The following is a 56,708-nucleotide window of genomic DNA, read 5'->3' on the forward strand; positions in this document are numbered from 1 at the left end:
CGTACGGGACGCCGTTCAGGAGGTGATGGAGCGTCGTGCGGAATTGCCCCCTGACCGTAGCGTAACCCCGGCAACCTGCTCACTCCGGGAGAACCTCGTCAAGGCGATCGAGATACGCCTCCCTGGGGAGCTGATACGCGGATCGGTAGTCGATCTCGCCGTCGGCGAACCGGGCCGCGAGGTCGTTCGCGCCCGCGACGGCGGTCGCGCGGCTCTCGTATGATTCGACGACGACTTCCACATCGGGTTCGAGCGTGAGCGCGACGTGCCAGGTATCGGTCGGAATCTGAGACGCGCCGGGCCGGTTCGCCCGCGAGCGGTTCGAGACGAGGATCGTCGGAATGCACGCCGCGGGGAGGTCGTTACTCTCGTTGAACACGTCGGGGCGGAACACGAGAATTCGCCTTCCGCGCGGCTCGTCGTTCCAGAGCGACCAGCCACCGGGAGGTTCGGACTCGGTCATCGTCGGCTCGCTGGCGCTGGGAGCGCCGGGAGGTCGGCTGTTGAGGGGTCAGCTGTCGAGGGGTCGGCTGTCGGGGACTCCGCTGCCGGTCGCCACCCGTTCGACCGCGACCACGAGGCCACTTCCATAGCGCGCCTTCGGTCGTCCAGCTACAAATAGTCGGGATATCCGGTCCGATCGCCGCATTAGCACCCGTACATACCCACTACGTGTCTCGACAAATCCGAAGGAAGGCTTATGTGTGTTGATCACTCACACACTTTCAGTCTCGGTCAACCAGATCGAGCGACCGCCCGCACACGTATCGCCAGCCGAATCCCGACGTTCTGTCGTTCTGTCGCCGCCCTGTCGCTGTCGCCCCCGCGATGTCCCGTTGCGCGTGTGTTGAATGGTATGTGTAGTCATACCACTGATGCGGGTGGACGAGCATCCACCACGGCTCGCGCCAGACGCGCGACGGCCGTATCGCTCCCCGAGACGGACAAACAATGAACGGTGACAGAAAAACCCTCGAAACCCTGAGTCGAGCCTACAAGGACTCGGTGCCCGAAGACCTCCGCGAAGCCAAGCGGTTCAGTTGGTACCTCGACGCGGTGTACGACGACCCGCGGATCGCCCGGAACGCCCACCAGCGCGTGGCCGATATGTTCGATCACTACGGCACCGCCTACGACGAGCAGGCGGGCGTCGTCGAGTATCGGATGGCCTCGGAAGATCCGCTTCACGACGGCGAAAACACGTTTTACGGCCGAGAGGTCCACGAATCCATCCACGAGTTCGTGAACAAGGTGAAGTCGGGCGCGCGCGGGCTCGGCCCCCAGAAGCGAATCAAACTCCTCCTCGGTCCGGTCGGATCGGGGAAGTCGCACTTCGACTGGATGGTCAGACGCTACTTCGAGGACTACACGGCGACGGACGCCGGGAGGATGTACACGTTCCGCTGGACGAACCTCTCTGACGTCATCCGCGATCAGGACCCCGAGGACGACGTCGTGGTCTCGCCGATGAACCAGGACCCGCTCGTTCTGCTCCCGCAAGCGCAGCGCGACGAGGTGATCGAGCGACTGAACGGGGCGCTCGATGCGCCCTACACCATCCGGAACGACCAGACGCTCGATCCGGCCTCGGAGTTCTACCTCGACGCGCTGTTGGCCCACTACGACGACGACCTCCAGCGGGTCGTGGAGAACCACGTCGAGATCGTCCGCCTCGTCGCCAGCGAGAACAAGCGGCAGTGCGTCGAGACGTTCGAGCCGAAGGACAAGAAGAACCAGGACGAGACCGAACTCACCGGCGACGTCAACTACTCGAAGCTGGCGATCTACGGCGAGTCCGACCCGCGCGCGTTCGACTACTCAGGCGCGTTCTGCAACGCGAATCGCGGGCTCTTCTCCGGAGAGGAGCTGCTGAAGCTCCAGCGGGAGTTCCTCTACGACTTCCTGCACGCGTCCCAAGAGCAGACGATCAAGCCGAAGAACAACCCCAGAATCGACATCGACCAGGTGATCGTCGGGCGGACGAACATGCCCGAATATCGAGAAAAGAAGGGCGATGAGAAGATGGAGGCGTTCAACGATCGGACCAAGCGGATCGACTTCCCGTACGTCTTAGAGTACGACGAGGAGGCCGAAATCTACCGGAAGATGCTCCGAAACGCCGACGTGCCGGATATGCACATCGAGCCGCACACGCTGGAGATGGCGGGGCTGTTCGGCGTCCTCACCCGGATCACCGAACCCGACGAGTCCGTCTCCCTCGTCCAGAAGGCCAAGGCGTATAACGGGGAAATCGACGACGGCGACGACATCGACGTCCGAAAGCTCCGCGAGAACGGCGAGGCAAGCGCCGACATCGGCGAAGGGATGGACGGCGTCTCCGCGCGGTTCATCGGCGACGAGATCGCCGAGGCGATTATGGACTCGACACACCGCGGTCGCTCCTACCTCTCGTCGCTGTCGGTGTTCTCCCACTTCGAGGCCAACCTGGAGAACCACGGCTCGATCCCGGAGGACAACCTCGACCGCTATCACCGCTACCTCGAACTCGTCCGCGAGGAGTACAGGGCGCGGGCCATCGAGGACGTTCGCCACGCGCTCGCCTACGACGTCGACGAGATCCGGCGGCAGGGCGAGAAGTACATGGACCACGTGATGGCGTACATCGACGACGCCACGGTGGAGGACGAACTCACCGGCCGCGAGCAGGAGCCCGACGAGACGTTCCTCAGGTCGGTCGAGGAGAAACTCGAAATCCCCGAAGACCGCAAGGACGACTTCCGGCAGGAGGTGTCGAACTGGGTGTCGCGACGCGCCCGCGACGGCACCTCCTTCAACCCACAGGACAACGACCGCCTCCGCCGCGCCTTAGAGCGGAAGCTCTGGGAGGACAAGAAGCACAACATCAACTTCTCGGCGCTGGTGAGCGCGAACGAGCTCGACGACGACGAGCGAAGCGCGTGGATCGATGCGCTCATCGACCGGGGCTACTCCCAGTCGGGCGCCCGCGAGGTGCTCGAATTCGCGGGCGCGGAGGTCGCAAAGAGCGAACTCGAGGAGTGAGTATGACCGCCGCACACACACCCGGAAACGGCGCCGGTCCGACGCGGAATTACGTCGAGGTCGCCGACGACCACCTCCGCGGCACCTACGAGGAGCCGATGAGTCTCAGCGCCTACGTCGACGCCGCGTTCGAGCGGCCGTCGATCGCCGCGCACGCCTCGAAGTACCTGCTCGACGCGATCGAGTCGATGGGGACGCGAGCGGTGTTAGAAGAGGGCGAGACGCGCGAGCGCTACCGCTTCTTCGACGACCCGGCGAACCACGGTGAGCACGCCGTGCTGGGGAACACGGCGGTCCTGAACCGGTTCGTCGACGACCTCCGGACGATCGCGGCCGAGCGCGGCAAGTCCGAGAAGATCCTCTGGTTCGACGGGCCCACCGCGACCGGGAAATCGGAGCTGAAACGGTGTCTCATCAACGGCCTGCGCGCGTACTCGAAGACGGACGACGGGCGGCGCTACACGGTGGAGTGGAACGTCGCCGCCACGAGCGACACCCGCGGACTCTCCTACGGCGGCGAGACGACGGGGACGGAACGGGCGGCCGACTGGTACGAGAGCCCGGTGCAGGCGCATCCGCTTTCGGTCTTCCCCCCGGACGTCAGGGCGGAGCTGTTGGCCGCGCTGAACGACGCGTCGGACGGACACGTTCCCATCGCCGTCGATCAGGAACTGGATCCGTTCTCCCGGGAGGCCTACGAGCACCTCGAAGAGCGGTATCGGCGAGACGGCACCGGCGAGTTGTTCTCGGCGGTGACCGACCCTGCGCACCTCCGCGTGAAGAACTACGTCGTCGACGTCGGACGCGGGATCGGCGTGCTCCACTCGGAGGACGACGGAACGCCCAAAGAGCGCCTCGTGGGGTCGTGGATGCCGGGAATGCTCCGCGAACTCGACTCGCGCGGCCGGAAGAACCCGCAGGCGTTCAGCTACGACGGCGTGCTCTCGCAGGGCAACGGCCTCCTGACCATCGTCGAGGACGCCTCCCAGCACGCCGATCTGCTCCAGAAGCTCCTGAACGTCCCAGACGAGGGGCGCGTGAAGCTGGATAAGGGAATCGGAATGGACGTCGACACCCAGTTGCTCATCATCTCGAACCCCGACCTCGACGCCGAACTCGACAAGTTCGCCGAGCGCGAGGGGCGCGATCCGCTGAAGGCGCTCAAGCGCCGCCTCGACAAACACGAGTTCCGGTATCTCACCACCGTCTCGCTCGAGGCGGAGCTGATCCGCCGCGAACTCACCGACGAAACGCGCGTCTGGGACGTCGAAGACGAGGAGGCGCTGCGCGAGCGGGTCCGCGCCCCGCTCGCCATCGACGTACGCAACGGCCCCGGCGCGATCCAGCGTCGGGAACTCGCACCGCACGCCATCGCGGCCGCAGCGATGTACAGCGTGCTCACCCGGCTGGACGGCGAGGACGTCCCCGCCGGGTACGACCTGCTCGATAAGGCGCGGCTCTTCGACGTGGGCTATCTCGACGAGGAGGGCGATCGTACGGAGATCGACGCCTTCGGCTTCGACAGGGAGAAGGAGGGCGTCCACGGGATTCCGGTGACGTTCACCCGCGACGTCATCGCAGAGCTGCTGCACGAGGAGGCGGATCGGCGGCACCCCGAGTTGCCCGTCGAGTTGGTGGTGCTCCCCGAGGACATCCTCGATGCGATGGTCGAGGGGCTGCACGACGCGCCCGTGTTCTCCCGCGCCGAACGCGCCGAGTACGAAGGGCGGGCGGAACTGGCCAGGGAGTACGTCCGCGACAGACGTGAGGCCGACGTGCTGGCGGCGTTGCTCGCGGGTCACTCCGTCGAGCGCGAGACCGTCGCCGAGTACGTCGAACACGTCTACGCGTGGGACGGCGACGAACAGGTCGAGACCGAACGCGGCCCGGTCGATCCCGACCCGCTGCGGATGAAACTCTTCGAAACCGAACAGCTCGGCCGGTTCGACGAGGACGACTACCTCGGGAGCGCGCCCACCGAGACGGTGAAGCGCTTCCGTCGCGAGAAGATCATCACCTCGTTGAATCGCTACGCGTGGCAGAACCGCGACGAGGGGTTCGCCGTCGACGACGTCGACCTCTCGAAAATACCGGTCATCCAGTCGGTGCTGGACGCCCACGGATGGGCCGACGTCCGACGCCGCTACGAGGACTTCGACCCCGCCCAGTGGAACGATCCCCCGGCGAACACCGAGACGAGTCGGTTGAAGGCGGAAACGATCGACGAGCTCGTCGCCCGCGGCTACACGGAGGCGTCGGCGGAGCTGACGAGCCGCGCCGTGATGCGGGAGGTGCGAGAGCGATGGGACTGAGAGAGGACCTCGAACGGTTCAGGGAAGTCGGCGAGGAGCGCCGCGAGGACCTGCAATCGTTCATCAGCTACGGCGACCTCAGCGGCTCCGAATCGGACACGATTAAGATCCCGATCAAGGTCATCGACCTCCCCGAGTTCCGATACGACCGGCTCGACCGCGGCGGCGTCGGGCAGGGACGGGGCGGCACGCCGGACGTCGGCCAGCCGGTGGGACAACCGCAGCCACAGCCCGGCGACGGCGATGGCGACGAAGACGGCGAGGACGGCGAACCCGGGGAGGACGGCGGCGAGCACGAGTACTACGAGATGGATCCCGAGGAGTTCGCCGAGGAGCTCGACGAGGAGCTCGGCCTCGACCTCGAACCGAAGGGGAAGAAGGTGATCGAGGAGGTCGAAGGCGACTTCACCGACGTCACCCGAACGGGACCGAACAGCACGCTCGACTTCGAGCGACTGTTCAAACAGGGCCTCAAGCGGAAGCTCGCAACCGACTTCGACGAGGACTTCGTTCGCGAGGCGATGAAAGTCGCCGGAGCGACCCCCCAATCGGTCTACCGCTGGTGCCGAGAAGCGCACATCCTCGTCTCACTGGCGTGGATCGAGTCCGAGTGGGACGCGATTCCGGAGCGCGAGCGCGGGAAGTGGCACTCCTTCGAGGAGATGGCGACGGAGGTCGATCGGACGACCACCATCCAGCGCATCCGCCGCGACGGGTTGCGCGAGGTCCCGTTCCGCCGCGATGACGAGCGCTACCGACACCCCGAGATCGAGGAGAAGAAACAGAAGAACGTCGTTGTCGTCAACATCCGCGACGTCTCGGGCTCGATGCGCGAGACGAAGCGCGAGCTCGTCGAGCGGACGTTCACGCCGCTGGATTGGTACCTGCAGGGCAAGTACGACAACGCCGAGTTCGTCTACATCGCCCACGACGCCGACGCGTGGGAGGTCGAGCGCGAGGAGTTCTTTGGGATCCGCTCGGGCGGTGGAACGCGCATCTCCAGCGCCTACGAGCTCGCGCGCGAGGTGCTGAACGAACAGTACCCGTTCGACGAGTGGAACCGCTACGTGTTCGCCGCCGGAGATTCCGAGAACTCCTCGAACGACACCACAGAGCGAGTGATCCCACTGATGCGAGAGATCCCCGCCAACCGCCACGCCTACGTCGAGACGCAGCCCGGCGGAACCGCGATAAACGCGACGCACGCCGAGGAGGTCGCCCGCGCCTTTTCGGACGACGACGACGTCGTCGTCGCGTCGGTCAAGGCGCGGGAGGACGTCACCGGCGCGATCTACGAGATCCTGCAACCGGCGTCGTCGAAGGGCGCGGCGGCGCCGAAGAGCACCGCGAGACCGGCATCGGAGACATAACCGAATGACCACCAGATTACGACGCTTCAACGACACCGCGCGCGCCGCGGCCGATCGACTCGAGGAACCGGTTCGAGAGGCTCGCGCGCTCGCCCTGAAACTCGGACTCGATCCCTACCCGGTGAACTATTGGATCGTCGACCACGACGAGATGAATCAGCTCATCGCCTACGGCGGCTTCCAGCGACGCTACCCCCACTGGCGCTGGGGGATGACGTACGACCGCCAGCGCAAGCAGGACCAGTTCGGGATGGGCAAGGCCTTCGAGATCGTCAACAACGACGATCCGAGCCACGCGTTCCTCCAGGAATCGAACTCGCTGGCCGACCAGAAGGCCGTCATCACGCACGTCGAGGCCCACGCGGACTTCTTCCGCAACAACGAGTGGTTCGGTCGGTTCGCGGGCGACGACGACCTCGACGCCGCCGCGATGCTCGAACGACACGGCGAGACGATCCAGCGCTACGTCGCCGATCCCGAGATCGACCAGGACGCGGTCGAACGCTTCGTCGACGCCGTCGCGTGCCTCGAAGACACGATCGACCAACACCGGCCGCTCGCGGCCGACCGCGACGCCGAGCGGAGACCACCCGAAGACCTGCGTGACAAACTCGACGAACTCAGGCTCTCCGAATCGGTTCGCGAGGCGGTGTTCGACGACGAGTGGCTCGATGCCCTCGCCGACGCTGAAGCGAGCGCTGCGGCGCTCGATCACCCACGCGCCGATATCCTCGGATTCCTCCGCGAGCACGGGATGGTCTACGACGATGAGTCGGGCGAGGCTGTCGATATGGAGCCGTGGCAGAAGGACGTCCTCGACCTGCTCCGCCGGGAGGCGTACTACTTCGCTCCGCAGAAGATGACGAAGGTGATGAACGAGGGTTGGGCCGCCTACTGGGAGTCGCTGATGATGGGCGAGGAGCGCTTCGCCGACGTTGAGGAGTTCGTCACCTACGCCGATCACCAGTCCCGCGTGCTGGGTTCGCCCGGGCTCAATCCCTACAAACTCGGAAAGGAGCTGTGGGAGTACGTCGAGAACACGACCAACCGGCGAGAGGTAGTCGAGAGACTCCTGCGCGTCGAGGGGATAACGTGGCGGAACTTCCACGACGCCGTCGACTTCGCGGCGGTCCAGCGACTTCTCGAACCGGCGGAGCCGATCGAGAGCGTCGGCAGCGACACCCTCGAAGCGCTCGCGGCGCTCCCCGAGGACGACCCGCGCGTCGACTGGGAAACGCTGGACCGCGCGCTGACAGATCCCGACGCGGTCGACGTCGAGCGGTACCCGTGGAAGGTGCTCACCTACGAGGGCCTCGCCGAGCGGCACTTCTCGCTCGTGAAGCCGCAAAATCGAGGGTTCCTCGGACGCGTCCGACGCGCGGAACTCGAAGAGCTCTCCAGATACATCTTCGACGAGACGGCGTACGGGAGCGTCGAGACGGCGATCGCCGACGTCGAAAAGACCGCGGGCTGGGATCGAATGCGGTCGATCCGGGAGAGCCACAACGACGTGACGTTCGTCGACGCGTTCCTCTCGCCGGAATTCGTCGAGTCGAACAACTACTTCACCTACGAGTACACCCGCTCGACGGGTGATTTCCGCGTCGCGTCGACCGATCCCGCGGACGTCAAGAAGAAGTTGCTCCTGCGGTTCACGAACTTCGGCAAGCCGACGGTCGCCGTCTTCGACGACAACTTCGAGAACCGCGGCGAGTTGCTGTTGGGACACCGATACAACGGGATCATCCTCGACATCCAGCAGGCGCGCGACGTCCTCGAACGCGTCCACGCGCTGTGGGGGCGGCCGGTGAACCTGATGACGATTCGAAAGGAGTACGACGACCACGACATCGAAGTGGCCAGGCGTCGCAACCGCGAACCGGAACCGACCGAGGTCGGCGTTCGGATCCGCTACGACGGCGACGCCTTCGAGGAGTTCGGGCTGGACGCCGAGTTGGAAACGCGGATCCAGGCGTCCGACATCGACTACGACACGAAGCCTGAGGAGTGGCTGTCGTAGCCGAAAAGTGGGTATCGCCTCCGACGAGTGACTGTCGTATTCGGGAGGTGGCTCCCCGCAGCCCACACTACCCGCTGATCGTCGCTGAAACAACTACTCGCCGATCGTCGCTGAAACAACTACCCGCCGGTGACCGGCGGGAACATCGCGAGTTCGTCACCGTCTTCGAGCTTCGAATCGGGCGAGGCGGGCGTCCCGTTCTGCATCAGATTGACGTCGTCGGCGAGCGCGCCGTCGTCCAGAATGCGGTCGTCGAGTCCGTCACACGCCGCGACCAACGCGTCGAGCGCGTCGCCGACCGTCCCGTCGGGGTCGACGTCGACGCTGTGTTCTCGTCCGCCCGCGATCTCTGCGAGGTCGGCAAAGAGCCGCCAAGTGACCGTGTGCATACCTCCTCTCGCGCCCGCGGCGAGTTGAGCGTTACGCCGCGAGTCCGATAGTGACCGGTGTCAGTCGTCAGTCAGTGTCGCCTTCCCCGCGTATCGTCAATCGGCGTTGCGTTCTCCGTCGGCCATCGGTTCTGTGCCGCCCGTCGGGTCCGCGTCGCCCGCCGGGTCTGCGCCACCATCTGCTGTCGCGGCCGCGCTCGCGAGTCCGGCGATCTCGCGGAGCCGTTCGGGCCGAGCGACGACGTAGAGCGTGTCCCCGACCGCCAGTTCTCGGCCCCGTGCGGGGATCGGCTCGGTGACGCCGCTGGCGTCGTGGACGGCGACGACGGTCGCGTCGACGGAGCCGAGCGTGGCCCCGTCGAGAGCGCTGTCCGACGCGACGGTGACGACATCCATCGTCTCGTCGGCCGCGCGCAGGAGGGCGGTGAACTCCCGCTCCGCACCGGGGTCAGTCGGGAGTGTGATGAGCCGATAGGTGTCGTCGGGGTCGAGCGCCGCGGCGTCGGCCTCGTCGAGGATCACCGTCGCGACGTCCTCCGTCGACGCGCGGAGCTCGCCGCTCGCGATTCGAGTCGCCGTCCCGGTGCCGTCCGCGCCATCCGATCTCCGCCAGAGCTGTATCGCGTCGCCAGCCGACGCGCCCGCGCCGGGATCCGCGCGGACGGCGACGGCGGCGAATCCAGGCGCGAGCGTCGTTCCAAGCCCGGCCGCGCGCCGCCCGAGTCCGAGCCGCGTCACGGTCCCGTCGTCGTCGAGTTCGAGATCGACGTAGCCGACGCCGTAGTCTTCCTTGATACGCGTGATGATCCGGGCTCTGAGGGCGTCGCCGCGGAGGTTTCGGGGCACCAGCAACGTCTTGCCCGCCAACTCCGCTTTCGTCGCGGTCGGGACCGGTTCGTAGCCCTCGATGTCGTCGACGTCGTCGGCTTCCTCGGGGAGTTTGACGGCGCGAACCCGACCGACGTTGCTGACCAGTCGGCTAACCTCCGTGTCGAGTTCGCGCGCGCCGATGACGGCGAACGCGCTCGTGGCGATTCGGTCGCCGACGGCGCGCCCGGCCGGGGAGACCGCGATCGCCGCACCCAGTGTCGCCCCGTTGATGAGCACGGTCATCGGATCGAAGATATCCGCAGGGTTCGAGCCGACGGCCTGTTGGAACAGCCCGACGGCGTTGAGGTACAACGCGACACCGGACGCGCCGACGAGCGTCGCGAGCCACGCCGGAATCTCCTCGCGGGTGTACCACCGATAAACGATCGCCGCGAGCGCCGCGACGAGCGCGGCCGTCAGGCCGAGTCCGACTACCTGCGTCACCGCGCCGACGAACGTCGGATCGCCCGCGAGTCCGGTCTCGACCTGGATGGGCGAGATGGACGACATCGCGGGTGCGACCTCGATCACGCGACCACCCCCCCAAACGCGTCGAGATCCGGCTTGCCGCCCACGACGAGGAGGTCGTCGCCAGCGGTGACCTGTTGTGTCCCCCGCGGCACGATCGACCACGAACCGTCGCTCCTGATCGCGAGGACCACCACCCCGTAGGCGTCGCGAACCGCGAGGTCACCGAGCGTCGTTCCCGCGAGTTCGCTCCCGGAGCCGACGGTGAACCGTCGAAACCGCTTTCCGGTCCGGCGTAGCAGCCCCACCAGTTCGAACTCCCGTCGGCTGCCGCGGGACTTGACGATCAGCCGGACGTCGTCGGCACCGACGAGCGTCTGGGCCGACTGGCGATTCAAGGCGATCGTGACGCGTGCGCGTCCACCGGCCGCGCTCTGTGCAGTCGCGTCGATCCCCGGCGAGTCGTCCGCGGCGGCGTCCTCACCGCCGTCGCTTTCGGCCACCGGCTGCTCGTCCGCGACCGTCTGCGCGTCGTCCGATTCGGTGTCGACGACGCCGAGCAGCCGCGCGTCGAACCGCCGCCCGTCGGCGATGACGGTCACGTCGTCCCCCCGTGCTGCACCGGTCGGGACCAGCGCCTCGACGGAGACGGCCCGTTCGCCGGGGCGGAGGTGTTTCGAGAGTCCGCTGGTCGGCGGAGCCGCGGCGATCGTCGCGCGGGCCCGTTCGTCGATACTCGCGGACACCTCGAGGAGGTCGTACTCGGTCCGGAGTGCGGCCTCGATCCGCGACTCCAGTTCGACGAGCGGGAGATCCGCGGGAAACGTCCACGTCTCAGTATGGATTGACTCGCGGAGGGCGGACGGGAGCGGCGGATACCCTTCGATGTCGCCGACGTCGCCGACGACGCTGATCTCTACCTGCCCGCGGCCGCCGACGAGTTCCACAACGTCGGCCGAGAGCGTCCGCTTCGTGAGTTCGCGGAGGCTGATGCGCTTCGGGAGCGCCGCGCCCATCTTATCGCCCTGGCCGTGTGCGTAGAGCGTCCCCATCAGCACGACGAGGAGGGCGATCGTGAGCCGTAACTGATTCGCGGAACCAGTGAGCGAGGGGTCAGCGAGGGCGAGGAGTCCGCCGTTCAGCCCGGCGATCGTGACGCCGAGCGCGACGACACCGAGTCCGGGAATGGTGATTCCGGTGAAGTACTTGAATCCGAACCCGAGCAGCCACGCGATGAGCGCCGGAACGAGCCCTGTCAGCACACCGAGATAGAGACCGTAGAGGATTTCAACGGGGAGCGTTGCCATCGACGGCTACTCTCACGCGGAGGCTAAACACCTGTCGCTGTCAGCGCGCTGGTAGTGCGTATCGGAACTGTTCAGCGGTCTCGCCGCAGTATCCGGTGAGAGATTTACCAAGACGCAGGGGGTCAAAGGTTGACAGTCGTGAGGTATTCGGCCTGCAACCGACGGTGGTTTGGGTAGGAGTTGTCGGATTCACGCCCGCGGTAAACGGTGGGATTCTCGCCTTGAAAAAGGATGTGGCAGTCTGCACATATGTAAGCGGCGGGGTTCCCGAGATGCGCCGTCAGGACTCGCGCCACTTGTGGCCGCACTCGACGCAGGTGAACAGCCGAACCTCGTAGGAGCCGCCCGGCTTCGGCATCATCTCGTAGTAGGCTCGGTCGCTGTCGCAGTCATCCGCCGGACAGGGCTCCTGCATCGTCTCGGTGGTGCCCTGGGTCGCGTCGGCCACGGCGGGTGCTCCGTCGTCCCGCTGTACATCCCGGGTCGCCATCGCCGTTTCTGCTTGCGAGTCCCGCGGCTCTTCGTTCGCACAGGAGCGACACACCCACGTGTCACCCGCTGTGTGCATCATCGAACCACACTCAACACAGAATTGCATATAACGGAGGAATACATCGTTGTCGGATATATGTGTTAACTTCCGACCCATCGTGGAGTTCACGCAACTGCTCATACTGACTGACTTGAGTGATCTACTAATCTTGATTCCACGTCTATTTCGTCGAATCAACCGAGAGAAGGAACTTGCTTATTGAACACCTGATTCACTATTTTCAACGCGAAGCAAACGAAGTCGGTATGCTGAACTCACGCTCTGTATTCAGCACGGCTCCTAAAACACATCACCGCATAAGGTTTCAACAAGGCCGAATACTTCTATGAGAAATTCTGGTTTAGACAGTTCTGCAATGATCTTATAAGAAAGAGCAGGAGAGATGTAATTGTATGGTCGTTGATCTCATTAGGGTTTTCTCAGGAACCCGCTCAGAGACGGTTTTCTTACCACCTGCCTTACTCGGATATATCTCTTATTTAAAACAGGATTGGCAGATGTTTCTTGTCACAGCAACAGTGGTCGTTGCCGCTGCTGTGATACACGATATAGCAGAAGAAATCGAAAATACCGATGGCGATGACGAGACAGTCAAATTCGAGATAAGCTCGCATTGGGTGCCTCAAACAGCTATCCGAGTCTCTCTAGTAATATACGGAATCTCAAGTATCGCTCTTGTCCCTGTTCTAGTCGTGTATGAGTTTTATCAAACATATAATCTCTATCTCGGTATTGGAATTTTCTTGTATCTCATTTTGGGAGTAAAGCTCCTGAGGCCTGTTAAGCGGTATCGTGTGTTAGAGTGACTGAACTGACCGATCTGCACTACTTTTTCCGACTAAAATTCACAGAATCAGGCGTAGAATTGGTATTGCATATTCCTCGTAGAGGCACTGTCAACTGTTGGAACACTAACAACCCGCGTAGCTATCGGCGCGAGAATCAAAAAATTCGTCTGTGAGTTTACGCAGACGGTTGTTGAGCTGGCTTCTGATCGACTAACTCAACCTCGGTCAAATCGGGACGGTTCTTTAAACCAGCCTCCGTCATTATCTCACGCATTTCCTCGGATTCGAAGAAAGCACGAGGGTCTTTGTTCTCGTCCCATTCGAAGAGGACGACCACATCGTTTGGGTTATCCACTGACTGGAAGACCTGATAGCCACGTTCTCCATGTTCAGTGCGGTATGGCTCATTATCGTGGAACGCCGATTTCCACTTCTCGAAGTCCTCTACAGGAGATTTACCGATCAGGTACGTCATTTTCTACACCAACAATAATGTAGGATTTGAGCGTGTATAAAGATAGCGTGACCGACAATAGCGAAGGCATCTCTCGGAGGATGTAGCTTCTGGTCTGACCGGTAGATGATCTCCTGTATTGACCGATTCAATAATCTTGATTCCACTCCCCTTTGGTAAATCATCTGATAGAACTGACCTGCGTACTGATAGTCGATAATTGCTCAAACGTTTACTTGAGCTTCGAGAACCCCTTTCCGTGACCGTAATGACGGTACTGTATGCAAGACTTTCTGCTGTCTCGTCGACACCTACTCGCAAGCGGACTGGCTGTCGGGATCACTGCCTCCGCAGGGTGCCTCGAGTTCGGCAACAACACTCCGAGAGGGGATACCGGGATGGAGCTTACGCTTTCGCTCACCCGAGTCGACGAACCACTCCGTAACAGGTATGTCCACGGACGCGGGGACCCCGACGACCGCTGGGACGAGCAGGCGCTGGAGGCCGCCCTGAACGACGAGCAGTACACGACCCAACTTCGGAGACCGTTTTTCGCACGTCCCGAGGATCCTGCCTATGCCGTCCACGAGGGGATCTACTATCAGCTGAACTCGGTCATCGTCGACGAAATCACCGAGACCTATCCCGTGCTCCGACTGTTTGAATCCGAGGGTTCGACAGCTACACCCGTCGACGGGGGCGAAAACGGAGATCTCCCAGAATCCGATCACCGTGCTGTGCATATCGCACATATGGCCGCGCGAGCCCGGGGGAACGAGGGCGGCTACCCGTCGGGGCTGGTCCAGCGTGGTGGGTACGTGTATCGAAGCGAGGCGGCCCGCGATGAGAGCGATCTCCTCGCCGAGGGTGATCCCGACCACGTCACCTACCGGGAGACCACCTACGAGGTTGAGATTACCCACGAACAGTTCTACGAGGCAGTCTACCGACCGACAGCCGAACCGGTTACCGAAGATCCCGACCGAATGGAGACGATTCTTAGGGCCACGCTCGTCGGCGCGCGAACCTCGCAGGATGACCTCTCGTCGGAGGTTCAGCGAATAATCACCGAAGCGGAGACCGACGGTTACAGTGAGACTCACCCGTTCTCGGAGGCCTACGAGGAACTTCTGCGCGCGATGGACAAACGCCCCTACATCGACGGGAACATCCGGAAAGACGCTGGTGTCCGTACAAACGAAAAAGAAATGATCCAGTACGGAGACACGTATTACGAGTATTATCTCCGGCTCAATGGTGGCTCAGACGGGTGATTCGGAATCGGGGATTCGCGCCCGCGAATCAACCCGAATCTGAAACAGCGTTCCTGACAGGTACTGGAAATAGCGCTTTCCAGTGTGTGATGTCACTTCTCTGTCTTGAACGAGTCCTCTGTAGGTGTGGGAAGTCTTCTATGGTACCTCAATACGGTCTACCAAGACGGCGAGACACACGAGGAACCCTCACCGCTCGCGGTCGATGCCGACAACGCCTCCGGGCGATAGGTCTCGCGGCCCCGCGTGTCCCGCTGGCGCTCGGAGGTCGTCCCTGCGAACCGCGCACTGGAGCGCCAACTCGGCGACGTTGCCCCCGCACTCGGCAGTCCGCCGGATTCTGGTGAGGCTGCGCACGAGCGCGACGTCGGGGTCGGCGCTCGTCAACAGTTTCCGGTCACTCGTTTCGAGCGACTCGCGGAGCCGGTCGCGGTCGATCAGCACGCGCCGGGCGGTCTCGGCTGCGAGGTCGCCGACGATGATGCCGACCGCGTCCGAGACGATCCCCCTGGATATCGACGCGAGCGTCTCGATACGCGTTCGGTCCCGCGTCGGGGAGGTGCGCTCGGACGATGACGGAGGCGATTCCGAGACCGAGGGCGCACGCTCCGTGGTCGAGCGCCTGCTATCGGACGCCGCGGCGATCGCCGCAATGGCCTCGGCGTGATCGGCGACGCGTTCGAGCTCGCGAGCTGTCAACCACAGTTCGTACAGCTCCGATCGCGTGACGCCGAGCGCGTCCGTCTCGTCGAGACGGGCCAGTCCGCGGACGAACGACCGCTCGATCAACGCGTACAGTCGGTCAGCCTGCTCGTCGCGTCCGGTCAACCGCTCCGGCGACGCATCGCCAAGCAGAGCGTCGGTCGCGTCCCGGTGCATCGACAGCGCGACGTAGTTGAGTTGCCGGAGCGATTGGCGAACCGAGACCTCCCGCGGGTCGAGCGAGGTCCGCACGACGATCGACGCGTCGGACTCCTCGACGATCGAAACGCCCGTGAGGTTTCGAGCAGTCCGTTCGGCCGCCCGTCGCTGCTCGCTCGCGAAGGTCGTCTCCGAATCGAGCGCCACTTCGGTCGCGCCCGCCGCATAGGCCGCACGCAGTGCCTGCTCGATCCAGGCCGGGTTCTCCTCGGAGACGGGAATCGTGACCTGTCCAAGAGAGCCGTCGTCGACCTGCCGAGTCTGCACCATCAGCACGCCGTCGATGCGGGTGTGGAGGTTGACGACGTCGCCCGCTTCGACGCCCTCCGAATCCGCCCACGCCCGCGGCAGCGACACGGTGTAGGTACCTCCACCGACGGACTGGATCTTACGCGTCTCCATCGGTCATCCAAACTTCCCGGTGATGTAGTCTTCGACCCGGTCGCTCTCGGGGTTCTCGAAGATCTGATCTGTGTCGCCGTACTCAACCAGTTCCCCGCCGGTGAGAAAGACCGCCGTGCGGTCGGAGATTCGCGCGGCCTGCTGCATATTGTGCGTCACGATGACGACGGTGTAGTCCTCGGCGAGTTCCTCGATGAGGTCCTCGATCTTCGAGGTCGCGATCGGGTCCAGCGCCGAGGCGGGTTCGTCCATCAGGATGATGTCGGGATCGACCGCGATCGCGCGGGCGGTGCAGAGGCGCTGCTGTTGCCCGCCGGAGAGATCCAGCGCGCTCTTGTCGAGATCCCCCTCGACTTCGTCCCAGAGCGCGGCTCGTTTGAGCGCGCGCTCGACCCGCTCGTCCAGGTTCTCGGTGTCGTCCTGGGTTCGAAGCCCGTAGGCGACGTTGTCGAAGATGCTCTTCGGGAACGGGTTGGGCTGTTGGAACACCATCCCGATACGGCGTCGCAGGGCGACCGGATCGACGTCGTCGTCGTAGATGTTCGTCCCCTCGAACTCGACGCGTCCGTCGACGCGGGCGGACTGGATGAGGTCGTTCATCCGGTTGAAACACCGGAGGAACGTCGACTTCCCGCAGCCGGACGGACCGATGATCGCGGTGACCCGTTCGGAGCGGATTTCGATAGAGACGTCCCTGAGTGCGCGCTCGTCGCCGTAGTACACGTCGAGGTCGCGAGCGCTGATGATTCCGTTCGTCGACTCCGCCGCGGTCGATCCGCCCGCCGACTGTCGCTCCGAGGAAGGGTGGGACGCCGACGAGTCGCCCGCGTTTGATTCCGTCGTTGGCGTCTCGGCCACGGACGACTCAACCGCGGCTGCTGTCGGCTGTTCGGCGGCGGTTTCGGCATCCAGCCCTCTAGCTGTCGAGTGAGCCGTGCTGGCGTTTTCGGGCGATGCACCGGGTCGATCGAAGTCGTTTTCTACCATTTGTCAATCACTTCGCTGATATCTGTTCCGAATGAGGATCGCCGTCCCGTTCATCAGCAGGAGAACGAGAAGCAGCGTGACGACGCCTGCAGCGAGCACGCCGAAGCGGAAGTCCGGGTCGAACTCCGAGGACCACGCGAAGATCTGACGCGGCATCGCGCTGAACTTGTCGAAGAAGCCGTTCGGTGCGAGGCGAACGGAGGCCGCAGCGCCGATCATTAAGAGCGGCGCGGTCTCGCCGATCGCGCGCCCGAGGGCGAGAATCGTCCCGGTGAGGATGCCCGGAAGCGCGCGCGGCAGAACGACGTTCCGAGTCGTTTGCCACTTCGTCGCGCCCATCCCGTAGGACGCACGACGGAGCGAGTCCGGGACCGCGCGGACCGCCTCCTGTGCGGAGATGATGACGATCGGCAGGATCAACAGCCCCACCGTCAGCCCGCCCACGATGACGATTCCGGAATCGAGACCGATGCCTTTGACGAACAGACCAAGCCCGAGCAGCCCGTACACGACCGACGGCACACCGGCGAGATTGCCGATGTTGATCTCGATGAGTTCGACGAGTCGGCCGCGGGCACCCGTTTTCGGCGCGTACTCCTCGAGGTAGATCGCAGCACCGACGCCGATCGGAAACACGAGCGTGATGATGACGACGAGCATCAGTACCGACCCAACGAGCGGTGGATAGATGCCCGCGTCCTCGGGCGTGATCGACGTCGGACTGGTCAGGAAGTCCCAGCCGATCCACGAGGACGGCCCCGCGAGACCGAAGGCGTTCGTGAGTGCCGTTCCGAGGACGAGACCCGCTCCGAGGACGATCGGAAACGCGACGCCCAAGACGCCGGTGCGGCGGCGAACCACGCCTTCCAGATAGACACCGGTCGGTAGGACAGCGGTCGTCGCCAACAGCACCCAGTGTTGGGGGGCCAACCCGAACAGCGGTGCCACAAGCGAACCGACTGCAACGAGTCCGACGGATCCGACGACCACCTCTCGAACCCCGCGGCCGTCTCCGCGGCGCGCTGCGACCTGTCGGCCGAAGAGGGTCGCCACCGGAAGCGTCACCGCAGCGACGAGCAGAACCCACCCCGGAACCGCGGTGAGCAGCGGGCGGAGGACGTCCCCGACGCTCGGGAGCAGCGAGGGGGTGGCCGCGTCGATCGTCACAATCTCGGTGGTCGTCAGCGGCGAGGAGAACGTACGTTGGATGTTCATCGCCGGAATCCCCGTGATTGCGAGCAGTGGGGCCAGGACGATCACGAACAGCCGCTCGACCGCGGCGTTCGGGCGCGTCAGTTGGTGCAGTCTGACGACGGCGGCCGCACAGACGAGGCCGACGACGAGCCCGAACCAGTCCGCCGGGGTGAGAAGTTCGATGAACAGGACGACCAACCCGGAACCAGCGACGAGTCCGACGATCGGAATCCCCGTGCTCGCGATCGCGACCTCGCCCGCGGGTTCGTCCGAGGTATAGTACGTGGCCAACAGGACCAGTGCCGGAAGGACGACCGTGGTCGCGTACACTAGGTGCCACAGGGGATCCGCGCTGAACGGTCGGATCGCGTCGTTGAACACGTACGCGAGGAGCGCCGTCACCATCACGAGGCCGAACACCGTCGCCCCGAGGGTGAGCCACTCGAAGACGCGACCGCGAATCCGACTCACGCCCGAGTCACCGGCGAATCCCTGTCCGGATCCCGCTGACTGCTCCTGCGCCATCAGTTGTACTCCTCCCGATACCGCTCGGCGATCCAGTTGCTGAGGTAGTTCATCGCGAAGGTGATCGCAAACAGCGTCAGTCCGAGCGCGAACATACTCTTGTACGTCGGCGAGGCGGCCCCGACGTCGCTCGTCACGGCCTGGACCATCGCCGAAGTCATCGTCTGTCCGGACTCCTGTAAGCTCGATAACGGCGCGCTCAGGTCGAACATCCGCGGCCGGAGGCCCATCGCCATCACCACGACCATCGTCTCGCCGATGGCCCGCGAGAGCGCGAGGATGAACGACGCGAATATCCCGGAGATGGCGGCGGGGACGACGATTCCGGTCGAGACCTGAAACTTCGTCGCTCCCAGAGTGAAGCCACCCTCGCGCAACGACGCCGGGACGGCGCTCATCGCGTCCTCGCTGAGACTCGACACCATCGGGATGATCATCACGCCGACCATAACCGACGCGCTCAGGACGTTGAACGTCCCGAGATCGATGCCGAGCGTGCGCAGAAACGGCGTCAGGTAGATCAGCGCCAAGTAGCCGTACACGACCGTCGGAATGCCCGCGAGGATCTCCAATGCCGGTTTCAGGACTGACCGCGCGCGAGCGCTCGCGTACTCGCTCAGATAGATCGCCGCGAGCACGCCGACGGGGATCGCGACCAGTCCGGCGACGACCGTGACGAGAAGCGTCCCGGTCACGAGCGGCAGGACGCCGAACTGGCCTCTGTCGGTAATCCACGTCGTCCCGGTGAAGAAGTCGACGGGATCGACCATCTCGAAGAACTGTACGGCGTCGAACGCGAGCGCGAAGATGATGCTCCCGGTGACGACGACCGTCACGGACGCACAGAGCAGTAACAGGTGCCGGTACAGTCGCTCTCGGACGACTCTGCGTTGCTCACCACCGGTGAGCTGTAACTTCGCTGGTTCGTTACTCATTGGAGAGAATTTCGATCCGCGAATACACTCGATTTAGCCGTTGTAGACGTCGTTCAGTGCATTCAGATTCTCATCGCGCATCTCGACACTCGACGGAACGTATCCGATCTCCTGGACCATATCCGTCTCGGCGTTCTCGAGGTAGAAGTTGAGGAACTCGTACACTTCCTCGCGCTGAATCGCGGCCTCGGACCCGTAGATGAACAGCGGGCGGGCCATCGGGTAGGTACCGTCCTTGGCGGCCGAGAGGCTGGGTGCACCCGGTTCGTCGCCCTCCTCTGCCGCCACGCTGATCGCCTTGACGGCGTCGGAGTTCTCGTTGTAGTAGGCGTAACCGAAGTACCCCATCGCGTACTCGGAGTCCTGAATCCCCTGAACGATGAGGTTGTCCTCCTCCGTGGGTTCGTGCTGTGCGGTGTGGTTGTAGTCCTCGCCGATCACGTTCGCGTTGAACCAGTCGTACGTCCCCGAGGTCGACGCGGGACCGAACAGCTCGAACTCCTCGTCGGGCCACTCGTCGCGGACGTCGGACCACATCTCCGCGCCGTCTTCGCGCCAGATCTGGGACATCTCATCGAACGTCATACTGTCGACCCAGTCAGCGTCGTTGTTGACCGCCATCGTGAGCGCGTCACTGGCGATGTGGAACTCGATCGGTTCGACGTCGTTGCCCGTACAGTGCTCGACCTCTTCGTCCTTGATCGCTCGGGAGGCACCGTTGATGTCGGCGTTTCCGGGACAGAAGTGGTTCTCGAAGCCGCCGCCGCTCCCGGTCGAGTCGACGGTGACGTTGACCTCCGGGTACTGCTCCATAAACCGCTCGGCCATCGCGTTGGTGACCGGGTAGACGGTACTGCTCCCGGAGTTGACGACCTCTCCCGAGAGGCCCCCGCTGCTGTCTCCGGAGCTGTCTCCGGAGCTGTCTCCGGAGCTGCTCCCGCCAGAGCTTCCGCCGCTGCCTCCGCCGCTTCCGTCCCCGCTTCCGTCTCCGCTGCTCCCGCCGGTGCTCGAACTACACCCGGCGAGTGCGGCCGCTCCCGCCACGCCCGAGGACAGGAGGAATTTGCGCCGTGATACGATGGACCGACTGTCTGCGTCTTGCGCCATCACCTGTATCGGGGCGAGAAGATACTAAAGCGGTTTATAATAGGAGTATAGGACCGCTCGTGGCGGTATTGAGTGACTGGTGGTGTTCTGACCGCTACGCAGTCCACCGGACCACTATATAGTGCACCCACCCGCTCCCACGTTTATTCGCACCCGACAGCCTCGATCCGAGCGACGGTAGCTACATCTCGGTCCACGAACGGCGGTAGCTACGCCTCGATCCACGAACGGCGATGACACCGTCCCGCTTTCCGGTCGGTGGTGGCAACGGCTTCCGAGGGACGGAGTCGGATCTTCCGAGGGCGACAACCAAGTGCGAGATAATTAAGTTGGTGACGCGGAAGGGTGAGGTATGGGGATTTCGCGGGATTGGGTCGGGGCACGCGCATCGGTCGTGCTGACGCTGCTCGTCGGCGTGCTGTCGGTCGTGACCGGCATCGCGAACATCGGCGTCGGCGGCGCGGCCGATTTCCACCTGGTCGGCGTCCTCGTCCCGGGCGTGGTCCGACAAATCACCGCGTTCACCGGGACGTTGACCGGGTTCGTGCTCCTCATCTGCGCGTTCGGCCTTCAGCGTCGCCTCCGTGCAGCCTGGTATGCGGCGGTCGTGCTGTTCCCGGTGACGGCCGCACAGGGCGTGCTGCAGACCTCTCAGCTGTCGATCCCGTTGATCGCGCTCTCGGCGCTCGCGCTGTTGATCGTCGGGATGAACGTCCGGGCGTTCGACCGCGATATCTCGCTCACGACGACGCAGATCGCGTCGTTGTCGGCGCTCGCGGGCGCACAGGCGTACGGCACGGTCGGGGCGTTCGCCCTCCGAGAGGAGTTCGGCAACGACGTCAACACGCTGCTGGATGCGTTTTACTTCTCGCTGGTCACCGGAAGCACCGTCGGATACGGCGACATCACCCCGGAATCGGCGGTTGGGAAACTGTTCGCGCTGTCGGTGCTTCTCGTTACGGTCTCGTCGTTCGCGGTCGTCCTCGGGGTCGTGTTTACGCCGCTCATCGAAGCGCGGTTTTCAAAGGCACTCGGACGTATGACAGAAGAACAACTCGACGTACTGGATAACCACGTCCTCGTACTCGGATTCGGGGACCTGACGGAACCGATTCTCGAAGAACTCGCGCCGAAAGCGAACGTACTCGTCGTCGTCGACGATGAGGAGCGCGCCAGACGCCTCACGGAGCGCGGATACACGGTCCTCACCGACGATCCGAGCGACGAGGAGGCGCAGCGCCGCGGCAAGGTCGACGTCGCGAAAGCCGTCATCGCGGCGACCAACAACGACGCGGAGGACGCGCTCACGATCCTCACGGCCAGACAGCTGAATCCCGAGGTGACGATCGTCGCCGCGGCGACGCAACGGGAAAACATCGACAAGCTGAAACGCGCCGGTGCGGACACAGTCATCAGTCCGGCGGCGCTCGGGGCGCACTTCCTGGCCGAGTCCGCCCTCGGCGGCGAGGGTGCCGAAGCGCTTGAAGCCCGGCTACTCGGCGAGGACGGCGACACCGATATGGAGGCCGCGGTGGCGGCGGTCGAGGAGATGAACGAGACGGCGAGCGGGGACCCATCGCCGGGGGGTGACCGCGACGAGGAACGCGGCGGTTTCGAGTTCGACGGGGAGGACTCGGCGTCCGACGGGCGAAGCAGCTAACGAGAACCCCTATCCGGCAGTCCGGCGCGGCACTGGCTCCGGAATCGACCCGATCAGTTCAGGGCCGACCGCGATCGAAGACGGCCACGTCACAGTCGAGGTCCCGTAGCTGCTGGAACGTCGGCGGTGAAACGAACCGGGAGGCGGGCGAGCGCTCGCCGCTCGATCCGAGAACGAGCACGTCGTAGTTGTTCGCGTTCTCGGCGATGAAATCTCCGACGGGACTGCGCGCGACGCGCGTCTCGATGTTCCCCTCGACGGTTTCGACGTGTCGATCCAACCGCATCTCCGCCGTACGACGTTCGATCTCGCTGCCGATACACGTCGTGACGCTCACGGTCCCGCGACCGTGCGTGAGCCGGGTTGCGAAGTCGATCATCGCGTGGGCGGTGTCGCCGGGCCGCGCCACGAGCACTAGTACGCGCGTCCAGCGGCGGCGCTCCGACCGGGTACGAAAGGCGACGGCGTCGACGTCGCTGTTGAAGATCCCGCGGACGTACGGCGAGAGCGCGCCGCGCTCTTCCTCGTACGGCGTCACGATCAGATCGCAGTTCGCGTTTCGCGCGGCCTGGATCGTGGCGGAAACCGGATTCCCGGCGACGACGACGACCTCGCAGGGGACCCCGATTCTCGTGCGGATCGTTCCGGCGACGCCTTCGAGTTGTTCGACGCGTTCGGCCGTGGCCGGATCGAGGGCGTCGTCGCCAGCGGCCGAATCGAGGACGTCGTCGCTAGCGGCCGAATCGAGGGCATCGTCGCCGGGGGTCGAACCGGTGTTGTACGCTGACAAATCAGAGACGGAATTCGTCGTATCGCCGTCGGTGTCCGGCGCGGAGACCACATCACAGAGGACTACTTTCCCTGCCTCGTGTGCGGCCGCGAGACGCGCCCCGAAGAACGCGGTCTGCTCGCTCGTCTCGCCTCGCATCGGGACGAGCACGTGGTCGTCGCCGCGGACCGTCTCGTAGAGGTATTCCGCGCGCTTTTCGTAGAACTGCTCGCGCCAGACGGCGAACACGCTGGCGACGAGAGACGCGGCGATGACGATGCTCACTACGTATGCCGCCGGGTCGACGTCCCCGGTCACGAGCGCTAAGAGCGCCGTCGCGAACGCCGACGGCGCTTCGATGTCCGCCGCCCACGTGACCAGTCCGGTGAGGAAGACGGCGAGCGCCGCGCTCTCGGGTAAGACGGTTCCGGCATCGATCCCACCGTACAGCCACGCGGTCGACGTGTACGCGACGAGCCCACACAACGCGCCAGCGCTGAGGCTCGCGACGAACCGAACCGGGTTCGAGTACCTCCCTTCAGGGTCCGAAAAAAGCGTGTACGTCCCCGACGCCAGCGGCGGGAAGAGCAGGAACGAGAGCGTCTGGACGTGGTTCGAGAGGTAGGTGACGAAGCCGATGACGACCGGGACGATAAGGACGATCGAGAGGTGAAGCAGGTTGCTCGTGTTCTGAATCCACCGACGGAATTCACGGAGCTCCCGCCGTTCGATCCGTTGGACGCGACTCCGCGCGGCGGCGAGTCGTTCGATCGCCGCATCGAGGAGCCGCCGATCAGTCATCTCACGCCAGATCGACGACCGCGTCGAGCGTGAGCGCGATCGCGCGCTCGACGTTGTTCTTGGCCTTCTCCGGTAATTCCTCGTCGGAGTCGGCTCCCTTTTGCGTCCCCTCGACGAGGTTGCCGTCGACCGTACAGATCGCACCGGCGGCGAGGCCCTTCCGCCGCGCGAGCGAGAAGACGGCCGCGGCTTCCATCTCGATCGCCAGCAAGTTCGCCGCCTCCCACTCCTCGACGTACGCGTCGCTCTCGTTGTAGAAGGCGTCGTCGGAGACGATGGGGCCGACGTGGACGTCCTCGCCGTTCGCCTCCGCGGAATCGACGAGCGCGGAGAGCACATCGTAGTCGGGAACTGCCGGAATCACGCTGTCCTCGTAGCGCTTGGAGGTGCCCTCCTCCTTCGCCGCGCCGGTCGCGACGATCATATCACCGATCTCGATGCCGCGCTGGAGCGCGCCCGTCGTCCCGACGCGGATCACGGTCTCGACGCCGACGCGCGAGAGCTCCTCGACAGCGATCGCGGCGGACGGACAGCCGATCCCGGTCGAGCAGATGGTGAGGGGGACGCCCTCGTAGGTCGCGTTCACGACCTTGTACTCGCGGTTCTGTGCGACGGATTCGACGTCGACACACTGGGCGGCGATGCGGTCGACGCGTCCCGGGTCACCGGGAATGAGCGCGATGTCGTTCACGTCGCCCGGTTCGATGAGGAGATGCGGCTGTTTCGCCATACCGGACACTCACGCGAAGCGGTGAAAAACGACGCGGTCAGTGTCGGCGTCGCGATCGACTGTCGAAAGGCCTCACCCTCGATGGGCTCAGTATGTCGCTGCCGACGGGTCTGACGCTCACACGATGCTCGCGAACGCCGGAACCGTGACGCCGAGAACGACGCCGAAGACGACCGCCGAGCGCAACCACTGTCCGCGGACGGCCGTCGCGCGCTCTTCGTAGATCCCGCGGCCCGCACGCGGGAGAACCACGTGCGCGAAGAACGCGTAGACGAACGCCGCGATGGTAACCGTCGAGATCAGGTGACCGACAGTGATGACGGCACCGATCGATCCAGTTCTTGGGATGAGCGTCGCAACGATCAGGTAGACCAGCGCGTACAGCGCCCCGGCGAGCGCGCCCGTCGCGTGATGAACGACGAGCGCCTCGCCGAACGAGACCTCCGCCGGTGGAGTCCCGCGGAGGAGTCCGGCAGCGACGTACGCGGGGGTGAACCCGTCCTCCTGACTCGCCATCGGGAGGTCCATCACGATCGCCCCGAGGAGCCCACAGCCCACGCAGACGAGAGCGAACCGGACCAACTCGTCGCCCGGAATGCCGAACAGCACTCCGAGGGTGAGGAGGTCCGCACGCGGGACTGACCGTGCCGTCTCGGCGAGTGCGGTGACGAGCGGAGAGAGGGCTCCAGAGAACACGCTATCGGCGTGTCTCCTCGGGGCAACAAAAACGCACCTGGTTCAGTGGCAGATACATCAGGAGATCGATATTTGGGCTCATTCCCCGAGAAACGCGTGGATTCGCTCCCACGTGAGCGACGTTCGAGCACCGGGCGCTTTCGATGCGAGCGCGCCGCAGGCGTTCGCGACCTCCAGCGCGCGGTGATCGTCCGCGCCCTCGACGCGTGCGGCGATGAACCCGGCCGCGAACGCGTCGCCCGCGCCCGTCGTGTCGACGACGTCGATCGGATAGCCCGGGTGGGCCGTCCGCGCCTCGCCCGCGCGGACCTCCGCGCCGTCGGGACCGTGTTTGAGGACGAGCGTCTGCTCGCGGAGGTCGAACGCGTCGAGCGCCAGCCCGGCTTCCCGGTCGTTCAAAAAGAGGTAATCGACCGACTCCAGCGCCGTGCCGTACGCCCGTTCGCCGATTCGGCGGCCGGGATCGAAACTCACGGGAACGTCGCACTCGCGCGCCCGCTCGGCGAGCCGCGTCGCCGTCTCGGGGCGCTGGCTCGTCATGTGGAGGTGGTCCGCCGCCGCGAGCGTCGACGCGGGGAGGTCGTCGGCCTCGAACGCCTCGTTGGCCCCGGGACAGCCGAGCACCATCACTTCTCCCGACGGCTCGACGACGATGTACTTCGTGGTGGTCTCCGTTCCCGAGACAGTCACCACGTCGTCGGCGTCGACGCCGTCGTCGACGAGTTCCCGCCGGGCCGTTCGGCCGTGCTCGTCGTCGCCGACGCTTCCCAAGAGGGAGGCGTCGACGTCGAGGTCCGTAAGTCCGGTGGCGACGTTCGCGGCGCTGCCGCCCCCGCCGCAGCGGCGCTCCGTAACTCTCACTTCGCCGTCCGGATCCGGCAGCGCGTCCACGCGGAGAGTCACGTCCCAGTTGAGGTGGCCAGCGCAGACGACGCGAGACATACTTCGGATCGACGCGGGCACGTCACTAAAGCGCTCGGTCGAGAGACGGGACAGCGGCGGACTTCAGGCGAATGTGCTCTCCGTGAATCTCAGGCGGGCGCGCTGATCGTGAATAAGAGCACGTTGTGCGTCGCCGGACCGAGTCCGACGGCCGCGACGAAGCCGAGCAGCAACCGCGACTCCGTCGGATCCGTCTCGATGAGGTCGGCGAAGAGCCAGACCACGAGCGCGGCGACCGCGATCTTGACGAGCACGAACAGCCATCCGGCTCCGAGCGCCGCCTCGGTCGGCAGTCCGGCCGCGAATTCGATAATGAGACGCGACAGCGGCGTGCGCTCGCCGAATCCCAGCAGATCGATCCCGACCGCGGTCGTGACGCCGTCGAGGACGTGCGCGAAGACCGCGAACACGCCGAGTGCGCCGGTCGAGCGGACGTCCGGAACGATCCGGACGAGCAGAAACCAGACCACCCCCGTGACGACGGCGGCGGCGACGACGCCCGCGACGGGAAGCGTCGGTCCCAGCGTTCCCGACGCCGCGCCGACCGCGAGGACGCTCGCGACGGCCGCGACGGCGAGTATCCCGCCGATGAGCGCGAGCGCGCGAGCGACGCGGCCCGCCGTGAGGAGCGCGTCGGCCGCCGTCCACGTCGCCACGGCGAGGATCGCGACGGAGACGTACACCGCCGGAGTGCCCGCGAGCGGTCGAACGAACGGGGGGAGCGCGTCGACGATGTAGAGGACGTGCAGCGCCGATCCGAGCACCATCCACGGCGCGAACGCGAGTACTCGGGCGGTCGTGACCGCGGGCGACCGCCGATACGTCTCGCGGGCGACGAGGGCCGCCACCGCGAGCAGCACCGCAAGGTAGGGTAGTGGGGGGAGCGCGAATCCCTCGGGAAGAATCGCCATACTCGCGCATCCGGAGCCGCGGGCAAAACGCTACCGAACCGCCATTCCACCTTTTTCCGCCTCGGGTTCGCTACGCGAACCACTCGGCGCAAAAACCCGGAGGGAAAAATGCCGCGAGCGATGCCGGAGGCCGAGCTCGCGGATCGATACCCTCGAAAGCCGCCTCCGCCCCGTGTGCCCGCAACACCCACCCCCATCGAATTCGATGCCTTCGGAAAGACTCACCAGCTCCTTCTGCTCGTGACCGGGTCTCGTCAGATCCCGTCGCTTTTTCTCAGTCGCCCCCGAGAGCACGCGTATGGACAGATCAGCGTTCGCCGCGCGCATCGATCACACGGTGCTGGGACCGACGACGACACCCGAGGCGGTCGAGACCGTCCTCGACGAGGCCGAGACACACGGAATGAACGCGTGCATCCCGCCGTGCTACGTCGCCGAGGCCGCGGCGTACGCGCCCGACGTCACGATCGCGACCGTCGTCGGATTCCCCCACGGACAGCACTCGACCGCCGCGAAGCACGGCGAGGCGGTCGACGCGTGGCAGCACGGGGCCGACGAACTGGATATGGTGCTCAACGTCGGCCGATTGAAAGCTGGCGAGGACGAGCGCGTTGAGGCCGACATCGCGGAGGTCGTCGCCGCGGTGCCGATCCCGGTAAAGGTCATCATCGAGACGGCGCTGCTCGATACGGACGAGAAACACCGCGCCTGCGGGGCGGCCGCCGACGCCGGGGCCGACTTCGTGAAGACGTCGACCGGGTTCGCCGACGGCGGCGCGACCGTCGAAGACGTCGAACTGATGGCCGAGTACCTCCCCGTGAAAGCCAGCGGCGGCATCGGCTCCTACGAGGAGGCGACGGCGATGATGGATGCCGGTGCCGAACGGATCGGCGCGTCTTCGGGCGTCGCTATCGTCGAGGGATTCCCCGCGGACGAGTGAGGGCTCTCGTCGCGGGAGTGAGCGTCGTCATCGCGGGAGTGAGGGTACTCACCGCGAACCTTTCGCTCGCGAGTCGCCGCCGCAGAGCGGGTGTTATTCCTCTTCGCGCATCTCGCCGAGCCGATCGACGAGCGAGTCAGTGTCGACGTCGGACTGGACGCTGACGTCGCCGTCGTGATCGTGTTCGTGGACGTTGACCGTTTCCCCGTCGTCCTCGTCGGTCGTCTGTTCTTGCTGCTCGGATTCGTCGTAACTACCGAAGCCCATAGTGGGAGGTTCACTCCGCCACGGAAGAATCACACGAACCGATTTACGAGAGACAGGTGCTCTCACACGGCACTGCGTACCGTTCATTCCGTCGACGCCAGTAGCCTTTTGACACGATAGTGAGAACGGTGAATTCGTGATGACTGTGAAGGAGGGGGTTAGTCTGGAGCATCTCCATATCGCCGACCACGGCGACGAGATTACGGTCCTTCACGTCGACGACGACCCGGATTTCGCCGAACTCGCCGCTACGTTTCTACAACGCGAATCCAGTTCGTTTCGGGTGCTCACCGCGACGGCCGTCGAAGGCGGATGGAGCGTCCTCCGAGACCGCGAGGTCGACTGCGTCGTGAGCGATTACGATATGCCGGGGAAAAACGGCCTGGACTTCCTCGCGACCGTCCGCGAAGAGTATCCCGAACTGCCGTTCGTCCTCTTCACCGGGAAGGGGTCCGAGGAGATCGCGAGCGAGGCGATCTCGGCGGGCGTGACGGAGTACCTTCAGAAGGAGACCGGGACCGACCAGTACACCGTGCTCGCGAATCGGATCGAGCAGGCGGTGAAACGGCGACGCGCCGAGCGGGAGGTGTACCGTGGGTTTCAGGCGATGGAATCGGCCCAAGAGGGGATCGGGATCATCGACGAAGAGGGGCTCTACCAGTACGTGAACCGATCGTACGCGGGTATCTACGACAGTGAACCGCTGGAACTCATCGGGGAACACTGGGAGACGCTCTACTCCGAAGCGGAGGTTGAGCGGTTCTACGACGAAATCCTTCCGGAACTACAGCAACAGGGCTCTTGGCGGGGTGAGTCGGTCGGGATCACGAAGCACGGCGAAGAAGTTCCCGAGTCGCTCGCGCTCACGCATATGGACGGCGGCGGTCACGTCTGTGTCGTCCGTGATATCTCCGATCGGAAGGCCCGAAACAGAGACCTGCGTCGCGAGCAACAGTTCCTGCACACGGCCCTCGACGCGCTCAGGAACGTGTTTTACGTCTTCGATACCGATCTGCGCTTCCTCCGGTGGAACGATCGGGTCGAAACGGTGACAGGATATACGCACGAAGAGCTGGAGTCGATGTCCCCGTTGGACCTGGTCCAGGACGATAGCGAGCGCGTCGAAGCGGCCATCGCGGATGCCATCTCGGGGAGCTCACAAGTGACGGTCGAAGCCGGTCTCCACTGTAAGGACGGCGAAGTCATTCCGTACGAGTTCACCGGCTCACCGGTCGAGGAGGACGGCGACGTGCTCGGGATCTGTGGCGTCGGACGCGAGATCCAGCGAGTGAACGAGTGAAACCACAGTTGTCGACTGGTATGGACAGTGACTCGATGAAGCGAATTCTCGGCGGTGGCGGGATCTCCGTTCTTGGTACGTTAGCCACGGTGCTCACGTTGTACGACGTGTATCAGGACTTCGTGTTACAAGGTTCCCCGCTGTTGCTCACGGTGCTAGAGAGCGCGCTGCCGCTGCTGCTCAACCTCGCACTCATCGCCGCGGGACTCGTCATCGTCACAGACGAGTCGCTACGGGTGGGGTTCATCACTCATACGACGAAATGGACGCTTCTGGGGGCGTTGTCGTTGCTCACTATCGTCGGCTGGGTGTACTACTTCCAGGTCATTCAAGACGATATCGAGCCCCTCGTCCTGTTCACTCACGTCGTCTCGATGGGAGCGGTCGCCGGATTCGCCGTCGGGGTCTACGACGGACAGCGGCGCGAACGCGCCGAACAGCTGACGGCCGAGCACGACAAGATCCTCGCGTTGTTCGAGAACAGTACCGACTGCATCGCGGAGGTGGGGTTCGTCGAGGGGCGGCCGATCGTCCGCGAGGTCAATCCGTCGTTCGTCGACGTGTTCGGGTTTGACCGAAGCGAGATCATCGACCGATCGCTGGACGAGACGATCATCCCCGAACCGGAAACAGAGCGGGCCGCCGCGCTCACCGAGCGCGCTGGCCGGAGCGAGCAGTTCGAGGTCCAGGACGTCGTTCGGCAGACGGCCGACGGCGAGTATCGCGTCGTTCGACTGCAGGTCGTCCCGCTTTCGTCGATGTCGTCGAACGCGGACGCCTACGCGGTCTACACCGACGTCACCAGCGAGCACAGATACGAGCAGCGGATCACCGCGCTGCACGAATCGACTCGCGAGTTGGTGACGATCGGATCGATCGAAGGGGTCGCCTCGGCGACGGTCGCGGCCGTCGAAGAGATTCTCGACCTCAGCTTCATCAGCGTCCACCTCTACGACGACGACGCCGGGAAACTGCGTCCGGCGGCGTACTCCTCGGACATTGCGGGACTCATCGGAGAACCGCCGTCGTTCGCGCCGGGCGAGGCGATAGCGTGGGACGTCTTCGAGACCGGAACGGCGCGCTACGTCGAAGACGTGCACGCTGATCCGGAAGCGTATAACGGCAGTTCACCGGTGCGTAGCGAACTCATTCTTCCGCTACAGGGATATGGCGTACTGCTGATCGGAGCTCAGACGCCGTCCGCGTTCGACGAGACCGATTTCTCCCTGGCGAAGATTCTCGCGGCGAACGTCGAAACCGCGATGGAGAGAGCCGAACGCGAGGCGCGGCTCGAACAGCAGAACGACCAGTTAGAAACGTTCACGAGCGTCGTCTCACACGACCTCAAGAATCCGCTCGGCGTCGCCACGGGCTATCTCGGACTCGCCCGCGAGGGGGACGAAGAGGCGTTCGATCGGGTCGAAAACGCCCTCGAACGGATGGACGGGTTGATCGAGAACCTCCTGACGCTCGCTCGGCAGGGGGAATCGATCGACGAGGTTCGACCGGTGGCCCTCAGAACGGTCGCCGAACGCGCGTGGAACAACACGACGACGGCGAACGCGACGCTTCAGATCCAGACCGATGCGGTGCTGGAAGCCGACGCCGATCGGCTCCAACAGCTGTTCGAGAACCTCTTTACGAACGCCGTCGAACACGGCGGCGACGACGTCACCGTCCGCGTTTCGTCGACGGATTCGGGATTCGTCGTCGAGGACGACGGACCGGGGATTCCCGAATCGGAACGCGAAGCCGTGCTCGCACACGGATACACGACGCACCAGGACGGGACCGGGTTCGGTCTGGCCATCGTCAACGAGGTGGCGAACGGACACGGCTGGTCGGTGCGCGTCGACGCGAGCGAGTCCGGGGGGGCGGGGTTCGTCTTCGAGACGTCAACGTGACGCGAGAGATGCGCCGCAGTCGGTACACACCGACAAGTCGTTTCAGTCCTCAATCCGAGTTGTATCAGTCGTTTGACTCAAGTTGTGTCAGTCGTTTTGATCCGAGTTGTGTCAGTCCTCAATCCGAGTCGATCCCGCGGTGAGCCTAGATCCGTCGAAACCGACTTCGTCGATCGTCTAACCGTCGATCGGAAAAATATGGAGTTATCCCTGTGGAGTGCACTCGGGGAGATAGACACTCCCAAGGAATCGATTATGTCTGGAAAATACGATCTCGTTATCGTCGGCGGCGGCATCAGCGGTGCATCGCTTCTGTACACGACCGCGAAGTTCACCGACATCGACTCGATCGCGCTGATCGAGAAGGAGTCGGAGATCGCCGCGATCAACTCTCACCACACGAACAACTCCCAAACGCTTCACTTCGGGGACATCGAGACGAACTACACCTTAGCGAAGGCCGAAGGCGTCAAGACGGGTGCCGAACTGCTCGCGGGCTATCTGGAGAATCACGACCCCGACCGCGAGATGCACGCAAAGCGGAGCAAGATGGTCCTCGGCGTCGGCGAGGAGGAGGTCGAGAAACTCGAAAATCGGTACCACGAGGAGGGCTTCGGTGATCTCTTTCCGAAACTCCGCCCGATCGGTCGCGAGGAGATCGCAGAGATCGAACCGAAGGTCGTCGAAGGCCGCGATCCCGACGTGGATATGCTCGCCCTCCAGACGCCGGACGGGTACGTCGTGGACTACGGCGAGACCGCGAAGTCGATGGTCGATACCGCCCGCCAGGAGGCAAGTGTCGACGTGTACACCGACACGAAGGTCGAAGACGTCACGGAGAACACCGAGGGATACACGCTCACGATGGGTCGGGGTCCCTTCGACTGCGACGTCGCGGTCGTCGCCGCCGGATCCCACAGCCTTCAGATCGCGAAGGAACTCGGATACGGCGAGGATACGGTGCTGCTCCCGGTCGCGGGGAGCTTCTTCCTCGCGGACGACCTGCTGAACGGGAAGGTGTACACGCTGCAGATGAAGAAGCTGCCGTTCGCGGCGGTCCACGGCGACGCCGACGTCCACGACGACAGCATCACCCGCTTCGGCCCGACGGCGAAGCTCGTACCGATGCTGGAGCGCGGCCGGTTCTCGACCGTCGAGGACTTCCTCGACGTCTTCGGACTGAACCCTGCGTCGTTCCTCAGCTACGCCAACATCCTGGCCGACCGGATCCTGCTTCCGTACGTCCTCACGAACCTCCTGTACGACGTCCCCGAAGTCGGCCCGCGGTCGTTCCTCCCGGAGGTGCAAAAGGTCGTCCCGAGCGTCGAACTCGACGACATCGAGCGCGCGAAGGGCTACGGCGGCGTCCGCCCGCAGATCGTCGATACGAGCCGAAAGTCGCTCGATATGGGCGAGGCGAAGATCGTCGGCGACGACATCATCTTCAACATCACGCCCTCGCCGGGCGCGTCGACGAGCCTGAAGAACGCGATGCGTGATACGAAGACGATTCTGGAGTTCTTCGAAGACGAGTTCGAGTTCGACGAGGACGCCTTCCGCGCGGATACGATCGACAACTTCCCCCGCGGCGAGTAGCGACGCAGACATCGTCACCGAAACTGCGTATTCGGTCGAAGTCGAACTACTGATCCGGCCGGGACCGAACTGCTGGTTCGGCCGCGGTGGCCGCAGAATTCCTCGGGCTGTGTTCGCTGAGTGCGCGGAATCGACTGTTCACTTGGTTACGTTACCTGTTCTGTAGGAATCGGACATTCGTAACTCACGTCCGAGGATTTAAAAACGAATACCGAAGTCTTATCCGTATCACGGGCATCCGTTTAGCTGCAATGGCAAACGGTACGGTTGATTTCTTCAACGACACGGGCGGTTACGGTTTCATCGAGACAGAGGACGCAGACGACGACGTGTTCTTCCACATGGAAGACGTCGGCGGCGAGGACCTCACCGAGGGAACGGAGATCGAATTCGAAATTGAACAGGCCCCCAAGGGCCCCCGCGCGACGAACGTCGTCCGCCTCTAAGCCGGTTCTACCCGTCGTCGCACGCTGCTGACGACGTACAACCGCACTTTTCCGACGAATCACACGCGTAGCGGCCGCGACGGACTCACTCGTGAGCGACTGACGAACACTCGAAAGTCGCATCCATCAGGACAGAGCCACCGCTGTCGGGACCGATAGCTGGATTCAGCGGAGTCGATGCCATCCGCCGGGCGATTTTGTGACAATCGGTAATCTATTACCGTCCCCGGGAGGTGATCCTCGCGTGAGCCTCTCTATCACAGCAACGGTTCGAGGGATGGCCGAGCGGGCGAATCCGGCGTTCGGCGCGGGAGTGGTGCTCGTTCCCGTTGGCCTGTTCGTCGCCGCAGTCCTGTTCGGCACGGTCCAGCAACTGACGTACGTCCACGTGATGGCGGGCGTCCTCTGGACCGGCATCGACCTGTTTATGGCGTTGGTTCTGGGGCCCGTTCTCGGCGGCCTCGACGTCGAGGAGCGCGCGTCGGTCTTCCAACGATTCACGCCGAAAATGACGTTTCTGATGCCGACCCTCGCGTTTACTACAATCTTCGCCGGGATGGTGCTCGCCGGACGGATGGGCCTGCTCCCCGGCCTCGCGGCGTGGGGTGGCCTGTTCACGGTCGTCGCGATGGGTCCGGCGCTCCTCGCGGTGGGCTACCAGTTCGACTCCTTCACCGACTGGCGGTGGCTCGCGCTGTTCGCCCTCATCGTGGGCGGCGGGGCCGCCTCGCTCCTCGCGAACCTCGGCACCTTCGCGCTGCCCGGCGGGGCGATCCTCCTCGCGCTCGCCATCGTCAGCGTCCTCACGATCATCGGGTTCGGGGTGTTGCTTCCGGGAGAGGCGCGAATGTATCTGGAGATGACCTCGGAGAATCCCGACACCGAACTCATCGGCGCAATCGGGATGCGCAACGCGAAACTGAGCGGCGTCGAAGGCGTCTTACAACTCAGCATCGTCGCGGTGATGGTGTACATCCGGTGGGGCGGCTTCGGGTTCTGAGACGCGTTCTGGAACGAGTCTGACTATGTCGCAGCCGCCGTGAGTCCCGCCTCACGGATCGAAGCCCTTTCGGCCGCAGTCGAGGCGGGTCCCTCTGCCGTCGCCGTTCCGTTCGAGTCGTTCGCGCGAACGCGCACGTAGCGCTGCCCGACGGCGCTGTCGAGGAGACTATCCACCGGCGCGCGGTCGTCTCTGAGAACGGGAACGTCGTCGGTTGGTTCGTCCGTACGGTACGACCCGAGGTCTCCGGCAAGGTCGATTCCGACGTCGCGGCGGTCGTTTCGTGCCCGCAACTCCTCGGTCGTCAGTACCTCGCCGTTTTTGGTGGCGACGAGTTCGATGTTCTGCACGACGGGACCGCCCGCGGTCGGGAAGCTATACACGCGGGGAAACACCTCGTGCATCGTCTTGTACTCCGCGCGGTAGAACTCGGAGGCGGGTCCCGTCGGCGCGGAGATGAGATTCGCGACCAGGACGCCGTCGTCGTCGAGGCGCTCCGAGGCGAGCCGCATAAACTCGACCGTCGTCAGCTGAAAGGGGACCGTGTCCTTCCGGTAGGCGTCGAGGACGATCACGTCGTAGGTGTGGTTCGTATCTTCGAGGTACTGTCGGCCGCCGCTGACGTGGACGTTCATCCGCGGCGAGTCAGGAATACCAAAGTACTCGTCGGCGGCGTCGACGACCGCGGGGTCGAGTTCGACGACGTCGACGGTGACGTTCGGATACCGCTCGTGGAAGATCCGCGGGCCGCTGAACCCGCCGCCGCCGACGAACAGGACGCGGTCGACGTCATCGACTTCGCCCTCGGTGAACAGCAGCGACGCGTGGAAGTACCGGGTGTACTCGAAGACGTGCCGCGTCGAGTCGTCGAGGTCCATCGCGCTGTGGGGTTGTCCGTCCAGGTACAGCGTCCGGGTGTCGCCGCGGTCGACGACGCGGAGCTCCTGGTAGGCGGTCTGTTCGGCGTGGACGACGTTGCCACCGATACCCGGGCCGACGCCGCCGGTCACGCCCGCGACGACGAGCGCGAGTACGACGACGCCGATACGGAGACCCTCCACCCCACGGAGGTCGGGCGCGACGATCGCGACGGCCGCGACGACCGCCGAGAGTCCGAGCACGAGGCCGATCTGCGGCACCGACAGCGTGGGAACGAGCACGTACGTCGTCGCGAACGCCCCGACGATGCTGCCGACGGTGCCGAGCGCGTACACGTGCCCCGCGGTCGCGCCGACGTCGCCGCCAGCGAGCTCCGCGGCGTAGGGACTCACGTATCCGAGCAGGTACGTGGGCGGGCCGAACAGCAGCGTGATCGCCGGGAGCGACGCGAACTGACTGGGGAGCGGCAACAATCCGGTCGATTGGACGACGAGGTCCCCGAACAGCACGACACCGGCGACGTACATCGCGGTCGCCAGAAAGACGCCGACGAGTCGCGCGTGGGAGGCATCCGACGCGGCGCGCTTTCCCCCGCGGTGGTAGCCGAGGCTCAAGGCGGCGAGGAAGACGCCGATGATCCCGCCCCACGTGTAGATGCTGTTGCCGAACTCCGGCGCGAGGATTCGTCCGGCGAGGATCTCCAGCCCCATACTCGTGACGCCCGAGACGAACACGGCCGTCTCGGGACGTGTCGGCCACCGGTCCGGAAGAAACCGCAAGTCCATTCTGTGGATCGACGGGCCGGGTGAACTTCAACGCCGCGGCCGTCGGCGACACCACTCACCGATGGACCGCGGATCGCAGCATAAGAGTCACGACCCGCGAGCACGTTGTGTCCGTATGCAACGCACGGACGAGCGTCGAGACCAGCAACGCTCCGACGCCATCTCGCGAGACGGTGAGCGCGACGCCGACTCGCTCCTGTCGTCGAACCCGCGCGACGATCACGTGTCGAACGGCGAGGGACGCCTTCGACGCGCGCTTCCCTCCGTGCCGTCACTCTTGCGTCCGTCGTTTTCGGTTCGGTCCTTCCTCGTCGTTCTCGCGCTCTTGGTCGTGGGTGTCGTCGCGGGTGGTGCGATTCCGCTCATCGGAGCCGTCGGCCAATTTCTCGGGCTGTTTGTCGCCGCCTTCGCGATCGGGGTCGTCGGATCACGCGCGCGATACCTCGAAGTCGGACTGGCGGGAGCGATCGCTGCCGGTGCCGCCTTCGTCCTCGGCACGCTGACGAGCGTCTTCGCGCCGGTCGCGGTGGGAATCCTCGCCGACTACGGCGTCGCGATCGCGGGGGTCGGAACCGGGACGGGACTGCTCGCGTCGCTCCTCGGTCACTACTTCGGTCGCGACCTCCGAGACGGACTCACCCGCGAGGTGTGACGCGCCGTTTCGGAGACGAATGCCGCACTAATCGAGAGTGTCGCGGTGGTCCCGTTCCGCACACGTAGCGTGGCTCAGCAAACGATCCGCCAGCCCGTGTCGTCGTACTCGACGATATCTCGCTCTTCGAGGCGTGAGAGTGCGGTCTCGACGCGTTCGAGACCCGCGTTGAGATCGCTGGCGACCTCACGGGCGCTCTTCGGTCCCCGGACCAGCGTGGAGAGGAGTTCAGCGCAGAATCGGCTATCGGCCTCCGATCCCAGGCGCTCTGAGAGGTCGTCGAGGACGTCGGTCACTCGGCCGTGAACCCACCGCTGCGCGAGCGAAAGTTCGCTCTCGACGTCTTCGAGGTAGGCGTACTGCTGGGCGAGTTCGCTCACGTCCGCCGCCTCACCGCTGCCGTTGGTCGCGGTCGGGATGCCGCCGTTCTGCCGTCCGGAATCGCCGACGCCGGGGTCGTCTCCCCCAGAGGGGTCCGTCCCGTGCGGGTCCGCATCGCGCACTCCGTCGCTGGCTTCGGCGGCCGTCGTGCCGTGTTCCTCCTGGTGCTCGTCTTTCGCCCCGTCTCGGATACCGTCTGCGACTCCGTCTCGAACACCGTCAGTCGCCCCCTCTCGATCCACCGGTCCGCGCTCCTCGGCCGTCGAATCGGGGATCTGCAGCGAGATGTGTTGACAGCGGCCGCGCATATCGAGGCTCCGGCTGGCCGGGTAGGCGCTCTTCGCGCCGAAGCGGTACGGCGAGACGCTCACCTCCAATCTGAGGTTCCGCGCGATGTGGAAGTACTTCCGGCGTTGATCGTCCGTCCGGCTCTCGACGAGCCCCGCCTCTTCGAGCCGCCGGAGGTGGTCGATAACGGCCTTCGGACTGACCCCGAGGTACTCGCTGATCTCGGTCACGTAACACGGTTTGTGCGAGAGAAGCCGGAGAATGCGCCGCCGGTTCTCGTTACCGAGGAGATCCAGCAGTACCGCAGCGTCCATAACCGGAGGTAAATCACCGAGACCTAAGACGCTGACGCTTACTGACTGCGTTCTGTGAATCAGACAGGAACGATCCGTTCGGAACCGGTGACGACTCCGGAAGTCCCCGCATACTCGACAACTACGGATCGCGAACGCAGCGCCGAAACGTGTTAAATGGCGAACAGTCGGCACGGGTAGCGACTCCGTGGTAGCCGCTCAGCTTCGACCCCTACGTCGCTGTGCCGAGCAACCGCGAACGACGCGGGGCAGACGTTACGTCACGGGAGCGCTGGCCGCTCCATCGGATATAAACCCACGCTGTTTTCACGCCCACGCCGATTTCGCGTATCCGCCCACGCCGACTTCGCGCATCCGCCACGTCGATTTCGCGCATCCGCTCACGCCGATTCGTGGCGGTCGAAGGCCCAAGCGGCGTAGCCGACGACGACGAACGAGAGAATGACAGTGATCCCCGCCAGAAGCGCCCCCGCGTCGTACCGGAGCGGCGGGTACAGTCCGAGCCCGTAATCGAACGCGTCGTTGAGGAGGAGCAAGCAGAGCGCCGCCACCAACGCTTCCCGGGTGGTTTTCCCGTAGTAGGGAATCACCGCCGCGTGCACGAGGAAGAAGAGGTGCGTGATGAGTATCCCCCAGTACTCCCACAGGAGCGCGGGCGTGAACCCGAAGTAGAGATCCGGCCGAAGGTTGAGTGCGATAGCCGTCCAGAGACCGTATTTCACGAGCCAAACGAACGCGAGCGTGTGAAGCAGCGCGAGCAACCGGTTCGACGGGGCCGCAGTGACATCGCGACCGAGATGTGGGATGAGCGTCGCCACCGACAGCGTCGCGAGCGCCAGCGCGGTCGGCGAGTCGCCGAACAGCGGGTACGCGAGCGAGCTGAGGTCTCCGAGCGACGGGTCGCTGTGGACGTAGAAACTGACACCGAGGAGGAAGGCCGCGCCGTCGACGACGAGCAGCCAGCCGAGACTCGCACCGTTGCCGAGGTAGTATTGGACCCAGCGTTCTGGAAGGGGGCGTCTGAGCCGCGTACGAAGGGAATTTCGGTCGCTCGGATCGGTGGACGACTCGGGCATCGTGCGTGAGCACGGCGGCGGCGCGAAAGAAGGTGTCGCGTCCGCACGGCGAAGGCGTGTCCCGCTGTGGACGCCCGACGAAGCGAAGCCTATTCCCGGTGACCTACCGTCAGGTCGGGTATGCAGGCAGCGCTCGTCATCCTCGACGGCTGGGGGCTGGGGAACCACGACCGACGCGACGCGGTGAAGGCGGCGTCGACGCCGAACTTCGATCGCATCGCTGCATCCGGCGCGTACGGCACGCTCGACGTCTCCGGCCGCCGCGTTGGCCTCCCGGACGGACAGATGGGAAACAGCGAGGTCGGCCACCTCAACATCGGCGCGGGCCGGGTCGTCAAGCAGGCGTACACCCGCATCGAGGACGCCATCGCCGCGGGGAGTTTTGCGACCAACGAGGCCATCGCCTCCGCGTTCGATCACGCCGAAGAGACGGGCGGCCGCGTGCACTGTATGGGGCTGCTGAGCGACGGCGGGGTCCACTCCGAGCAGGGCCACCTCCACTCGTTGATCGAGATCGCCGCCGAGCGCGACATCGACGCCGTCACGCACGCGTTCACCGACGGACGAGATACCGACCCCTACGGCGGCGAGAGCTACCTCGAAACACTCGAAGACGTCGTCGCCGAGCACGGCACCGGCCGCGTCGCCACCGTTTCCGGGCGCTACTACGCGATGGATCGCGATCGAAACTGGGAGCGAACGAAGCGCGCCTACGACGCCATCGTTCACCGCGAGGCCGACCACGAGGCGGCGTCGGCGGTCGAAGCCGTCCGCGACTCCTACGAGCGCGGCGACACCGACGAGTTCGTCGAGCCGACGGTAGTCGCTGGCGGTCCCCCGCTCGAAGAGGGCGACGCAGTTCTCTTCTTCAACTTCCGTCCGGACCGCGCGCGCCAGCTCGTCCGACTGCTCGCGGATATCGATCCCGAGTGGCCCTTCGAGACCGACCCGCCAGCGGTTCGGGTCGTCACGATGACCGAGTACGACGAGACGTTCGACCTTCCGGTGGCCTTTCCGCCCGAGGAGCCGACGGACACCCTGGGCGAAACGCTCGCCGCCGCGGGGAGGACGCAGCTTCGCATCGCCGAATCCGAGAAGTACGCTCACGTGACGTACTTCTTGAACGGCGGCCGCGAGGTCGCCTTCGACGGTGAGATCCGACGGATCGTCGAGAGCCCCGACGTGGCCACCTACGACCTCCGGCCGGCGATGAGCGCCGCGGGCGTGACCGACGCGGCGGTCGAAGCGATCGACTCCGACGACCCGGACGTGCTGGTCCTCAACTACGCGAACCCCGATATGGTCGGCCACACCGGGGACTTCGAGGCCGCCGTCGCGGCCGTCGAGGCGGTCGACGAACAGCTCGGGCGACTCGTCGACGCGGTCCGAGGAGCCGGTGGCCACGTCCTCGTCACGGCCGACCACGGCAACGCCGACGATATGGGTACCGCCGAGGAACCCCACACCGCCCACACGACGAACCCCGTTCCGTTCGTCTACCTCACGCCCGACGGCGACGACGGCGGGCGAGTCGTCCGAGCGGGCGGATCGCTCTGCGACATTGCGCCGACGATCCTCGAACTGATTGGCGTGACGAAGCCGACAGCAATGACCGGCGAGTCGCTCTTGGCGTGAGGGCGTCCCGACGCCGCGTTGGTCGCCGCTACGCATTTATCACTGCGAACCGTTATCTCGTGACGGAAGGGTGGCTCAGTGGTAGAGCGTTCCGGCAGCGACCGTCACCCGGTCGCGCCGGATTACGGCTTCGCGTGGTTCGACTCCCGCCCCTTCCACTGATCGAGAGACAGTGTAACACTATCGTCACCAGTCGAAAATATCGACGCGTTTCGACGTCGAAATCGACGTGAACATTCGTCCACTTTTCGAGAAACGTCGAATAGCCGGTTTCTATCGCCGGAATTTATTCTGAACACTTTCGACAATCGACGTGGGCGGGTTTTATTATCGTCGAAGATAAGGACCTGATAACAACGATGCAAGGTACGATGCACTCACGACCGACGGCGGGTATCGAGACGCCGTCGATTCCGTCGGAACTCGAATCGCCGCGTGCGAAGCTCGTCTATCTGTTCCTTTCGACACACGGAGAGGCGAGTCTCTCGGAACTCGAAACCGGACTCGATATGAAGAAAATCTCTCTGTACAGCATCCTCTCGACGCTCTGTGAACGCGACCTGATCGACCAGGACTGCGAGCGCTACCGGCTCTGTTAGATTCTCGTCCGGGCCGATACTGATTTCCGGAGGTCAGTCTTTCATCTACCGCTTCGAGACGCTTCGCTCGCGGCGTCGGCAGGCGGCGGCGTCTCCGTCTCGGTGAGTCCGAGCTGACGGTGGTGATCCTCCATCGGCACGAGCGAGCCGTGCTCGCCGAGTCCGGTGGGCGGCATATTGCGGTAGAAGGTCTCGAAACTGCCGTCTTTGACGACGTAGAGTTCGGCCCAGAAGCCAAGTTCGCCGCAGTTTCCGACCTCCTCGTTGTACCACTGCCACGCCGGAACGTGGGTTCCGTCCGGATCCCCCGCGAAGCGCTTGATATCTTCGAGCGATCGCCAGTATTGGATCGCCGCGCCGCTTCGCAGACTCATATACGCCGGGAGATACCCGAGAAACCCGCTGTCGGGATCCGCCGCTAATTGCTTGAACATCTCCCCGGCTTTGAGTCCCGCACGGAGATACTTCGGCAGGGCTCGAAGCTTGTTGAGGCGCATTCCGTTGATGTAAATCACGTACTCACCATCGATCTCGGCGGTCATCCGTTCGGTGATAATTGGTTTCATTTGACACGGCTTCTACGCCGCCGCCGAGTATCTACCTAGCGGTGGACACACGGAAAACCGAACTCGATCGATATCGTCAAAAACACCCGCAGTCCCTCCCCTGCAGTTCCCCAGTGCGGCAGTGCGGCAGACCGGCGACGCCTACACCTCGTCGCCGCCGTGGAAGAGAGTCAACTCTTCGGCCTCGTAGATGTTGATGAGTTCGGTGACGAGTTCGTCGTAGTCTTCGTCCTCCTGTCGAAGCGCGTCTAATCGCGCTACGGTCTCCTCGTCGAGGTGTATTTGTGGCATACCAGAAAGAACGGCGTGTGGAGACTTAAACGCCCGGGAGCGGGTATCCGATCAGGTCGTCCGGGTATTTCCGTCTCGATCGTACGCGTGTTTTCATAACGCGGCAGCGACGCGCGTTGCCGACGCGTTTCGACTACGCGTAGCGACTCTGTCCCGCGCTGCCGGAGACTTCGGTGAGATCGGCGTGAACGTCGGCGATGCGGTCGCGAATCTTCCGTCCGGCGACGCGCGGATCGAAGACGTCCTTGTTCGGCGACCAGTCGGTGTCGTTGAAGAACGTGTCGCGGTCGCCGTCGACGTCCGCGGGCGGGACGACGTTCGTCGGGTCCTCGCGGTAGAGGTCGTAGGCGGTGCGCGTGTACTCGTACTGGTACCGGGTGTCCTTGTTTACCTTGCAGATGCCGTGTTGGAGCATCCGCTGGAGTTGATCGGGCTGAACGCCGGAGGAGCCGTGCAGCACCAGCGGCGTGTCGAGCCCGTGGTCGCGAAGCGCCTGGCGGATGTCGCCCGCAAGGTCCGGGCGAAGCTCCAGATCCTTCCCCTTCGCGACGCCGTGCTGGGTCCCGACCGAGATCGCGAGCAGGTCACAGCCCGTCCGGTCGACGAACTCGACGGCCTGTTCGGGATCGGTGTAGAACGCCTCCTCGGATTCGATCTCGTCCTCGACGCCCTTGATCTGGCCGAGTTCGGCCTCGATGAGGACGTCTGCGCCCTTCGCCTCTTTCATCTCGACGACTTCCTGGCTCGTCGCGACGTTCTCCTCGAACGGCTCGTGGGAGGCGTCGATCATTATCGAGGAGGGAATCCCCAACTCCAGTTGCGTCTCGATGAGATCGAGATCCGTCTGGTGATCCATATTGAGGAAGACGCCGATGTCGTACTGGTCGGCGATGGTGTCGATGTACGTCCCCATCGCCCGCAGCCCGTCGACGGCATCCCCGTTGCCCGCGAACGAGCAGGCACCGCCGCTGAGCTGTAAGAGGAGATCCGATCCCGTTCGGGAGGCCCCCTCCATCAGCCCCATCATCACGTTCGGTTCGGCGATGTTCGACGCCACGAGTCCGAATCCCTTCTCGAGCGCGTCGTCGTAGACGTTGCCGAGTTCACTTCCGCCGTAGAATGGCACTGTGTGTCACCTCACGTGCGATTTCTTCCGCCGCCGTGATAAGGTATGCGGAGTGTGCTTGAATATGCACGAAATTGCACGTTCCGATGCTCGACCGCTCACGAACCGCGTCGCACTGCGGCGGATATGTGAGTAAACCGAGACGTTAGGAGAACAGTCGCTTGAGCCGCGCGAACAATCCCTTCTCTCGATCGCCACCGCGTCGGCCTGTATCCGATCCCGCCGTGCTGCTCGCGCCGTCGTCCGTCGGTTCGGCGTCGCCGTCGGAGCCCCCGCCGACCTCGACCGTGCCTGTCTCGCCCTGTTCGACGAGTTCGGCCGCGCGGTCGAAGAGGCTCTCTGGGTCGTTGACGCCGTCCTTCACGGTTCCCTTCACCACTGGCTTCCCCTCGAATCGGTCGCGGCTGACCGCGGTGTCGGAAGCGATGATGACCGCTTCCGCGTCGGCGATTTCGGAGGCCGTGAGTTCGTTCTGCGCGCCCATCGCGCCCTGTACCTCGACTTTGATCTCGTGGCCGAGGCGCTCGGCCGTCTGTTCGAGGTTCTCCGCGGCCATCTGGCTGTGTGCGATTCCCGTCGGACAAGATGTGACTGCGACAAGGTTCATCGTGTGGTCTCCGTTAACACGCCGAGGACTTCAGCTTTCGTACTGGCCGCGAGCGCCCGCTCGGCGAGGGCGCGCGCGTCCGCGACTGTCGTCTCGGTCACGGCGTGCTTCACCTGCGGCACCGTGACCGCGCTCATACTCAGTTCGTCGAGCCCGAGCCCGACGAGCAGTTCCGTCAGATCCGGATCTCCGGCCATCTCTCCGCACATCCCGACCCAGACGTCGGTTCCCTCGGTCGCCTCGACTGTCGCGCGGATCGCCCGGAGCACCGCGGGCTGGTGGTAGTCGCCCAAATCCGCAACGCGGCTGTTGCCGCGCTCCGCCGCCATCACGTACTGGGCGAGGTCGTTCGTGCCGATGCTGAAGAAGTCGACATCGTCGACGAGATCCGGTGCCAAAAACGCCGCGGCGGGCGTCTCGATCATCACGCCGAACTCCGGGATCGCGTACGACTCGCCGTCGTCTTCCAGATCCGCCGCGACCGACTTCAACGCCTCTTGCGCCTCGCGTACCTCCTCGACGGTGGAGACGAGCGGCAGCATCACCGAGAGTTGTCCGCCGTTCTCGCTCCCGGCCGCGCGTAGCAGCGCCCGAAGCTGCGTCTCGAAGAGGTCCGCGTCGGGCCCGAGCGAGCGGCGGATGCCCCGTTCGCCGAGGAAGGGGTTCTCCTCCTCGGGGAGATCCAGATACTCGATCGGCTTGTCGCCGCCGATATCGAGCGTGCGGACGACGACGCGTCCGCCGGGGAACGCCTCTAAGGCCTCCAGGTAGGCCTCGTACTGCTCGTCCTCGTCTGGCGGCGACTGCCTGTCGAGAAAGAGGAACTCCGTCCGGAACAACCCGATGCCGTCCGCCCCGCGCTCGGCGGCGGGAGCGAGATCGGCGCGCGTTCCGACGTTCGCGGCGATCTCGATCGGCGTGCCGTCGGCGGTCTCGACTGACTCCGCCGTGATCTCGACGTCCTCGCCGCCAGCGGCCGCATCGCGCGTTTCCGCGTCGGGATCGACGGTCACCGTTCCCTCGGTGCCGTCGACGACGACTTCGGAGCCGTCCTCGATATCGTGAAGACCCTCACCGACGCCGACGACGGCCGGGAGGGCGAGCGAGCGCGCGAAGATCGCCGCGTGCGACGTTCGACCGCCGGTCACCGTGACGAACCCGGCGACGCGCTCGGGATCGAGCTGTGCGGTGTCGCTCGGCGTCAGCCGCTCTGCGAGAACGACGCTCCCGTCGGGGAGGTCGGCGAGGTCGACCCGATCACTGCCGATAAGGACGCGTACCAGCCGGTCTCTGACGTCTCTGAGGTCGTCCGCGCGCTCGGCCATCCGGCCCTCCATCCCCTCGAACTGCTCGACGAACCGGTCGAAGGTCCGGGTGACTGCGTGCTCGGCGGGGAGGCCATCCCCGATCTCGCTCTCGACACCGTCGGATATCTGGGGATCGTCGAGAAACTGCACGTGCGCGTCGAACACCTCCGCCTCGGCCTCGCCGACGCGCTCGGCCGTCCGCTCGCGCTCGGCGCGGATCTCCGCGCGGGCGCCGTCGCGGGCGCTCTCGAACCGCTCGCGCTCCGCGTCGGCATCGACGGTCTCGGGCTCGGGCGGCGCGTCGAGTTCCGCGTCGGGCGCGTACCAGACGGCGGTACCGACGCCCGAGAGGGGCGTGACACCGACGCCGGAGAGTCGTCGCTCCGTCATCGCCTCAGAGTTCGTCCTCGGGCGTCGACAGGATGCGTTCGAGTTCGTCGAGCGCGGCCTCGGCGTCGTCGCCCTCGGCGGTCAGTCGGACTTCCTCGCCCGCGGCCGCGCCCAGTCCAGTGACAGCCAGCATACTCGCCGCGTTCACCAGGTCACCGTCGACGTGGCCGACTTTCACTTCCGAGTCGAACTCGTTGGCCGCCTCGACGAACTTCGACGCCGGGCGCGCGTGGAGCCCGTCCTCCGGAACGATGGTGACGACGCGCTCTGGCATCAGTTCACAGCCTCCCTGACGGTCTCTTGGATGGTCTCCGCGTCCTCGGCTTCCAGCAGCGTCTCGCGTACGTCTTCGTGCATCAGTGCGCGTGAAAGGGCGCTCAAGATCTGTAAGTGTTCCTCGCCACCCTCCGCCGGGACGAGAATCATGAACAGCAGCCGCGCGGGCTTGTCGTCCATCGCGTCGAAGTCGATCCCCTCAGTGGAGCGCGCGAACGCGACCGACGGCTCGTCGACGGCGCTGGTTTTCGCGTGCGGAATCCCGATTCCCATTCCGACGCCGGTCGTCGCTTCCTTCTCGCGCTCTCTGAGCGATTCCAGCGCGGCCGCGCGGTCCGTCACGCGGCCGTTGTCCGCGATGAGATCGAGAAGGAACTCGATCGCGGCCTCTTTCTCCGTCGGCGGCTCCGACAGGGAGATGTGCGCGAGCGGAAGCAGCCGGTCGATGTCATCTTCGAGCATAACCGATCGGATATGTGCACGCTACTGGTAAGGAATTTTCTCTTCGATTTGGCGATTTACTACAAAGAGGAAGAACGGATTGCCGCGAAATGCGGAGTGTCTCTCCACGCCGACAGGTCAGTCGGCGATCGAATCGAATCAGTCGCCAGCGCTGGCTGCGGCGGCGGAGTCGCTCTCGCTCGCGCCGACGCCCTCCTCGTAGTCGGGCTTGAGAATCGTCGCAAGCGCGGCCGTCACGAGCGATCCGATGACGATCGCGGCAAGGAACAGCAGCGGGCTGTTCGCCAGCGGAACGACGAAGATGCCGCCGTGCGGCGCGGGCATCGAGATGCCGAACGACATCGACATCGCCGCGCCGACGGCGCTACCGACCATTATCGACGGAATGACGCGGATCGGATCAGCCGAGGCGTACGGGATCGCACCCTCCGTGATGAACGAGAAGCCGAGGACGATCCCGGATTTGGCGTTCTCGTACATCTCTTCGGCGTACTTGTGCGGGGCGATGAAGTTCGAGATCGCCAGTCCGATCGGCGGGATCATCCCGGCGATCATCACCGCCGCCATCGGTTCGTTGATCCCCTCGGTGATCAGTCCGGCCGCGAACACGTACGCGACCTTGTTGACCGGGCCACCCATGTCGAACGCCATCATCGCGCCGAGGAGCGCACCGACCAGAAGCGCCTGGCTCCCCTGCAGCCCTTCGAGATACGCGGTGAGTCCGGCGTTAGCGATCGCGACCGGCACGCCGAGAACGAACAGGACGATCGGCGAGACGATCGCCATCGTCAGCACCGGCACGATGAGTACGGGCATCATCGGTTGGATGAAGTCCGGAACGCTCCAGTTCTTGATCCACTTGGCGACGTAGCCGACGAGCAGACCGGTGACGAGCGCTCCGAGGTAGCCCGCACCGGCTTCGCCGCCCTGCAGGCCGATCACTTCACCGGCGGCGACCAGCACTTCGCCCTGCTGAATCAGGTACGAGGCGAGGAAACCGGGGGCAAGCCCGGGTCGGTCCGCGATCGCGTACGCGACGTACGCGCCGAGGATCGGGACCATAATCGTGAGCCCCAGCCCACCGATCTGCCCGAGGAAGTACGCGAGCGTCCCCGCCTGGGACGTATCAGGTGCGCCGTTCGGACCCGTCGGCGCCACGGCGAATCCGAGGGCGAGGAAGATCCCGCCGATCGTGACGAACGGAATCATGTACGATACGCCAGTCATGAGGTCCTCCTTGACTTTCGTCAGATGGGACCGCATCTTGCTCTCAGCTTTGCTTGACATAAGTCTCCCTCACGGATATTGCTGAAGGTCCTCAAAAATACTTTCGCTCGTGATTGTTTCTGATCTATTACACTGATATCAATGCAATATCGCTCAAATCGATCAAATCGCCGTGACGTCGACTCGCTCCCGATCCGAATACACGTCGTCGAACGGGGGGACGCGCGTTCCGGAGACGGACACAACCCGCGCGGCCACCGCGACGGCGGTTTTGAGCGCGATGTCGACTGATTCGTCGCGTGCGAGTCCCGCGAGGAAGCCCGAGAGGAGCGCGTCGCCAGCGCCGACCGTGTCGACGACGTCTACCGGAAGGGCGGGAGCGTAGTACGCATCCGACGCCGAAACGACCAGCGCCCCGTCGGGCCCGAGCGAAGCCAACACGAACCGGAACCCTCGCGCCCGGAGGTCACGCGCCGCGGCGACGGCGTCGTCGACGGTCTCGACATCGCGGCCGGTCGCGGCGGCGAGTTCGTCCCGGTTCGGCTTGCACACGAGGTACTCGGCGTCGAGTCGCTGCAGAAACGACCCGCCCATATCGACGGCCGTCTCCCACGGTCCGGCCTCCGCCAGGCGATCCACCGCATCGGCGTCGATACCGCGCGGAAGGCTCCCGGCGACGACGAGTCGCTCGGGGTCGCGGGCCTCGACCCGTCGAATGAGTCCGTCCACCTCCCTGTCGTCGACGACGGGTCCGTTGTGATTGATTTTGTACTCGCCGCCCGGACTCAACACCGTCGTATTCATCCGGGTCCGTCCCCCGATCTCGACGAAGTCGCGGGCGATCCCCTCCTCGTCGAGCGCGTCGCCGATCATCCCACCGAACGGCCCGCCCAAGAACCCGGTTGCTGGCGCGTCGACGCCCAGTTCGGTGAGGTACTGCGAGACGTTGATTCCCTTTCCCCCCGCGTCGAACTGCGCGTCGTCGGTCCTCGCGACCGCCCCCTCTCGAAGCGGCTCGTCGATCGTCACCGTGTGATCGAGCGCCGGGTTCATCGTGACGGTCAGAACGTCCGGGCCGGTCGCGTTCGTCTCCTCGGCGTCTATCGAATCTGCCGGATCAGCCGAATCCGTCGGATCAGTCGAAGCGGTCATTTCGCGACGGCCTCCGCGTCGGCGACGACGACGGTGACGTCTTCGGCCTCGAACCGCTCGATCTCCTCCTGGGAGATCTCTCCCGCGGTGATGAACACGTCGACGTCCGACAGGTCCGCGAAGGTCACGAACGAGCGTTCGCCGACTTTCGTCGCGTCCGCGACGAGAACGACGCGCGAAGCGCGCTGCACCATCAGCTCTTTCACGCGGGCCTCCTCCTCGTTGGGCGTCGTGAGCCCGGTCTCGACGTCGACCGCGTTCGCGCCCAGAAAGAGGAGATCGAAGTTCGTCCGTTCGAGGAACGATTCGGCGGTCGGCCCGACGAGCGAGCGCGTCCGGCGTCGGAGGGTGCCGCCGGTTAGCTTCACGTCGTTGTCCTCCTTCCCGAGCTCGACTGCGAGCCGCGGAGAGTTCGTCACGGCGAGCATCGACCCATCTTTCGGCGTGTTCTGTGCGACCTGCATCGTCGTCGTCCCCGCATCGAAGAAGACCACCTGGCCGTCGGTGATCTCCTCGACGGCGCGCTCGGATATCGCGCGCTTCGCGTCGAGGTTCTGGACTTCCTTCTGTCCGTACGCCTGCTCGTGTCCGACGCTCGTTACGGGCACGGCACCGCCGTGGGACCGCTCGATGAGACCTCGGTCCTCCAGTTCGTGGAGGTCGCGACGGATCGTCGCCTTCGAGTATCCCAGTTCGTCGGCGAGGGCTTCGACCGACTGACCGTCCGCGGCGGTGACGAGTTCCACGATGCGCCGTTTTCTCTCAGCGGGTAACATGAGGGTCGTCTGTCCGAGATTCGATCTGAATATTGTTAATGGTTTGTGTTCGTATCGGATCGGATACGGGAGAATCCTATATCGAACAATCACGAACGGACACTAACGGTCGGAGTCGACCGCCTCGGCTACGTTCCGGACGATCGAGGTGCGTGTATACGCGATGAGATCGTTGCTGGCATCACTGGAGATCGCGAACGAAACAAAAACCAAAACGATCCGTGCCTCAGTCGAAGCGATGTACGACTGCGCGCGTGAGGCCTTCAGTCGAGGCGGTCGAGGACCGCGCTCGTGACGTCCTCGGTTCCGGCATCGCCGCCGAGATCGGCGGTCCGCGGCCCGTCTTCGAGCACGGACTCGACCGCGTTGCGGACGTTCGCCGCCTCGTCGGCGTAGCCGAGGTGGTCGAGCAACATCGCGGCAGAGAGGATGGCCGCGGAGGGGTTGGCGACGCCCTCTCCCGCGATGTCGGGAGCGGTGCCGTGAACGGGTTCGAACAGCGCGTTGTCGGGGCCGACGTTGGCGGAGGGAAGCAGTCCCAGTCCGCCGACGAGCCCGGCCGCTAAGTCCGAGAGCACGTCGCCCGCGAGGTTCGGGCAGACGACGACGTCGAACTGCGTCGGATCCAGACACACCCGCGTCGCGAACGCGTCCATCAGGACCTCTTCGGTCTCGACGCCCGCCTCTTCGGCGACGTCGACGACCGCGTCGCGGAACCGACCATCGGTCTCGCGCATCACGTTCGCCTTGTGGACGACCTGGAAGCCGCCGTTCCCCTGCTCGGTGACGTACTCGCAGGCGAATTCGGCCAATCGCTCGCTCGCGGAGGTCGTCACGACGCGGGTGAGCGTCGACAGATCGTCGGAGAGACGGTTCTCGTGGCCAGCGTAGACCCCCTCGGTGTTCTCGCGCAGGAAGACCAGGTCCGTTTCCGGACGAACGGCGTCGACGCCGGGGTACGCCCGCGCGGGGCGGATGTTGACGTAGGAACCGACCGCCTCCCGAAGCGGGAGGATGACGTCCGCGGCGGTCTCACCGGCCGCGCCGAACAGCGTCGCGTCGGCGTCGGCGACGGTGTCGTACGTCTCCTGCGGCAGCGCTTCTCCGGTCGCTTCCAGCACTCCGTCTCCGGCCTCGGCCTCGACGAACTCGAAGTCGCCGACGGCCTCCAGCACGGAGACCGCCGCGGGGACGACTTCCGTGCCGATGCCGTCGCCCTCGATGACGACGATCTCCTCACTCATCGATATAGGGCAGGGCGGCGGCTTTCTCGGCGACCGCGTCGGCGTTGGACTTCATCAGCGCCGTCGTGTCCCAGACGCCCTCGGTGAGCGCCCGTCGCTGTGCGTCGTCGACCGTCGCCTCGATCGTCGTGTCGCCGTAGGTGACGGTCTCGGCCTCGACGTCGACGTCGATCTCGCCGTCGGGGTTCTCGTCGATCCACTCCTGCAGTTCGACGATCGTGTCGTGGTCGGCCGTGACCGTGGGAATTCCCAGCGCGAGGCAGTTCCCGGCGAAGATCTCGGCGAAGGACTCGCCGATGATCGCGTCGATTCCCCAGCGCATCAGCGCCTGCGGCGCGTGTTCGCGCGAGGATCCGCAGCCGAAGTTGGCGTTGACTGCGAGGACGGAGGCGTCCTGGAACTGCGGTTCGTTGAAGGGGTGGTCCTTCTGGTTGTCGTCCTCGTCGAACCGGAGATCGAAGAACGCGAACTCGCCGAGGCCGTCGAAGGTGACGACCTTCATAAAGCGCGCGGGGATGATCTGGTCGGTGTCGATGTCGTTCCCGCGGATCGGGATACCCGTGCCAGAGACGGCGTCGATTTCGGGGATCTCGTCGGTCATACCAGAGTCACCTCCTTCAGTTCGCGCACGTCAGTCACTTCGCCGGTGATCGCCGCGGCGACGACCATCCGGGGGCTCATCAGCACGGTGCGGCCGTCCTTCGATCCTTGGCGGCCGATGAAGTTGCGGTTCGAGGAGGACGCGCAGGCCTCGTCGCCCTGCAGTTGGTCCTCGTTCATCCCGAGACACATCGAACAGCCCGCGTTGCGCCACTCGAAGCCCGCCTCCTCGAAGATCTTGTCGAGACCTTCGGCCTCGGCGGCGGCCTTCACGCGCTGGCTGCCGGGGACGACCATCGCGCGGACGTCCTCGTGGACCTGCTGGCCCTCCACGACCTCCGCCGCGCGGCGCAGATCGGGGAGCCGCGCGTTCGTACACGAACCCAGGAAGGCGACGTCGATCTCGTAGCCCTCCATCGTGTCGCCGGGCGTGACGCGCATGTGCTCCTGTGCGTGCCGTGCGCTGTCCGCTTTGTCGGCCGGAAGCGACTCGGGGGTCGGGATTGGATCGCTGATGCCGACGCCCTGTCCGGGCGTGGTTCCCCAGGTGACGACGGGTTCCAGTTCGGAGCCGTCGATGGTGACGACGTCGTCGTACTCGGCGTCGTCGTCCGAGCGGATCGACTCCCAGTAGGGCTTCAGCTCGTCGAATTTCTCGGGGTTCTCCCGGAAGTGGTCGGTCTCCGCCAGCCACTCGTAGGTGGTCTCGTCGGGGTTGACGTAGCCCGCGCGAGCGCCGCCCTCGATGGACATATTGCAGATGCTCATCCGCCCTTCCATATCGAGGTTCTCGATGGCCTCGCCCGCGTACTCGTAGACGTAGCCGACGCCGCCCTCGGTGCCGAGCCGACGGATCACTTCGAGGATGATATCCTTCGCCTCGACGCCGGGGCCGAGTTCGCCCGTGACCTCGATCTTCCGGACCTTCTTCTTCTCCATCGCGACGGTCTGGGTCGCGAGCACGTCGCGGATCTGGCTCGTCCCGATCCCGAACGCCAGCGCGCCGAACGCGCCGTGCGTCGAGGTGTGGGAGTCGCCGCAGACGATCGTCTTCCCGGGCTGGGTGAGTCCCTGCTCGGGGCCGATGACGTGGACGATCCCCTGCTCGCCCGTCGTCGGGTCGGAGAACTGAATCCCCGACTCGCGGACGTTCTGTTCCAGTTCGGACATCATCTCCTCGGCGGCGGCATCGCGGTACGGCCGCGACTGGTCCGCCGTCGGGACGATGTGGTCGACCGTCGCGTGGGTGAGCTCCGGATAGGCGACCTCCAGATCCCGCTCCTGCAGCATCCCGAACGCCTGGGGGCTCGTCACCTCGTGGATGAGGTGGAGGCCGACGAACAGCTGCGTCTGTCCGGTCGGCAGCTCGGAGACGGTGTGTTCCTCCCACACCTTGTCGTACAGCGTTCCCTCACTCATACTCTATCACCGTCTGTCGCGAATACCTGTGTCACTGTCGTCATCGTGGTTCAGTCGTCCGCGGGCGCTTCCGCGGCCTCTTCGTCCTCGGCACCCCACGCGAACAGATCGCGCAGCGGCTTGCCGACCTGTTCGACCTCGTGGGTCTCCTCGGCGTTCTTCAGCTGGGTGTACGACGGTCGTCCGGCCTGGTTCTCCGCGATCCACTCGCGGGCGAACGTCCCGTCCTGTACTTCCTCGAGGATCTCCTCCATCCGCTCGCGCGCGTGGTCGTCGATGACCCGTTCGCCGCGTGAGAGACCGCCGTACTCGGCGGTGTCGGAGACGGAGTCCCACATGTTAGAGAGGCCGTCCTCGTACATCAGATCGACGATTAGCTTCATCTCGTTGAGGCACTCGAAGTACGCCATCTCGGGGGCGTATCCGGCGTCGACGAGCGTTTCGTACCCCTCCTTGACGAGCGCCGTCATCCCGCCGCAGAGGACGGCCTGCTCGCCGAAGAGGTCGGTCTCGGTCTCCTCGCGGAACGTCGTCTCGATGACGCCTGCGCGGGTACAGCCGATCCCGTGGGCGTATGCGAGCGCGCGTTCCCGCGCGTCACCCGTCTCGTCCTGATAGATCGCCAGGAGACCGGGCGTCCCCTGCCCCGCCTCGTAGTTGCGTCGGACGAGGTGTCCCGGCGACTTCGGCGCGACCATCGTCACGTCGACGTCTTCCGGGGGCTGAATCTGGTTGTAGTGGATGTTGAATCCGTGGGCGAACTGCAGCGTGTTGCCGGGTTCGAGACCGTCTCTGATCTCCTCGAACACCGCGGGCTGGACCGTGTCGGGGACGAGCACGGAGACGATGTCGGCCTCGGCGGCCGCGTCGGCGGGCGTTTCGACCCGCAGGCCGTCGGCTTCGGCGGCGGCGCGCGAGGAGGAGTCCTCGCGGAGGCCGACGATCACGTCGACACCGGAGTCGGAGAGGTTCTGCGAGTGGGCGTGACCCTGGCTGCCGTAGCCGAGGACGGCCACGGTCTCGTCGTCGATGTATGAGCGGTCCGCGTCGTCGTCGTAGTATACCGTCGTATCTAGATCTTCTGTCATTGTAGTATCGTTATTGTGTGTTTGTCGGCTTCGTCGGTTCGTCCGCGGTGCCCGGCTTCTCGCCCGGCACGGTCGCTTGATCGCCGCGCGCCAGCGCGGTGTATCCTGTCCGAGCGATCTCGATGATGCCGAACTGGCGGAACGCGTCGATGGCGTCGTCGACCTTCTGTTCGTCGCCGGTGAGTTGGACCGTGATGGTCCGCGGCCCGGCGTCGAGCGTCTGTCCGTCGTACATCTCCGTGACGGCGTGCACCTTGTCGGGTTCGTCGCCCTCAACCTTCAGGAGGACGAGTTCGGTCCGCACGGCGTCGTCGTCGAGTTCACCGACGGAGATGACCGGCTTGAGTTTGGCGAGTTGCTTCTCCGCCTGGTCGATCCCCGGATCGGGCTCTTCGATGACCATCGTGATCCGCGAGTGGTTCTCGACGGTCGTCGGACCGACGGTGAGGCTCTCGATGTTGAACTGCCGTCGCGAGAACAGCCCCGCGATGCGCGAGAGCACGCCGGGATCGTTCTCGACGAGCGCCGACAGCACCGCCCGACGCGGTTCGTGTTCGGACTCGGCCGCCGGATCGATGCGGATCCCCTGGGCGTTCCGTCGGCCCTCGGGATGCGGCCGCTCCTCCGGCTCCGGTCCTTGCAGTCCGTGCTTCGGCAGATCGTCGTGGGAATCGTCCGAGCTCATAGCTGGTCCTCCGTCAGTGCGAACTTGCCGTTTGCGCCGCCGGAGGCGACCATCGGATAGACGTTCTCCGCCGGGTCGATGTGGAAGTCGATGACCGACGGCCCGTCGTACGCGAGCGCCTCCTCGACGGCGTCTGTGACCTCGTCGTAGTCGTCGACGCGCCACCCGCGCGCGCCGAACGCCTCCGCCAGTTTGTCGAACTCGGGACACCAGTTGTACTCGGCGGCCATCCGTCGGCCCTCGAAGAAGGCGTCCTGCCACTGGCGGACCATCCCGATGTACTCGTTGTTGAGCACCGCGACGGTGATGTCCAGTTCCTCGCGGACGGCGACCGAAAGCTCCTGGATCGTCATCAGGAACGAGCCGTCGCCGTCGATGCAGACGACGTCCTGGTCGTCGTCGGCCGCGATCCGCGCGCCGATCGCCGCGGGCAGCCCGTAGCCCATCGTTCCGAGGCCGTGAGACGACACCCACGTCCGCGGCTCGGTGAAGTTCCAGTACTGGGCGGCCCACATCTGATGCTGTCCGACGCCGCTCGTGACGATGGTGTTGTCGTCGGTCGCCTCGTCGAGCACCTCAACGACGAACTGCGGCTTCAGCGGCTCGTCGTCGGGCGTCGCATAGTCCATCGGGTACTCGTCCTTCCACGTGCGACACTGCTCGCGCCACTCCTCGGCGTCGGGAGCGGTCGCGATCGCGTCGTCGAGCTGGTTGAGGACGATTCCCGCGTCGCCGATGAGCGGGTAGTCCGCGTGGACGTTCTTCGAGATCTCGGCGGGATCGATGTCGATGTGAACGACCTCCGCTTCGGGCGCGAACGTGTCGATACCACCGGTCAGGCGGTCGTCGAAGCGCGTCCCGACGGCGATCAGCAGATCGGTGTGCGTGATCGCCATATTCGCGTAGCCGGTGCCGTGCATCCCCGCCCACGACAGGCAGAGATCGTCGTCCTCGGGGAACGAGCCGATCCCTGGCATCGTCGTGACGACCGGGATATCGTGCCCGTCGGCGAACGCGCGGGCCTGCTCGGTGGCGTCGGCTTTGATGACGCCGCCGCCGAAGAGCAGCAGCGGCCGCTCGGCGGCCTCGATCGCCTCGGCGGCCGTTTGCACGTTCTCCTCGTCGGCGACGTACTGCGGCCGCGTCGTCTCCGGCGGCTCCGCCGGACCGGGTTCGACTTCGGTGTCGGCGAGCGAGACGTCCTTCGGCAGGTCGACGAGCGTCGGCCCGGGACGTCCCTCGCCCGCGAGCGCGAGCGCCTCGCCGACGGTGTCGCCGACGCTGTCGGGGTCGCTGGCGAAGTAGTTGTGCTTCGTGATCGGCGCGGTCACGCCGGTCGTGTCGGTCTCCTGGAACGCGTCGGAGCCGACCATATCCGCCGGGACCTGGCCGGTGAGTGCGAGCAACCCGTCGGAGTCCATATTGGCGTCGGCGATTCCCGTGACGAGATTCGTCGCGCCCGGGCCCGACGTCGCCAGACAGACGCCCGGTTCGTTCCGGACGACGCTGAACGCGTCGGCGGCGTGCGCCGCCCCCTGCTCGTGCGCCATCGTGACGTGGCGGATGTCCGAGTGGTACAGCGCGTCGTAGATGGGCATAATCGCCCCACCCTGGACGCCGAATGCGGCCTCGACGCCCTCGTTTTCGAGGGCGCGAATGACGGATTCGGAGCCCGTCGTGACGGGCGATTGCGCCGCCTCGGTCGCTTCGGCTTCACCCTCCGCGGCCGGGTTCGTCTCCTCGTTCGGCGAGGACGGTGCCTGTTTGCTCATCGGCGCTCACCTCGTTCGGTGGCCGAGCGGTTACTCGCGCGCGTGCTGGTCACTGCGCGGTGGGCCGCTGGGCGGTTGGTCTGCGTGCGATACGTCGATGTCGGTCGTGCGGATCGAGCGTGGTACTCCATAGTCGGTGTGTGACGGTCACTGGTCGGTTGGACGGCGAGCGCGAACGGAATCGAGACGAAAATGTGGCTATGCGGGGCTATAGGGCCCCTACAATGATCCGCGTGTCGACGCCGAGCGTCT

The 56,708-nt window shown here is 64.8% G+C and carries 52 protein-coding genes, 1 tRNA gene and 1 pseudogene; 17 read left to right on the plus strand and 37 right to left on the minus strand.

Translation table 11 applies throughout. From position 1 onward, the window contains the following. Nucleotides 1–79: 79 nt before the first annotated feature. Nucleotides 80–463, minus strand: a complete 384-nt coding sequence (locus FJT57_RS07245) for a DUF5820 family protein (protein ID WP_144903572.1) — start codon at nt 461–463, stop codon at nt 80–82. Nucleotides 464–951: 488 nt separating this feature from the next. Here FJT57_RS07245 and FJT57_RS07250 point away from each other — a divergent pair, with 488 nt between their 5' ends. Genes FJT57_RS07250 through FJT57_RS07265 form a run of 4 tightly spaced genes read left to right on the plus strand, consistent with a single transcriptional unit; the run spans nt 952 to nt 8,723 of the window. Continuing rightward, nucleotides 952–3,021: a PrkA family serine protein kinase gene (locus FJT57_RS07250; protein WP_144903575.1), complete on the plus strand. Its 2,070-nt coding sequence runs from the start codon at nt 952–954 to the stop codon at nt 3,019–3,021. Between the two features lie 2 nt (nt 3,022–3,023). After that, the gene (locus FJT57_RS07255; protein ID WP_144903578.1) at nt 3,024–5,333 is read left to right on the plus strand and encodes a PrkA family serine protein kinase; all 2,310 of its coding nucleotides are present in this window, start codon (nt 3,024–3,026) and stop codon (nt 5,331–5,333) included. Beyond that, the gene (locus FJT57_RS07260) at nt 5,324–6,703 is read left to right on the plus strand and encodes a DUF444 family protein (RefSeq protein WP_144903581.1); all 1,380 of its coding nucleotides are present in this window, start codon (nt 5,324–5,326) and stop codon (nt 6,701–6,703) included. The genes FJT57_RS07255 and FJT57_RS07260 overlap by 10 nt, the downstream gene beginning before the upstream one ends. A 4-nt stretch (nt 6,704–6,707) precedes the next feature. After that, nucleotides 6,708–8,723 (plus strand): SpoVR family protein, encoded by a 2,016-nt coding sequence (locus FJT57_RS07265; protein ID WP_144903583.1) that lies wholly within the window; start codon nt 6,708–6,710, stop codon nt 8,721–8,723. A 119-nt stretch (nt 8,724–8,842) separates the two neighbouring features. Here FJT57_RS07265 and FJT57_RS07270 read toward each other — a convergent pair whose 3' ends face one another. The 4 genes from FJT57_RS07270 to FJT57_RS07285 form a co-directional block, all read right to left on the minus strand. Then, the gene (locus FJT57_RS07270; protein ID WP_144903586.1) at nt 8,843–9,112 is read right to left on the minus strand and encodes a ubiquitin-like small modifier protein 1; all 270 of its coding nucleotides are present in this window, start codon (nt 9,110–9,112) and stop codon (nt 8,843–8,845) included. Between the two features lie 96 nt (nt 9,113–9,208). Then, nucleotides 9,209–10,492, minus strand: a complete 1,284-nt coding sequence (locus tag FJT57_RS07275) for a TrkA C-terminal domain-containing protein (RefSeq protein ID WP_144903589.1) — start codon at nt 10,490–10,492, stop codon at nt 9,209–9,211. 17 nt (nt 10,493–10,509) lie between these two features. Continuing rightward, on the minus strand, nt 10,510–11,757 hold the full coding sequence (locus FJT57_RS07280) for a potassium channel family protein (RefSeq protein WP_144903592.1): 1,248 nt from the start codon (nt 11,755–11,757) through the stop codon (nt 10,510–10,512). Nucleotides 11,758–12,037: 280 nt separating this feature from the next. Further along, the gene (locus FJT57_RS07285; RefSeq protein ID WP_144903596.1) at nt 12,038–12,355 is read right to left on the minus strand and encodes an RPA12/RPB9/RPC11 RNA polymerase family protein; all 318 of its coding nucleotides are present in this window, start codon (nt 12,353–12,355) and stop codon (nt 12,038–12,040) included. 347 nt (nt 12,356–12,702) lie between these two features. On the opposite strand from FJT57_RS07285, the gene FJT57_RS07290 reads away from it, so the two are divergent. Then, complete coding sequence (locus tag FJT57_RS07290; protein WP_144903599.1) at nt 12,703–13,116, plus strand: hypothetical protein; 414 nt, start codon at nt 12,703–12,705, stop codon at nt 13,114–13,116. Nucleotides 13,117–13,273: 157 nt separating this feature from the next. Here the strand turns inward: FJT57_RS07290 and FJT57_RS07295 are convergent, their stop codons facing one another. Continuing rightward, nucleotides 13,274–13,573, minus strand: a complete 300-nt coding sequence (locus FJT57_RS07295; protein ID WP_144903601.1) for an antibiotic biosynthesis monooxygenase — start codon at nt 13,571–13,573, stop codon at nt 13,274–13,276. 260 nt (nt 13,574–13,833) lie between these two features. On the opposite strand from FJT57_RS07295, the gene FJT57_RS07300 reads away from it, so the two are divergent. After that, nucleotides 13,834–14,826: a hypothetical protein gene (locus tag FJT57_RS07300; protein WP_144903604.1), complete on the plus strand. Its 993-nt coding sequence runs from the start codon at nt 13,834–13,836 to the stop codon at nt 14,824–14,826. A 189-nt stretch (nt 14,827–15,015) separates the two neighbouring features. On the opposite strand, the gene FJT57_RS07305 is transcribed toward FJT57_RS07300, so the two are convergent. The 5 genes from FJT57_RS07305 to FJT57_RS07325 are packed head-to-tail and all read right to left on the minus strand — an operon-like array spanning nt 15,016 to nt 20,897. Beyond that, the gene (locus FJT57_RS07305; protein WP_144903607.1) at nt 15,016–16,149 is read right to left on the minus strand and encodes an AbrB/MazE/SpoVT family DNA-binding domain-containing protein; all 1,134 of its coding nucleotides are present in this window, start codon (nt 16,147–16,149) and stop codon (nt 15,016–15,018) included. A gap of 3 nt (nt 16,150–16,152) precedes the next feature. Beyond that, entirely contained in the window at nt 16,153–17,136 is a 984-nt protein-coding gene (gene pstB, locus FJT57_RS07310; protein WP_203229121.1) for a phosphate ABC transporter ATP-binding protein PstB, read from the minus strand. A 3-nt stretch (nt 17,137–17,139) separates the two neighbouring features. Continuing rightward, complete coding sequence (gene pstA, locus FJT57_RS07315; RefSeq protein ID WP_144903609.1) at nt 17,140–18,855, minus strand: phosphate ABC transporter permease PstA; 1,716 nt, start codon at nt 18,853–18,855, stop codon at nt 17,140–17,142. Further along, nucleotides 18,855–19,790, minus strand: a complete 936-nt coding sequence (pstC, locus tag FJT57_RS07320; RefSeq protein WP_144903612.1) for a phosphate ABC transporter permease subunit PstC — start codon at nt 19,788–19,790, stop codon at nt 18,855–18,857. The genes pstA and pstC overlap by 1 nt, the downstream gene beginning before the upstream one ends. Before the next feature lie 33 nt (nt 19,791–19,823). Beyond that, nucleotides 19,824–20,897: a PstS family phosphate ABC transporter substrate-binding protein gene (locus FJT57_RS07325; protein WP_144903614.1), complete on the minus strand. Its 1,074-nt coding sequence runs from the start codon at nt 20,895–20,897 to the stop codon at nt 19,824–19,826. A 352-nt stretch (nt 20,898–21,249) separates the two neighbouring features. Here FJT57_RS07325 and FJT57_RS07330 point away from each other — a divergent pair, with 352 nt between their 5' ends. Further along, nucleotides 21,250–22,557 (plus strand): NAD-binding protein, encoded by a 1,308-nt coding sequence (locus FJT57_RS07330; protein ID WP_144903617.1) that lies wholly within the window; start codon nt 21,250–21,252, stop codon nt 22,555–22,557. A 58-nt stretch (nt 22,558–22,615) separates the two neighbouring features. On the opposite strand, the gene FJT57_RS07335 is transcribed toward FJT57_RS07330, so the two are convergent. The 5 genes from FJT57_RS07335 to FJT57_RS07355 form a co-directional block, all read right to left on the minus strand. Further along, nucleotides 22,616–24,127, minus strand: coding sequence for an HPP family protein (locus tag FJT57_RS07335; RefSeq protein ID WP_144903620.1), 1,512 nt, complete (start codon nt 24,125–24,127; stop codon nt 22,616–22,618). A 1-nt stretch (nt 24,128) separates the two neighbouring features. Continuing rightward, nucleotides 24,129–24,857 (minus strand): nucleoside phosphorylase, encoded by a 729-nt coding sequence (locus FJT57_RS07340; protein ID WP_144903623.1) that lies wholly within the window; start codon nt 24,855–24,857, stop codon nt 24,129–24,131. Between the two features lie 117 nt (nt 24,858–24,974). Continuing rightward, on the minus strand, nt 24,975–25,553 hold the full coding sequence (locus FJT57_RS07345) for a hypothetical protein (protein ID WP_338035696.1): 579 nt from the start codon (nt 25,551–25,553) through the stop codon (nt 24,975–24,977). A 78-nt stretch (nt 25,554–25,631) separates the two neighbouring features. Next, entirely contained in the window at nt 25,632–26,495 is an 864-nt protein-coding gene (locus tag FJT57_RS07350; RefSeq protein WP_144903625.1) for a carbohydrate kinase family protein, read from the minus strand. An 89-nt stretch (nt 26,496–26,584) separates the two neighbouring features. Further along, a complete protein-coding gene (locus tag FJT57_RS07355; RefSeq protein WP_144903629.1) occupies nt 26,585–27,406 on the minus strand; it encodes a DUF63 family protein in 822 nt (273 codons plus the stop codon). Between the two features lie 298 nt (nt 27,407–27,704). Here FJT57_RS07355 and deoC point away from each other — a divergent pair, with 298 nt between their 5' ends. After that, a complete protein-coding gene (gene deoC, locus FJT57_RS07360; protein ID WP_144903631.1) occupies nt 27,705–28,346 on the plus strand; it encodes a deoxyribose-phosphate aldolase in 642 nt (213 codons plus the stop codon). Nucleotides 28,347–28,439: 93 nt separating this feature from the next. Here deoC and FJT57_RS07365 read toward each other — a convergent pair whose 3' ends face one another. Beyond that, nucleotides 28,440–28,613 carry a DUF5786 family protein gene (locus FJT57_RS07365; RefSeq protein ID WP_144903634.1) on the minus strand — a complete coding sequence of 58 codons (174 nt, stop codon included), beginning with the start codon at nt 28,611–28,613 and terminating at the stop codon, nt 28,440–28,442. Nucleotides 28,614–28,752: 139 nt separating this feature from the next. On the opposite strand from FJT57_RS07365, the gene FJT57_RS07370 reads away from it, so the two are divergent. From FJT57_RS07370 to FJT57_RS07390, 5 genes are all read left to right on the plus strand, one after another. Beyond that, nucleotides 28,753–29,913 carry a PAS domain-containing response regulator gene (locus FJT57_RS07370; RefSeq protein WP_144903637.1) on the plus strand — a complete coding sequence of 387 codons (1,161 nt, stop codon included), beginning with the start codon at nt 28,753–28,755 and terminating at the stop codon, nt 29,911–29,913. 35 nt (nt 29,914–29,948) lie between these two features. Next, nucleotides 29,949–31,817, plus strand: a complete 1,869-nt coding sequence (locus tag FJT57_RS07375) for a sensor histidine kinase (RefSeq protein WP_162524309.1) — start codon at nt 29,949–29,951, stop codon at nt 31,815–31,817. A 255-nt stretch (nt 31,818–32,072) separates the two neighbouring features. Further along, nucleotides 32,073–33,413 (plus strand): FAD-dependent oxidoreductase, encoded by a 1,341-nt coding sequence (locus tag FJT57_RS07380; protein ID WP_144903642.1) that lies wholly within the window; start codon nt 32,073–32,075, stop codon nt 33,411–33,413. 251 nt (nt 33,414–33,664) lie between these two features. Beyond that, entirely contained in the window at nt 33,665–33,859 is a 195-nt protein-coding gene (locus FJT57_RS07385) for a cold-shock protein (protein ID WP_144903644.1), read from the plus strand. Nucleotides 33,860–34,103: 244 nt separating this feature from the next. Beyond that, nucleotides 34,104–34,859: a hypothetical protein gene (locus FJT57_RS07390; RefSeq protein ID WP_238993938.1), complete on the plus strand. Its 756-nt coding sequence runs from the start codon at nt 34,104–34,106 to the stop codon at nt 34,857–34,859. A gap of 23 nt (nt 34,860–34,882) precedes the next feature. Here FJT57_RS07390 and FJT57_RS07395 read toward each other — a convergent pair whose 3' ends face one another. Further along, on the minus strand, nt 34,883–36,523 hold the full coding sequence (locus tag FJT57_RS07395; RefSeq protein ID WP_144903647.1) for a spermidine synthase: 1,641 nt from the start codon (nt 36,521–36,523) through the stop codon (nt 34,883–34,885). Nucleotides 36,524–36,638: 115 nt separating this feature from the next. Here FJT57_RS07395 and FJT57_RS07400 point away from each other — a divergent pair, with 115 nt between their 5' ends. Continuing rightward, nucleotides 36,639–37,175 carry a hypothetical protein gene (locus tag FJT57_RS07400; RefSeq protein WP_144903650.1) on the plus strand — a complete coding sequence of 179 codons (537 nt, stop codon included), beginning with the start codon at nt 36,639–36,641 and terminating at the stop codon, nt 37,173–37,175. Nucleotides 37,176–37,249: 74 nt separating this feature from the next. Here FJT57_RS07400 and FJT57_RS17425 read toward each other — a convergent pair whose 3' ends face one another. The 3 genes and pseudogenes from FJT57_RS17425 to FJT57_RS07410 all read right to left on the minus strand — a co-directional run bounded on the left by FJT57_RS17425 (nt 37,250) and on the right by FJT57_RS07410 (nt 39,234). Continuing rightward, nucleotides 37,250–37,798, minus strand: a complete 549-nt coding sequence (locus FJT57_RS17425; RefSeq protein ID WP_449405206.1) for a hypothetical protein — start codon at nt 37,796–37,798, stop codon at nt 37,250–37,252. Further along, nucleotides 37,787–38,158, minus strand: a pseudogene (locus tag FJT57_RS07405) (ArsR/SmtB family transcription factor); the annotation flags it as partial. The gene FJT57_RS17425 and the pseudogene FJT57_RS07405, both read right to left, overlap by 12 nt. Nucleotides 38,159–38,538: 380 nt before the next feature. Continuing rightward, nucleotides 38,539–39,234, minus strand: a complete 696-nt coding sequence (locus FJT57_RS07410; protein WP_144903653.1) for a DUF1405 domain-containing protein — start codon at nt 39,232–39,234, stop codon at nt 38,539–38,541. Between the two features lie 120 nt (nt 39,235–39,354). Here FJT57_RS07410 and gpmI point away from each other — a divergent pair, with 120 nt between their 5' ends. The 3 genes from gpmI to FJT57_RS07425 all read left to right on the plus strand — a co-directional run bounded on the left by gpmI (nt 39,355) and on the right by FJT57_RS07425 (nt 41,468). Further along, on the plus strand, nt 39,355–40,869 hold the full coding sequence (gene gpmI / locus FJT57_RS07415) for a 2,3-bisphosphoglycerate-independent phosphoglycerate mutase (protein WP_144903656.1): 1,515 nt from the start codon (nt 39,355–39,357) through the stop codon (nt 40,867–40,869). 64 nt (nt 40,870–40,933) lie between these two features. After that, nucleotides 40,934–41,027, plus strand: a tRNA-OTHER gene (locus tag FJT57_RS07420). A gap of 213 nt (nt 41,028–41,240) precedes the next feature. After that, nucleotides 41,241–41,468, plus strand: coding sequence for a TrmB family transcriptional regulator (locus tag FJT57_RS07425; protein WP_238993939.1), 228 nt, complete (start codon nt 41,241–41,243; stop codon nt 41,466–41,468). A gap of 41 nt (nt 41,469–41,509) precedes the next feature. On the opposite strand, the gene FJT57_RS07430 is transcribed toward FJT57_RS07425, so the two are convergent. From FJT57_RS07430 to ilvB, 16 genes are all read right to left on the minus strand, one after another. Continuing rightward, a complete protein-coding gene (locus FJT57_RS07430; protein ID WP_203229122.1) occupies nt 41,510–42,034 on the minus strand; it encodes a DUF4188 domain-containing protein in 525 nt (174 codons plus the stop codon). Between the two features lie 141 nt (nt 42,035–42,175). After that, the gene (locus FJT57_RS16630; RefSeq protein WP_203229123.1) at nt 42,176–42,325 is read right to left on the minus strand and encodes a DUF7557 family protein; all 150 of its coding nucleotides are present in this window, start codon (nt 42,323–42,325) and stop codon (nt 42,176–42,178) included. Between the two features lie 133 nt (nt 42,326–42,458). Continuing rightward, nucleotides 42,459–43,451, minus strand: a complete 993-nt coding sequence (fba, locus tag FJT57_RS07435; protein ID WP_144903661.1) for a class II fructose-bisphosphate aldolase — start codon at nt 43,449–43,451, stop codon at nt 42,459–42,461. Between the two features lie 145 nt (nt 43,452–43,596). After that, a complete protein-coding gene (locus FJT57_RS07440; protein ID WP_144903664.1) occupies nt 43,597–44,058 on the minus strand; it encodes a PTS fructose transporter subunit IIB in 462 nt (153 codons plus the stop codon). Continuing rightward, a complete protein-coding gene (gene ptsP / locus FJT57_RS07445) occupies nt 44,055–45,755 on the minus strand; it encodes a phosphoenolpyruvate--protein phosphotransferase (RefSeq protein WP_144903666.1) in 1,701 nt (566 codons plus the stop codon). The genes FJT57_RS07440 and ptsP overlap by 4 nt, the downstream gene beginning before the upstream one ends. Before the next feature lie 4 nt (nt 45,756–45,759). Beyond that, nucleotides 45,760–46,029, minus strand: coding sequence for a phosphocarrier protein HPr (ptsH1, locus tag FJT57_RS07450; RefSeq protein WP_144903669.1), 270 nt, complete (start codon nt 46,027–46,029; stop codon nt 45,760–45,762). Further along, the gene (locus tag FJT57_RS07455) at nt 46,029–46,493 is read right to left on the minus strand and encodes a PTS sugar transporter subunit IIA (protein WP_144903672.1); all 465 of its coding nucleotides are present in this window, start codon (nt 46,491–46,493) and stop codon (nt 46,029–46,031) included. Before FJT57_RS07455 ends, ptsH1 begins: the two co-directional genes overlap by 1 nt. A gap of 138 nt (nt 46,494–46,631) precedes the next feature. After that, on the minus strand, nt 46,632–47,780 hold the full coding sequence (locus FJT57_RS07460) for a PTS fructose transporter subunit IIC (protein ID WP_144903675.1): 1,149 nt from the start codon (nt 47,778–47,780) through the stop codon (nt 46,632–46,634). A 102-nt stretch (nt 47,781–47,882) separates the two neighbouring features. Next, on the minus strand, nt 47,883–48,872 hold the full coding sequence (pfkB, locus tag FJT57_RS07465) for a 1-phosphofructokinase (protein WP_144903677.1): 990 nt from the start codon (nt 48,870–48,872) through the stop codon (nt 47,883–47,885). Next, the gene (gene glpR, locus FJT57_RS07470) at nt 48,869–49,648 is read right to left on the minus strand and encodes an HTH-type transcriptional regulator GlpR (RefSeq protein WP_144903680.1); all 780 of its coding nucleotides are present in this window, start codon (nt 49,646–49,648) and stop codon (nt 48,869–48,871) included. Before glpR ends, pfkB begins: the two co-directional genes overlap by 4 nt. A gap of 263 nt (nt 49,649–49,911) precedes the next feature. Further along, nucleotides 49,912–50,892: a 3-isopropylmalate dehydrogenase gene (leuB, locus tag FJT57_RS07475; protein ID WP_144903683.1), complete on the minus strand. Its 981-nt coding sequence runs from the start codon at nt 50,890–50,892 to the stop codon at nt 49,912–49,914. Further along, the gene (gene leuD, locus FJT57_RS07480; protein ID WP_144903686.1) at nt 50,885–51,493 is read right to left on the minus strand and encodes a 3-isopropylmalate dehydratase small subunit; all 609 of its coding nucleotides are present in this window, start codon (nt 51,491–51,493) and stop codon (nt 50,885–50,887) included. The genes leuB and leuD overlap by 8 nt, the downstream gene beginning before the upstream one ends. Further along, on the minus strand, nt 51,490–52,911 hold the full coding sequence (leuC, locus tag FJT57_RS07485; protein WP_144903690.1) for a 3-isopropylmalate dehydratase large subunit: 1,422 nt from the start codon (nt 52,909–52,911) through the stop codon (nt 51,490–51,492). The genes leuD and leuC overlap by 4 nt, the downstream gene beginning before the upstream one ends. 50 nt (nt 52,912–52,961) lie before the next feature. Further along, entirely contained in the window at nt 52,962–53,999 is a 1,038-nt protein-coding gene (gene ilvC, locus FJT57_RS07490; RefSeq protein WP_144903692.1) for a ketol-acid reductoisomerase, read from the minus strand. Nucleotides 54,000–54,009: 10 nt separating this feature from the next. Continuing rightward, entirely contained in the window at nt 54,010–54,684 is a 675-nt protein-coding gene (ilvN, locus tag FJT57_RS07495) for an acetolactate synthase small subunit (protein WP_144903695.1), read from the minus strand. Next, nucleotides 54,681–56,456, minus strand: a complete 1,776-nt coding sequence (ilvB, locus tag FJT57_RS07500; RefSeq protein WP_144903696.1) for a biosynthetic-type acetolactate synthase large subunit — start codon at nt 56,454–56,456, stop codon at nt 54,681–54,683. Before ilvB ends, ilvN begins: the two co-directional genes overlap by 4 nt. Nucleotides 56,457–56,708: the final 252 nt, after the last annotated feature.

This window comes from Halobellus captivus (genome assembly GCF_007655485.1).
Lineage (GTDB): Archaea > Halobacteriota > Halobacteria > Halobacteriales > Haloferacaceae > Haloquadratum > Haloquadratum captivum.

Excerpts from the sequence above, each read along its gene's own strand:
- FJT57_RS07245 (WP_144903572.1), bottom strand. The coding sequence starts at position 463 with ATGACCGAGTCCGAACCTCCCGGTGGCTGGTCGCTCTGGAACGACGAG.
- FJT57_RS07250 (WP_144903575.1), top strand. The coding sequence starts at position 952 with ATGAACGGTGACAGAAAAACCCTCGAAACCCTGAGTCGAGCCTACAAG.
- FJT57_RS07255 (WP_144903578.1), top strand. The coding sequence starts at position 3,024 with ATGACCGCCGCACACACACCCGGAAACGGCGCCGGTCCGACGCGGAAT.
- FJT57_RS07260 (WP_144903581.1), top strand. The coding sequence starts at position 5,324 with ATGGGACTGAGAGAGGACCTCGAACGGTTCAGGGAAGTCGGCGAGGAG.
- FJT57_RS07265 (WP_144903583.1), top strand. The coding sequence starts at position 6,708 with ATGACCACCAGATTACGACGCTTCAACGACACCGCGCGCGCCGCGGCC.
- FJT57_RS07270 (WP_144903586.1), bottom strand. The coding sequence starts at position 9,112 with ATGCACACGGTCACTTGGCGGCTCTTTGCCGACCTCGCAGAGATCGCG.
- FJT57_RS07275 (WP_144903589.1), bottom strand. The coding sequence starts at position 10,492 with ATGTCGTCCATCTCGCCCATCCAGGTCGAGACCGGACTCGCGGGCGAT.
- FJT57_RS07280 (WP_144903592.1), bottom strand. The coding sequence starts at position 11,757 with ATGGCAACGCTCCCCGTTGAAATCCTCTACGGTCTCTATCTCGGTGTG.
- FJT57_RS07285 (WP_144903596.1), bottom strand. The coding sequence starts at position 12,355 with ATGCAATTCTGTGTTGAGTGTGGTTCGATGATGCACACAGCGGGTGAC.
- FJT57_RS07290 (WP_144903599.1), top strand. The coding sequence starts at position 12,703 with ATGGTCGTTGATCTCATTAGGGTTTTCTCAGGAACCCGCTCAGAGACG.
- FJT57_RS07295 (WP_144903601.1), bottom strand. The coding sequence starts at position 13,573 with ATGACGTACCTGATCGGTAAATCTCCTGTAGAGGACTTCGAGAAGTGG.
- FJT57_RS07300 (WP_144903604.1), top strand. The coding sequence starts at position 13,834 with ATGCAAGACTTTCTGCTGTCTCGTCGACACCTACTCGCAAGCGGACTG.
- FJT57_RS07305 (WP_144903607.1), bottom strand. The coding sequence starts at position 16,149 with ATGGAGACGCGTAAGATCCAGTCCGTCGGTGGAGGTACCTACACCGTG.
- pstB (WP_203229121.1), bottom strand. The coding sequence starts at position 17,136 with ATGGTAGAAAACGACTTCGATCGACCCGGTGCATCGCCCGAAAACGCC.
- pstA (WP_144903609.1), bottom strand. The coding sequence starts at position 18,855 with ATGGCGCAGGAGCAGTCAGCGGGATCCGGACAGGGATTCGCCGGTGAC.
- pstC (WP_144903612.1), bottom strand. The coding sequence starts at position 19,790 with ATGAGTAACGAACCAGCGAAGTTACAGCTCACCGGTGGTGAGCAACGC.
- FJT57_RS07325 (WP_144903614.1), bottom strand. The coding sequence starts at position 20,897 with ATGGCGCAAGACGCAGACAGTCGGTCCATCGTATCACGGCGCAAATTC.
- FJT57_RS07330 (WP_144903617.1), top strand. The coding sequence starts at position 21,250 with ATGGGGATTTCGCGGGATTGGGTCGGGGCACGCGCATCGGTCGTGCTG.
- FJT57_RS07335 (WP_144903620.1), bottom strand. The coding sequence starts at position 24,127 with ATGACTGATCGGCGGCTCCTCGATGCGGCGATCGAACGACTCGCCGCC.
- FJT57_RS07340 (WP_144903623.1), bottom strand. The coding sequence starts at position 24,857 with ATGGCGAAACAGCCGCATCTCCTCATCGAACCGGGCGACGTGAACGAC.
- FJT57_RS07350 (WP_144903625.1), bottom strand. The coding sequence starts at position 26,495 with ATGTCTCGCGTCGTCTGCGCTGGCCACCTCAACTGGGACGTGACTCTC.
- FJT57_RS07355 (WP_144903629.1), bottom strand. The coding sequence starts at position 27,406 with ATGGCGATTCTTCCCGAGGGATTCGCGCTCCCCCCACTACCCTACCTT.
- deoC (WP_144903631.1), top strand. The coding sequence starts at position 27,705 with ATGGACAGATCAGCGTTCGCCGCGCGCATCGATCACACGGTGCTGGGA.
- FJT57_RS07365 (WP_144903634.1), bottom strand. The coding sequence starts at position 28,613 with ATGGGCTTCGGTAGTTACGACGAATCCGAGCAGCAAGAACAGACGACC.
- FJT57_RS07370 (WP_144903637.1), top strand. The coding sequence starts at position 28,753 with ATGACTGTGAAGGAGGGGGTTAGTCTGGAGCATCTCCATATCGCCGAC.
- FJT57_RS07375 (WP_162524309.1), top strand. The coding sequence starts at position 29,949 with ATGAAGCGAATTCTCGGCGGTGGCGGGATCTCCGTTCTTGGTACGTTA.
- FJT57_RS07380 (WP_144903642.1), top strand. The coding sequence starts at position 32,073 with ATGTCTGGAAAATACGATCTCGTTATCGTCGGCGGCGGCATCAGCGGT.
- FJT57_RS07385 (WP_144903644.1), top strand. The coding sequence starts at position 33,665 with ATGGCAAACGGTACGGTTGATTTCTTCAACGACACGGGCGGTTACGGT.
- FJT57_RS07395 (WP_144903647.1), bottom strand. The coding sequence starts at position 36,523 with ATGGACTTGCGGTTTCTTCCGGACCGGTGGCCGACACGTCCCGAGACG.
- FJT57_RS07400 (WP_144903650.1), top strand. The coding sequence starts at position 36,639 with ATGCAACGCACGGACGAGCGTCGAGACCAGCAACGCTCCGACGCCATC.
- FJT57_RS07410 (WP_144903653.1), bottom strand. The coding sequence starts at position 39,234 with ATGCCCGAGTCGTCCACCGATCCGAGCGACCGAAATTCCCTTCGTACG.
- gpmI (WP_144903656.1), top strand. The coding sequence starts at position 39,355 with ATGCAGGCAGCGCTCGTCATCCTCGACGGCTGGGGGCTGGGGAACCAC.
- FJT57_RS07425 (WP_238993939.1), top strand. The coding sequence starts at position 41,241 with ATGCACTCACGACCGACGGCGGGTATCGAGACGCCGTCGATTCCGTCG.
- FJT57_RS07430 (WP_203229122.1), bottom strand. The coding sequence starts at position 42,034 with ATGAAACCAATTATCACCGAACGGATGACCGCCGAGATCGATGGTGAG.
- FJT57_RS16630 (WP_203229123.1), bottom strand. The coding sequence starts at position 42,325 with ATGCCACAAATACACCTCGACGAGGAGACCGTAGCGCGATTAGACGCG.
- FJT57_RS07440 (WP_144903664.1), bottom strand. The coding sequence starts at position 44,058 with ATGAACCTTGTCGCAGTCACATCTTGTCCGACGGGAATCGCACACAGC.
- ptsP (WP_144903666.1), bottom strand. The coding sequence starts at position 45,755 with ATGACGGAGCGACGACTCTCCGGCGTCGGTGTCACGCCCCTCTCGGGC.
- ptsH1 (WP_144903669.1), bottom strand. The coding sequence starts at position 46,029 with ATGCCAGAGCGCGTCGTCACCATCGTTCCGGAGGACGGGCTCCACGCG.
- FJT57_RS07455 (WP_144903672.1), bottom strand. The coding sequence starts at position 46,493 with ATGCTCGAAGATGACATCGACCGGCTGCTTCCGCTCGCGCACATCTCC.
- FJT57_RS07460 (WP_144903675.1), bottom strand. The coding sequence starts at position 47,780 with ATGTCAAGCAAAGCTGAGAGCAAGATGCGGTCCCATCTGACGAAAGTC.
- pfkB (WP_144903677.1), bottom strand. The coding sequence starts at position 48,872 with ATGACCGCTTCGACTGATCCGACGGATTCGGCTGATCCGGCAGATTCG.
- glpR (WP_144903680.1), bottom strand. The coding sequence starts at position 49,648 with ATGTTACCCGCTGAGAGAAAACGGCGCATCGTGGAACTCGTCACCGCC.
- leuB (WP_144903683.1), bottom strand. The coding sequence starts at position 50,892 with ATGAGTGAGGAGATCGTCGTCATCGAGGGCGACGGCATCGGCACGGAA.
- leuD (WP_144903686.1), bottom strand. The coding sequence starts at position 51,493 with ATGACCGACGAGATCCCCGAAATCGACGCCGTCTCTGGCACGGGTATC.
- leuC (WP_144903690.1), bottom strand. The coding sequence starts at position 52,911 with ATGAGTGAGGGAACGCTGTACGACAAGGTGTGGGAGGAACACACCGTC.
- ilvC (WP_144903692.1), bottom strand. The coding sequence starts at position 53,999 with ATGACAGAAGATCTAGATACGACGGTATACTACGACGACGACGCGGAC.
- ilvN (WP_144903695.1), bottom strand. The coding sequence starts at position 54,684 with ATGAGCTCGGACGATTCCCACGACGATCTGCCGAAGCACGGACTGCAA.
- ilvB (WP_144903696.1), bottom strand. The coding sequence starts at position 56,456 with ATGAGCAAACAGGCACCGTCCTCGCCGAACGAGGAGACGAACCCGGCC.